The organism is Devosia lucknowensis, assembly GCF_900177655.1.
GTDB lineage: Bacteria > Pseudomonadota > Alphaproteobacteria > Rhizobiales > Devosiaceae > Devosia > Devosia lucknowensis.
Genome location: NZ_FXWK01000001.1, coordinates 737,929 through 794,922, shown reverse-complemented (window position 1 = coordinate 794,922; position 56,994 = coordinate 737,929). Strand labels below are relative to the sequence as shown.

At 63.2% G+C, this 56,994-nt stretch carries 54 protein-coding genes and 2 riboswitches (2 of these 56 cut by a window edge); of the genes, 17 read left to right on the top strand and 37 right to left on the bottom strand.

Annotated elements, in window-relative coordinates:
• The 3 genes from CCK88_RS03715 to CCK88_RS03705 form a co-directional block, all read right to left on the bottom strand.
• On the bottom strand, positions 1–447 hold the 5' portion of the coding sequence (locus CCK88_RS03715; RefSeq protein ID WP_086469180.1) for an ABC transporter permease. The gene continues 684 nt to the left of window position 1, outside the view; 447 of the gene's 1,131 nt are visible here — the first part of the coding sequence; the start codon lies at positions 445–447; its stop codon lies beyond the left edge, outside the window.
• Positions 448–457: 10 nt separating this feature from the next.
• Positions 458–1,444: an ABC transporter permease gene (locus tag CCK88_RS03710; protein WP_086469179.1), complete on the bottom strand. Its 987-nt coding sequence runs from the start codon at positions 1,442–1,444 to the stop codon at positions 458–460.
• A 164-nt stretch (positions 1,445–1,608) separates the two neighbouring features.
• Positions 1,609–3,513 (bottom strand): ABC transporter substrate-binding protein, encoded by a 1,905-nt coding sequence (locus CCK88_RS03705; protein ID WP_086469178.1) that lies wholly within the window; start codon positions 3,511–3,513, stop codon positions 1,609–1,611.
• A 274-nt stretch (positions 3,514–3,787) separates the two neighbouring features.
• Between CCK88_RS03705 and CCK88_RS03700 the strand changes: the two genes are divergently transcribed.
• On the top strand, positions 3,788–4,987 hold the full coding sequence (locus tag CCK88_RS03700; RefSeq protein WP_140048874.1) for an ROK family transcriptional regulator: 1,200 nt from the start codon (positions 3,788–3,790) through the stop codon (positions 4,985–4,987).
• Here CCK88_RS03700 and CCK88_RS03695 read toward each other — a convergent pair.
• On the bottom strand, positions 4,984–6,030 hold the full coding sequence (locus CCK88_RS03695; protein WP_086469176.1) for a LacI family DNA-binding transcriptional regulator: 1,047 nt from the start codon (positions 6,028–6,030) through the stop codon (positions 4,984–4,986). The genes CCK88_RS03700 and CCK88_RS03695 overlap by 4 nt on opposite strands.
• Before the next feature lie 184 nt (positions 6,031–6,214).
• Between CCK88_RS03695 and CCK88_RS03690 the strand changes: the two genes are divergently transcribed.
• From CCK88_RS03690 to CCK88_RS18745, 3 genes are all read left to right on the top strand, one after another.
• Positions 6,215–9,301, top strand: coding sequence for an alpha-mannosidase (locus CCK88_RS03690; RefSeq protein WP_086469175.1), 3,087 nt, complete (start codon positions 6,215–6,217; stop codon positions 9,299–9,301).
• Between the two features lie 137 nt (positions 9,302–9,438).
• Positions 9,439–10,548: a CehA/McbA family metallohydrolase gene (locus tag CCK88_RS03685; RefSeq protein WP_086469174.1), complete on the top strand. Its 1,110-nt coding sequence runs from the start codon at positions 9,439–9,441 to the stop codon at positions 10,546–10,548.
• Between the two features lie 49 nt (positions 10,549–10,597).
• Complete coding sequence (locus tag CCK88_RS18745; protein ID WP_280173802.1) at positions 10,598–10,723, top strand: hypothetical protein; 126 nt, start codon at positions 10,598–10,600, stop codon at positions 10,721–10,723.
• Here CCK88_RS18745 and CCK88_RS03680 read toward each other — a convergent pair.
• The gene (locus CCK88_RS03680; RefSeq protein ID WP_086469173.1) at positions 10,720–12,816 is read right to left on the bottom strand and encodes a CHASE2 domain-containing protein; all 2,097 of its coding nucleotides are present in this window, start codon (positions 12,814–12,816) and stop codon (positions 10,720–10,722) included. The genes CCK88_RS18745 and CCK88_RS03680 overlap by 4 nt on opposite strands.
• Before the next feature lie 11 nt (positions 12,817–12,827).
• Entirely contained in the window at positions 12,828–13,742 is a 915-nt protein-coding gene (locus CCK88_RS03675; RefSeq protein ID WP_086469172.1) for a helix-turn-helix domain-containing protein, read from the bottom strand.
• A 216-nt stretch (positions 13,743–13,958) separates the two neighbouring features.
• Here CCK88_RS03675 and CCK88_RS03670 point away from each other — a divergent pair, with 216 nt between their 5' ends.
• The gene (locus CCK88_RS03670; protein ID WP_086469171.1) at positions 13,959–15,962 is read left to right on the top strand and encodes an aldo/keto reductase; all 2,004 of its coding nucleotides are present in this window, start codon (positions 13,959–13,961) and stop codon (positions 15,960–15,962) included.
• A gap of 47 nt (positions 15,963–16,009) precedes the next feature.
• On the opposite strand, the gene CCK88_RS03665 is transcribed toward CCK88_RS03670, so the two are convergent.
• Together CCK88_RS03665 and CCK88_RS03660 are read right to left on the bottom strand one after the other, a co-directional pair.
• Complete coding sequence (locus CCK88_RS03665) at positions 16,010–17,302, bottom strand: diguanylate cyclase (RefSeq protein ID WP_086469170.1); 1,293 nt, start codon at positions 17,300–17,302, stop codon at positions 16,010–16,012.
• 133 nt (positions 17,303–17,435) lie between these two features.
• Complete coding sequence (locus CCK88_RS03660) at positions 17,436–18,854, bottom strand: MFS transporter (protein ID WP_086469169.1); 1,419 nt, start codon at positions 18,852–18,854, stop codon at positions 17,436–17,438.
• 184 nt (positions 18,855–19,038) lie between these two features.
• A riboswitch (FMN riboswitch) is annotated at positions 19,039–19,189 on the top strand.
• A gap of 98 nt (positions 19,190–19,287) precedes the next feature.
• Between CCK88_RS03660 and CCK88_RS03655 the strand changes: the two genes are divergently transcribed.
• From CCK88_RS03655 to iolB, 7 genes are all read left to right on the top strand, one after another.
• Positions 19,288–20,259: a DMT family transporter gene (locus CCK88_RS03655; protein WP_086469168.1), complete on the top strand. Its 972-nt coding sequence runs from the start codon at positions 19,288–19,290 to the stop codon at positions 20,257–20,259.
• A gap of 131 nt (positions 20,260–20,390) precedes the next feature.
• Positions 20,391–21,212, top strand: coding sequence for a MurR/RpiR family transcriptional regulator (locus CCK88_RS03650; RefSeq protein ID WP_086469167.1), 822 nt, complete (start codon positions 20,391–20,393; stop codon positions 21,210–21,212).
• Positions 21,213–21,293: 81 nt separating this feature from the next.
• Complete coding sequence (locus tag CCK88_RS03645) at positions 21,294–23,210, top strand: bifunctional 5-dehydro-2-deoxygluconokinase/5-dehydro-2-deoxyphosphogluconate aldolase (protein WP_086469166.1); 1,917 nt, start codon at positions 21,294–21,296, stop codon at positions 23,208–23,210.
• Positions 23,211–23,343: 133 nt separating this feature from the next.
• Positions 23,344–25,188, top strand: a complete 1,845-nt coding sequence (gene iolD / locus CCK88_RS03640) for a 3D-(3,5/4)-trihydroxycyclohexane-1,2-dione acylhydrolase (decyclizing) (RefSeq protein WP_086469165.1) — start codon at positions 23,344–23,346, stop codon at positions 25,186–25,188.
• 231 nt (positions 25,189–25,419) lie between these two features.
• The gene (iolE, locus tag CCK88_RS03635; protein ID WP_086469164.1) at positions 25,420–26,337 is read left to right on the top strand and encodes a myo-inosose-2 dehydratase; all 918 of its coding nucleotides are present in this window, start codon (positions 25,420–25,422) and stop codon (positions 26,335–26,337) included.
• Positions 26,338–26,473: 136 nt separating this feature from the next.
• The gene (locus CCK88_RS03630) at positions 26,474–26,722 is read left to right on the top strand and encodes a hypothetical protein (RefSeq protein ID WP_086469163.1); all 249 of its coding nucleotides are present in this window, start codon (positions 26,474–26,476) and stop codon (positions 26,720–26,722) included.
• A complete protein-coding gene (iolB, locus tag CCK88_RS03625) occupies positions 26,667–27,467 on the top strand; it encodes a 5-deoxy-glucuronate isomerase (RefSeq protein ID WP_086469162.1) in 801 nt (266 codons plus the stop codon). The genes CCK88_RS03630 and iolB overlap by 56 nt, the downstream gene beginning before the upstream one ends.
• Before the next feature lies 1 nt (position 27,468).
• On the opposite strand, the gene CCK88_RS03620 is transcribed toward iolB, so the two are convergent.
• From CCK88_RS03620 to CCK88_RS03585, 8 genes are all read right to left on the bottom strand, one after another.
• A complete protein-coding gene (locus CCK88_RS03620; RefSeq protein ID WP_086469161.1) occupies positions 27,469–27,945 on the bottom strand; it encodes a hypothetical protein in 477 nt (158 codons plus the stop codon).
• A gap of 32 nt (positions 27,946–27,977) precedes the next feature.
• A complete protein-coding gene (gene iolG, locus CCK88_RS03615; RefSeq protein WP_086469160.1) occupies positions 27,978–29,015 on the bottom strand; it encodes an inositol 2-dehydrogenase in 1,038 nt (345 codons plus the stop codon).
• A 103-nt stretch (positions 29,016–29,118) separates the two neighbouring features.
• Complete coding sequence (locus CCK88_RS03610) at positions 29,119–29,574, bottom strand: MerR family transcriptional regulator (protein ID WP_086469159.1); 456 nt, start codon at positions 29,572–29,574, stop codon at positions 29,119–29,121.
• 74 nt (positions 29,575–29,648) lie between these two features.
• Positions 29,649–29,960 (bottom strand): integration host factor subunit alpha, encoded by a 312-nt coding sequence (locus CCK88_RS03605; RefSeq protein ID WP_086469158.1) that lies wholly within the window; start codon positions 29,958–29,960, stop codon positions 29,649–29,651.
• Between the two features lie 221 nt (positions 29,961–30,181).
• Entirely contained in the window at positions 30,182–31,150 is a 969-nt protein-coding gene (locus CCK88_RS03600; protein ID WP_086470793.1) for a beta-ketoacyl-ACP synthase III, read from the bottom strand.
• Between the two features lie 8 nt (positions 31,151–31,158).
• Positions 31,159–32,229, bottom strand: coding sequence for a phosphate acyltransferase PlsX (plsX, locus tag CCK88_RS03595; protein ID WP_086469157.1), 1,071 nt, complete (start codon positions 32,227–32,229; stop codon positions 31,159–31,161).
• Between the two features lie 138 nt (positions 32,230–32,367).
• The gene (locus CCK88_RS03590; RefSeq protein WP_086469156.1) at positions 32,368–32,919 is read right to left on the bottom strand and encodes a YceD family protein; all 552 of its coding nucleotides are present in this window, start codon (positions 32,917–32,919) and stop codon (positions 32,368–32,370) included.
• A complete protein-coding gene (locus CCK88_RS03585) occupies positions 32,916–33,443 on the bottom strand; it encodes a ubiquinol-cytochrome C chaperone family protein (protein ID WP_140048873.1) in 528 nt (175 codons plus the stop codon). Before CCK88_RS03585 ends, CCK88_RS03590 begins: the two co-directional genes overlap by 4 nt.
• A 165-nt stretch (positions 33,444–33,608) precedes the next feature.
• Here CCK88_RS03585 and CCK88_RS03580 point away from each other — a divergent pair, with 165 nt between their 5' ends.
• Entirely contained in the window at positions 33,609–34,046 is a 438-nt protein-coding gene (locus CCK88_RS03580; protein ID WP_086469154.1) for an outer membrane protein assembly factor BamE, read from the top strand.
• Positions 34,047–34,119: 73 nt separating this feature from the next.
• Here the strand turns inward: CCK88_RS03580 and nusB are convergent, their stop codons facing one another.
• From nusB to CCK88_RS03535, 9 genes are all read right to left on the bottom strand, one after another.
• On the bottom strand, positions 34,120–34,605 hold the full coding sequence (nusB, locus tag CCK88_RS03575) for a transcription antitermination factor NusB (RefSeq protein WP_086469153.1): 486 nt from the start codon (positions 34,603–34,605) through the stop codon (positions 34,120–34,122).
• A complete protein-coding gene (gene ribH, locus CCK88_RS03570) occupies positions 34,606–35,079 on the bottom strand; it encodes a 6,7-dimethyl-8-ribityllumazine synthase (protein ID WP_086469152.1) in 474 nt (157 codons plus the stop codon).
• Positions 35,080–35,191: 112 nt separating this feature from the next.
• Positions 35,192–35,671 (bottom strand): transcriptional regulator NrdR, encoded by a 480-nt coding sequence (nrdR, locus tag CCK88_RS03565; RefSeq protein WP_086469151.1) that lies wholly within the window; start codon positions 35,669–35,671, stop codon positions 35,192–35,194.
• An 18-nt stretch (positions 35,672–35,689) separates the two neighbouring features.
• Positions 35,690–36,988: a serine hydroxymethyltransferase gene (gene glyA, locus CCK88_RS03560; protein WP_425290605.1), complete on the bottom strand. Its 1,299-nt coding sequence runs from the start codon at positions 36,986–36,988 to the stop codon at positions 35,690–35,692.
• Between the two features lie 131 nt (positions 36,989–37,119).
• A riboswitch (ZMP/ZTP riboswitch) is annotated at positions 37,120–37,202 on the bottom strand.
• A gap of 72 nt (positions 37,203–37,274) precedes the next feature.
• Positions 37,275–38,984, bottom strand: coding sequence for a methyl-accepting chemotaxis protein (locus CCK88_RS03555; protein WP_086469150.1), 1,710 nt, complete (start codon positions 38,982–38,984; stop codon positions 37,275–37,277).
• Positions 38,985–39,077: 93 nt separating this feature from the next.
• Complete coding sequence (locus tag CCK88_RS03550; protein ID WP_086469149.1) at positions 39,078–39,290, bottom strand: DUF6898 family protein; 213 nt, start codon at positions 39,288–39,290, stop codon at positions 39,078–39,080.
• 126 nt (positions 39,291–39,416) lie between these two features.
• The gene (locus CCK88_RS03545) at positions 39,417–40,670 is read right to left on the bottom strand and encodes a L,D-transpeptidase family protein (protein ID WP_086469148.1); all 1,254 of its coding nucleotides are present in this window, start codon (positions 40,668–40,670) and stop codon (positions 39,417–39,419) included.
• A gap of 263 nt (positions 40,671–40,933) precedes the next feature.
• The gene (gene ldtR, locus CCK88_RS03540; protein WP_086469147.1) at positions 40,934–41,443 is read right to left on the bottom strand and encodes a transcriptional regulator LdtR; all 510 of its coding nucleotides are present in this window, start codon (positions 41,441–41,443) and stop codon (positions 40,934–40,936) included.
• Between the two features lie 214 nt (positions 41,444–41,657).
• A complete protein-coding gene (locus tag CCK88_RS03535) occupies positions 41,658–42,065 on the bottom strand; it encodes a hypothetical protein (protein WP_086469146.1) in 408 nt (135 codons plus the stop codon).
• A gap of 126 nt (positions 42,066–42,191) precedes the next feature.
• Here CCK88_RS03535 and CCK88_RS03530 point away from each other — a divergent pair, with 126 nt between their 5' ends.
• Positions 42,192–42,926, top strand: coding sequence for an MmyB family transcriptional regulator (locus CCK88_RS03530; RefSeq protein WP_086469145.1), 735 nt, complete (start codon positions 42,192–42,194; stop codon positions 42,924–42,926).
• Positions 42,927–42,930: 4 nt separating this feature from the next.
• Here the strand turns inward: CCK88_RS03530 and CCK88_RS03525 are convergent, their stop codons facing one another.
• A complete protein-coding gene (locus tag CCK88_RS03525; protein WP_086469144.1) occupies positions 42,931–43,317 on the bottom strand; it encodes a DUF6163 family protein in 387 nt (128 codons plus the stop codon).
• Positions 43,318–43,416: 99 nt separating this feature from the next.
• Here CCK88_RS03525 and hemB point away from each other — a divergent pair, with 99 nt between their 5' ends.
• A complete protein-coding gene (gene hemB / locus CCK88_RS03520) occupies positions 43,417–44,430 on the top strand; it encodes a porphobilinogen synthase (protein WP_086469143.1) in 1,014 nt (337 codons plus the stop codon).
• 79 nt (positions 44,431–44,509) lie between these two features.
• On the opposite strand, the gene CCK88_RS03515 is transcribed toward hemB, so the two are convergent.
• Positions 44,510–45,448 (bottom strand): DMT family transporter, encoded by a 939-nt coding sequence (locus CCK88_RS03515; RefSeq protein WP_086469142.1) that lies wholly within the window; start codon positions 45,446–45,448, stop codon positions 44,510–44,512.
• Positions 45,449–45,632: 184 nt separating this feature from the next.
• On the opposite strand from CCK88_RS03515, the gene CCK88_RS03510 reads away from it, so the two are divergent.
• Both CCK88_RS03510 and CCK88_RS03505 read left to right on the top strand, forming a co-directional pair.
• A complete protein-coding gene (locus CCK88_RS03510) occupies positions 45,633–46,151 on the top strand; it encodes an RDD family protein (RefSeq protein ID WP_086469141.1) in 519 nt (172 codons plus the stop codon).
• Positions 46,152–46,211: 60 nt separating this feature from the next.
• Positions 46,212–46,943: an arginyltransferase gene (locus CCK88_RS03505; RefSeq protein ID WP_086469140.1), complete on the top strand. Its 732-nt coding sequence runs from the start codon at positions 46,212–46,214 to the stop codon at positions 46,941–46,943.
• A gap of 1 nt (position 46,944) precedes the next feature.
• Here CCK88_RS03505 and CCK88_RS03500 read toward each other — a convergent pair whose 3' ends face one another.
• The 10 genes from CCK88_RS03500 to rpoZ all read right to left on the bottom strand — a co-directional run.
• Positions 46,945–47,253: a Dabb family protein gene (locus CCK88_RS03500; RefSeq protein WP_086469139.1), complete on the bottom strand. Its 309-nt coding sequence runs from the start codon at positions 47,251–47,253 to the stop codon at positions 46,945–46,947.
• Between the two features lie 317 nt (positions 47,254–47,570).
• A complete protein-coding gene (parC, locus tag CCK88_RS03495; RefSeq protein ID WP_086469138.1) occupies positions 47,571–49,874 on the bottom strand; it encodes a DNA topoisomerase IV subunit A in 2,304 nt (767 codons plus the stop codon).
• Positions 49,875–50,001: 127 nt separating this feature from the next.
• Positions 50,002–50,706, bottom strand: coding sequence for a DNA repair protein RecO (gene recO / locus CCK88_RS03490; protein ID WP_086469137.1), 705 nt, complete (start codon positions 50,704–50,706; stop codon positions 50,002–50,004).
• Positions 50,707–50,743: 37 nt separating this feature from the next.
• Positions 50,744–51,667 carry a GTPase Era gene (gene era / locus CCK88_RS03485; protein ID WP_086469136.1) on the bottom strand — a complete coding sequence of 308 codons (924 nt, stop codon included), beginning with the start codon at positions 51,665–51,667 and terminating at the stop codon, positions 50,744–50,746.
• Positions 51,664–52,371, bottom strand: coding sequence for a ribonuclease III (gene rnc, locus CCK88_RS03480; RefSeq protein WP_086469135.1), 708 nt, complete (start codon positions 52,369–52,371; stop codon positions 51,664–51,666). Before rnc ends, era begins: the two co-directional genes overlap by 4 nt.
• Entirely contained in the window at positions 52,368–53,192 is an 825-nt protein-coding gene (lepB, locus tag CCK88_RS03475; protein WP_086469134.1) for a signal peptidase I, read from the bottom strand. Before lepB ends, rnc begins: the two co-directional genes overlap by 4 nt.
• An 83-nt stretch (positions 53,193–53,275) precedes the next feature.
• A complete protein-coding gene (acpS, locus tag CCK88_RS03470; RefSeq protein ID WP_086469133.1) occupies positions 53,276–53,677 on the bottom strand; it encodes a holo-ACP synthase in 402 nt (133 codons plus the stop codon).
• A 151-nt stretch (positions 53,678–53,828) separates the two neighbouring features.
• Positions 53,829–54,419: an orotate phosphoribosyltransferase gene (pyrE, locus tag CCK88_RS03465; protein WP_086469132.1), complete on the bottom strand. Its 591-nt coding sequence runs from the start codon at positions 54,417–54,419 to the stop codon at positions 53,829–53,831.
• A complete protein-coding gene (locus tag CCK88_RS03460; protein WP_086469131.1) occupies positions 54,412–56,691 on the bottom strand; it encodes a RelA/SpoT family protein in 2,280 nt (759 codons plus the stop codon). Before CCK88_RS03460 ends, pyrE begins: the two co-directional genes overlap by 8 nt.
• Positions 56,692–56,912: 221 nt before the next feature.
• On the bottom strand, positions 56,913–56,994 hold the 3' portion of the coding sequence (gene rpoZ, locus CCK88_RS03455; protein WP_086470791.1) for a DNA-directed RNA polymerase subunit omega. It continues 287 nt past the right edge of the window; 82 of the gene's 369 nt are visible here — the last part of the coding sequence; its start codon lies off the right edge, out of view; the stop codon is at positions 56,913–56,915.

Genomic DNA, 56,994 nt, shown 5'->3' with positions numbered 1-56,994 from the left:
GTTGATCTGGTCGCGGCGACCGCCCTCGACACCAAAGAGATGGATGTCGGTTTTGAAGAGGCCGAAGAACGAGTAGTCGCTGCCCGAGACGAAGAGGCGGAGCGGCAGCGGTTCGCTGGTATCGGGCTCATAGCTGACGCGCGTCGTTTCCGGATCGCGGGTCCGCTCGATGGCATAGACGAAGGGGCCAACAAACTGGCCGTCGTGGAAGAGGTGGATGCCGGTGGGCGGCGCCATGGTGCGCAGGCGTTCGACCTTGAACGGGTCATAGGGCGCAACGAACTCGGCAAAGATGGCGGAGAGCGCGAGGATCACAAGGAACCACAGCGAAATGACGGCGAGGATATGCTTGGAAAAGCGGCGCCAGACCAGCTGCCAGGGCTTGGCGGAATAAAGATCTTCCTTCTTGGCGTTGATGGGTTCGGCGGCAAGAGTTTGCTCTGTCATGGCCTGCTCCTCACGCGTAACGGATGCGCGGATCGAACCACGCCAGCAAAATATCGGAAATCAGCGTGCCGACGACGGTGAAGACGCTGAGGATGAGAATGAAGCTGCCGGCCAGATACATGTCCTGCATCTTGAGCGCCTGCAGCAGCAGCGGCCCGGTTGTGGGCAGGTTGAGAACGATGGCGGTGATGACGTCGCCCGAAAAGAGCGCCGGCAGGGCCCAGCCGACCGTCGAGATGAAGGGGTTGAGCGCAACGCGAACCGGATAACCCCAGACGACCTGACGCTCGGAGAGGCCCTGCGCATAGGCGGTCTCGACATAGGGCTTGCCCAGTTCGTCAAGCATATTGGCGCGCATGACGCGGATGAGACCGGCGGCGCCGCCCGTGCCGAGGACGACAAGCGGAATCCAGAGGTGTTGCAGAAGGTCGATGAACTTGCCCCAGGACCAGGGCGCATTCTGATATTGCGACGAAAACAGGCCGCCGACATCGAGCTGCATGTAGACGAAGGCGATCCACATCAGGATCAGCGCGAGGAGAAAGTCGGGCGTGCCTTTGCCGAGGAAGCCAAAGACGGTGAAGACATAGTCGAGCATCGAATACTGGCGGGTGGCGGAATAGACGCCGACGGGAATGGCGATGAGCCAGGTGATGACGAGGCTTGCGGTCGAAAGCGCGAGGGTGATCGCCAGGCGATCCCAGATCAGGCTCGAAACCGGCGCGTTCCAATCGAGCGAATAGCCGAAGTCGCCGCGGAAGATGATGGCGGTGATCCAGCGCCAGTATTGCACCAGCATGGGATCATTCAGACCCATGCGCTCGCGCATCGCGGCTTCCTGCGCGGCAGAGATGTATTCGCCGCCCTGAGCCAGCTGGGCGACGTAAGCGGTGACGTAATCACCCGGCGGCAGCTGGATGATGACGAAGGATATGAACGAGATGAAGAGCAGCATCGGGATCGCCAGAAGCAACCGCCGAAGAATAAAGGCGACCATGACCTGTCTCCAGGAACGCCTGACGATCAAGGGGCAAGGATCGGGCGTTCTTTTCTAACGATATCACCCTTCCGAAGCTGCCTCGGCTTCAGGGGTGCTAGCGGTCACCGGCCCCGAAGGGCCGGTGCCGGGCGCGGCGGGAGGTCCGCGCCCGATGGGAGCGATTATTCCTGCTCGAGCCAGTACTGCTGCGTGCGGGAGAGACCAACTTCGCGGAAGATGTCGTCCATGACCAAATCGGGCTGCACGTTGTGCATGCGGTTCGACACCACGTTCACCACCGTGCCTTCGCCGTGAACGCCGATGACATAGCCGCTCTCGACGAAGGTGCGGATCAGCTCGTTCATCGCGGCATCCGCTTCCTCGATGGTCGGGGCGCTCGATGCGGTGTCCCAGAGATCGTAGATCTTCTGGAAGTTGCTGCCTTCGGGCGGCGCGATGCCGCTTTCACCGTCGGTGCTGTACCAGACATAGGACTGGTTGGCGTAGCTTTCCGAACCCATCATGATGCGCGGATCGGCCGGCACGTAGGTGAGACGGTCGAACACCAGATACTGCATGTCGAAATCGTTGTTCGTGCGGTTGGTATCGAACTGGGTCCGATCCATGACGCGAGGCAGGATTTCGATGCCGATCTCGGCATAGCTTTCCGCAATCAGCTCGAGCTGCTTGGCCAGCGCGGCATCGCCCCCCTGCACCACGATGGTGAAGCGCTTGCCATCGGGACGGAGGCGGAAGCCTTCGGCGTCGCGCTGGTCGAGCCCGGCTTCGTCGAGCAGCTGATCGGCCAAATCCGGATCATACTCGGTCCAGTGGTTCTGCAGATCTTCCTGATAATAGGGAGAGCCGCTGACCGGCGCGGCCTGGATCGGCTTGGCAAGACCCGACTGCGTGAGCTCGATGATGAGTTCGCGATCGAGGCCGACGGAGAGCGCCTGGCGCACCCGCTCATCGGCATAGAGCGCATGCAGGACTTCGTCTGTCGTGTTGAGGTTGGGGATCAGGGACCAGACGCCCGAGCCCAGCCAGGGGACGATGTGGTAGTTCCCGCGTTCCTCGTTGTCCTTGTAGAAATCGAAGGGCTGGACCATGCCACGGTCCTGCGCGTCGATCTGGCCCTGCGCCACCATAAGCGCCAGGCTCTGGGGATCCTGGAACAGGCGGTGATTGATGCGATCGATGTAGGGAAGCTGATTGCCTTCCTGATCGACGGCCCAATAGTAGGGGTTGCGCACCATGGTGACGTTTTCGGCCGGGGCCGGCGTCTCGATCTTCCAGGCGGTCAGAACCGGCAGATCCGGATTGGACCACCAGGCCGTGACGGCGCCCTTCGAGCCCCAGAGATCGGTCCAGCTGGCGACGCCGAACTTGGTGGCGGCGGCAGCGAGCTCTTCCTCGGTCGCGTATTTGTCGTTGAACTGGCTGAGATAGTGCTTGGGGAACAGGAAGCTGGCGCGGTCGAGGCTCGGCTCGCCGGTCGAATCCTTGGCCAGGATCTGCAGGAAATAGACGTAGGGCTGCGCGAACTTGGCGGTGAAGGTGCGCTCGTCCTTGATCTCGATCTCCATCGGCGTGCCGCCGGGTGAGAAGGTCGGATCGATGGTGCCGATGATCTTGGGATTGAGGAAGACGTCCTCGTACCAGAATTTCACGTCTTCGGTGGTGACGGGTTCGCCATCGGACCACTTGAGGCCATCGAGCAGGGTGAAGGTGAATTCGGTGGAGTCGTCGTTGACCGAATAGCTCTCGATGTAGCCGGGGGTCAATTCCGCGGTGCCATCGGGGCCGGCCGCCCACTTGAGCACGCGCTCTTCCATGAGCTTGGTCGGGCCCCAGCGATCGCCCGGACCGCTATAGGCGCGACGCCAGGTACCGCCATACTGGCCGACTTCGAGCGCTTCGACCACCGTGGGGTTGGTCGGCAGGCGCTCCTCGACCGGCGGCAGGCTGCCGGCATCGACCATCTCCGTCAGCATCGGCGATTCCTGGAATGCCCAGGCCATGCTCGTCATCGCCGTGGCGGACAAAGCCACCAGCGCCGCACGGGTGAGCAACTTGTTCAACGTCATGTTCTTCCCTCCCTTTGCCCGGAACCTCCTCCGAGCGGTCGAACGACGCAAAAGCCGGTTAAAATATTTGCATTAATGCGGCAGCGTCGATCCAAGATAACTTCCGTTACCTGCGGAAACAGCACGATCTCCAACGTATTGCTCCAGCAAGTTCGCTACACTATGCACCGTCGAACCCATCAATCAAGATGAAAAAAATTGCATTTGGTGATTGTAATGATCGGCGTTTTGCGGCAAGTCGATAGGGGCCAAAGTGCCGTTGGGAGGGGATTTGGTGGAACATCAGAAGCTTAGTGAGACGCCCCGTCCCCCGCGTCGGGTGCCGCTGTCGGCGCGAAAAAATTCCCAAGCCGGATACCTGCGCCTCCTGTCCGAGGCGCTGATGGAAGAGGAATGGTCGCAGCGTGCGCTGCTGGCCCAGCGCGTCGGATTGTCCCGGCTTGCGGTTTCCGAACTGCTGGCGGGACTCGAAGAGAACGGCTTCGTTGCGGTGGACGGAGCGATCGGCGGGGCGCCCGGGCGCTCCGAACGTCGCTACAGCCTCAAATCCCAGGCGGCGCTTGCTGTCGGCCTCGATATCGGCGGCACGAAAATTGCCGGTTCGGTCGCAGACATGCGTGGAACGATCCTGGCCGAAATCAACGAACCCACTTCCCGCGGAAGTCTGGCCGACCTCGTTGACCAGGCCAGCAGACTGATCGATACACTCTGCGCGGCGGCTGAGATGCCGCGCTATCGCGTGCGGGCGCTGGCCGTGGGCGTGCCGGCCGCGGTGCATCCGACGCATTCGTCGCTGAGCTTCGCGGACAACCTGCCGGGCTTGCAGGAAGGGCATTTTGCCGAGGCGCTGCGGGCCGCGCTGGATGTCGACGTGCTGATCGACAATGACGTGAACCTCGCGCTCCTCGGAGAACTGGTGCATAGCGACGTGCAGCGGCGCGAAAACGTGGCGTTCGTCGCCCTGGGCACCGGTATCGGGGGCGCGCTGGTGGTCGATGGCAAGCTATTGCGCGGTGCGCATGGCGGCGCGGGCGAAGTGGGCTACCTGCCGCTTTTCGCAGGGGACGGACAGGGCGCGATCATGGAGGATCGCGTCGGCGAGGCGGGAATTCGCCGCGCCTATGTCGCATCCGGAGGATCGCCGGACCATTCGGTGCGCGAGATTTTCGAGGCTGCCAGCGAAGGCGTAGAGGCAGCGATACAAACGCTCGACACCACGGCGGATCACGTGGCGCGCGCCGTGCTCGCCATCCTGGCGCTGGTCGACCCCGATCGCGTCGTGCTCGGCGGCAGCGTCGGCTCACGCATGGAACTGATCGACCGCGTGCGCCTGAGGATTGCCCAAGCCTGGCCGCGGGACATCGACCTGCAGCGCAGCCACTCGGGCGGGCGCGCGGGACTTCTGGGTGCGGTCGAACTGGCGCGCGAAAGCATGCTCAAGGCGCTTTTCGGCGCACATCCCGAGCGAGACTAGGGAAGGCTGCGCACGCTCTTCCGCACGATCAGGCGGCACCCCAATTCCAGACGATGCGCAGGAGGGGACAAGGTGGCATTGACGATCCGCAATTCCAGCAGGTTGAGCGCTGACATGCCCATGTGCTGGAGCGGCACCGCGACCGTGGTCAGCGGCGGATTGGTGAATTCGCCCAACGCAACGCCGTCAAAACCAACCACGGACACATCGGTGGGCATGGCGATACCGCGACGGTTCAGCGCTTCGATGACACCAAGCGCCAGATTGTCCGCTGCGCAGAATATGGCGGTGACGCCGTCCAGTCCGTCATGCTGGTCGAGCCAGGCCAACATGGCCCGCTCCCCGAGGTGGGGCAGAAACCCCTCGGCCAAGGCAATGCGCGCATGATCGGGCGCGATTCCATTCACGCGGAACGCTTCAAGGAAGCCATCGTGACGGCGCCGGATCGTGGCGCGGCCTTCCCAGGTCATGTGCAGAATGGTGCGATGCCCCTGGCCGATCAGCCAATCGGTGGCATGACGCGCGGCGAAGCGGTTGCCCGGCGTGACGCTGTCGACCTGCATCTCGTGGTCTTCGCCATTCATCAAGACGGCGGGAATCCCCGACTTCGCGATTTCGCGCAGGAGTTCGGGGCGGTCGTCGTTGAGCAGGAGAATGCCGTCGGCCTCAGCCTTGCGCGCCGCCTCGACAAGCACTGCGCCGCCCAGGCCCGGCTTGTCGATTTCGAACGGCACGATGCGAATGGCGCGGCGTTCGCATTCACGCGACAGAGCGCTGAGCAAGCTCCAGGAGTAGAGGTTGTAGTCGTTGAGGGGCAGCGCGTCGCTGGGAACGGCCAGAAGAACGGTGCGGAGGACGCTGATGGCCGCCTTGTTGCGCCGCTGGGCCAGATAACCCAAGGCGTTGGCCGCGTTGAGGACCCGCTCGCGAACCTCGGCAGAAATCGGCGCGGTGCCGTTGAGGACATGGGACACGGTGGACACCGAAACATCGGCGGCTCCGGCCACATCCTTGATGCCAACTTTTCCCAGGCCTCGCGCCATCGATCCTCACATAGTTCACGATGCGGCACCAACCAATGCGGCGCGGCCGATTCGCAGCCAGGTTCATCCCGGCGCAGCTTTTATATCGACGGCAGGGCCTCCCGGGTCAATCATGACGACCACGCCTTTTCCCGAAGCTCCCCGCGCTTCACCATAGCCCTCACACGCACCGAGGTCGGATAACATGCCCCGTATTGCCAAGCTCGACCGCCTGCTCGCCGTGCTCCGCGAGCGCATCTTCCAGCGCTCCGGCATCTTCGTGCCGCTCAAGCACCGGCGGGCCGAAAATGGCGAACGCAACCTCGCCGCGCTGGAGGATCGCAACGGCTGGACCGACGTCGACCAAAACCTCGTCTGGGGCGAGCCCGATGGTTATTATTGGTTCGGCGGCTCTGTCACCTTGCCTCAGGAAATGGCGGGCAAACCCGTCTTCGGCCGCGTCGAGGCCCAGTTCGGCTCCGTCATGGGCCGCAGCGATCCACAGCTTCTCGTGCGCCTCAATGGCAAGATCGCCAGCGGCGGCGATGGCAATCACCGCGAATTCCGCATCACCTCCAAGGCGACCGGCGGCGAAACCATCGACATTCTCATCGAAGCCGGCACGATCGAAAACCGCCGCCAGCTCGGCCTTGCCGTCGAACTGGTCACCCTCGATCGCCTCGCCGAAATCGTCTATTATGACCTAAAGGTCCCGCTCGACGTCGCTCGACTCTTAAAACCCGACGACGCCCGTCGCGCCCGCCTCCTCCGCCATATCGATGAAGCCATCGACCTCATCGACCTCCGCCCCGGCAATCCCGACCGTTTTGCGGCGAGCCTTGAAGCCGCCCGCACCCGCGCCGACGCGCTCTATGCCGAGGCCGACGCCGATGCCATGCCCCAGATCGTCGCCACCGGCCACACCCATATCGACGTTGCCTGGCTCTGGCGCGTGCGCGAAACCCGCCAGAAAATGGCGCGCTCCATGGCCAACGCCCTCTCGCTCATGGACGAATATGACGACTACCGCTTCATGTATAATCAGGGCGTGCTGCTCGATTACCTCGAGGAGGATTATCCCGAGCTTTTCAGCCGTATCGAAGGCCAGGTCGAAGCCGGCCGCTTCGAGATCGAAGGCGCGCTCTGGCTCGAACCTGACGTCGTCATCGCATCGGGCGAAAGCCTCGTCCGCCACATCACCAAGGGCGTCAAATATCATCAGGAAAAATTCGGTGTGACGCCCAAAATCGTCTGGCTTCCGGACACTTTCGGCTACACCGCCGCCCTGCCCCAGCTCATGGCCCTCTCAGGCCTCGAAGTCTTCATCACCCACAAGATGAGCTGGAACGACACCAACCGCATGCCGCATGAAATCTTCTTCTGGCAGGGCTTGGACGGCACAAAGGTCCCCGCGTATTTCCTGACGACCCAGCGTTACGAATATGACGGGATCAACACCACCTATTGCCCCGATCTCGTTCCCAGCCACGTCATGGGCACCTGGAAACGCTTCAGCCAGCAGGGCCTCCACGACGAACTGTTCCTTGTCTATGGCCACGGCGATGGCGGCGGCGGCCCGACCCGCGGCATGCTCGAAAATGTCCGCCGCATGGAGCGCGGCATTCCCGGCTGCCCAAAGATCAAGCACGAGCCCATGGCGCCCTATTTCAAGCGCCTCGTCGAGCGCATGAACTACGAGCCCGACGCTTTTCCGAGCTGGGTCGGCGAGCTCTATCTCGAATATCACCGCGGCACCCTGACCTCGGTCGCAAAAAACAAGCGCAACAATCGCCTCGCCGAGCAGACCCTCCACGATCTCGAAGTTCTGGCCGTCCTCGCGAGCCAACATGGCATCGCTTACCCCAAGGACACGCTGGAACGGCTCTGGAAAACGGTCCTCCTCAACCAGTTCCACGATATCCTGCCCGGCACCTCCATCGGCTTCGTCTACGAAGACAGCGACCGCGACTACGCCGCGTTCTTTTCCGAAGCCGCAGCCCTACGCGACCAACTGGCCGCGCCCCTCGCGACGGCCGGCACCTACACGGTCCTCAATTCCACGAGCCTCACCCGCACCGATCTGCTGACGCTTCCCACCGGCACGTCGGCCATCGTCGTTGCCGGCGAGACCGTCACGGCCCAAGCCATCACATGCGCCGACGGCTCAACCGAAACCGTTGCCCCCTCCGCCGGTTTCGCGCCCCTCTCCGCCACTGCCCTGACCTTCACCGAGGCAACGGCATCCGCACCCGAAACCACGCTCTCCGTCTCCCCCACCCACCTCGAAAACGCCACGCTCCGCGCCACCTTCAACACCCGAGGCCAGCTCACCTCGCTCTTCGACAAACTCCGCAACCGCGAAGCCATCCAGCCCGGCAAGCTCGGAAACGCCTTCGTCGCCCATCGCGATATCCCGATCGATTTCGACGCCTGGGACATCGATGACTATGTCGAAGACCAGTCCTGGCCCGTCGATACCCTGGTCTCGGCCGAAGTCGTCGAAACCGGCCCCTGGCGCGCCGCCATCCGCTTCGAATGGACCTATGAGAATTCCCGAATCGTGCAGGTGATCTCACTCGCCGCCGACGCCGGCCAGCTCGAATTCGACACCATGGTGGGTTGGCACGAGCACCAGACGCTTCTCAAGACCGGCTTCCCCCTCGCCATCCGCACAGATGTCAGCCGCGCCGAAACCCAGTTCGGCCACCTGACCCGCCCCACCCACGCCAATACATCGTGGGACAAGGCGCGCTTCGAAACCTCGATGCACCGCTGGGTCGATCTCAGCGAGGCCGGGTTCGGCGTCGCCGCGCTCAACGATTGCAAATATGGCTATGACGCCAAGGGCTCGACCCTGCGCCTGACCCTGGTCAAATCCCCGGTCTTCCCATGGCCAGAAGCCGACCAGGGCGAACATCGCCTGCGCTACGCGCTCCTCGTCCACGCCGGCGACCTGCAAGCGGTCCACAACGCCGCCACCGCCTTCAACCAGCCGCTTTGCCTCCTCGCGGGCGCCGCAACGACTGCACCGACACTGGCCTCCGTCGCGACCCTATCAAGCGACCAGATCGCCATCGAAACCGTCAAGCAGAGCGAAGACGGCAAGCGCACGATCCTCCGCCTCTGGGAAACCCAGAACAAGGCCGGCACGGTCACCCTGACGCTGCCGAACGCCACAAGGATCAGGGAAACCGATCTCTATGAGACGGACACGTCCACCTTGGCCGAAAGCGCAAAAACCATCGACCTGGCCTTCAAACCGTTTGAGATCAAAACCATCGCTTTGGGGTGAGGCACCCCCACCCGGCCTCCCCCTGAAGAAGGGGGAGGGGTGCACCGGTGTTGCGCTTCAGCTTCAGCGTCCCCTTCGCCGTCGCTGCCCCTACCCAGGGGAGGCTAGGTGGGGGCCCTCGACCAAGAGAAAAACCCATGATCCCGCCCCTCCCCAGCACACTCCCCCCGCTCCCCGGTTTCAATAACGGCGTCTGGCTCAAGGGCGATTGGCACATGCATTGCCGGCACTCGACGGACAGCTCCAACAACCCCCAATCCCGCATCATCGGCTTTGCCGAAACGCTCGGCTTCGATTATCTCGCCATCACCGACCACGACGTCCACGTCCAGGGCGCCGTCGCCCAGAACACCTGGGCCGATCCCGAATACACATCCGAAAGCGTGCTCCTCTTTTACGGCGCCGAACTCACCGCCCCTCGCGGCCACGTCAACATCCTCTCGGCCGAGCCTTACGATCACCAAGCCATCTTCGACGCCCGCAATGCAAGGGACTGGGATCTCCTCAAACTCAAGCACGACCTCGGCATCCACTGGTCGGCCAATCACCCGCACCACAAGAACCACTATGGGTTCTCGTTCGATCTCGCAGACAGTATCGAAATCTGGAACACCAGCATCTGGCCCAAGAACATCCCGAGCGTCCGCATCTGGGACGATCAATTGCTCTCCGGCCGCATGCTCGGCGCCCGCGGCGGCAGCGATTCCCACCACGGCATGCCCGATGACCCGGCCCTCATCGTCCCCCTGACCATCGAGCGATCAGGCAATTATGTCGGCACCCCCACCACCTGGATTTACGCCACCGACCGCGGCAAACCCGCGATCCTGACAGCGCTCAAGCAAGGCCGCGCCTCGGTCAGCTCCAACCCCTACAACCCCCGCGTCGAACTCCTCGCAGACACCACGGGAACTGGCCAATTCGACATGATGATGGGCGACAACGCCATCCCCACCGGCGCCCACGTCACCTTTGAAGTCCGCCTCTTGGGCGGCGGCATTCCCGGCGCGAATTACCAGGTCCGCGTCATCAAGAACCGCAGCGATTTCGCGACCCTTCTTACCGACGCCACCACCCGCACCGTCCGGTTCACCGACACCCCCTCGCCCACCGATCGCAGCTATTACCGCGTCGAAATCGAAGGCCCCCAGGCGCCCTATCCCGAAGTGCCCAACTCCATGGCGCTCAGCCAGAATATGGTCGCCCTGTCCAATCCGATCTACTTCAACTACGATCCGGAGTTCTGAGGGACGCCGGGGAACGAACACCGGCGCAATCACGAGAGGAGAACGACGCATGGACCATGAAGAAGACCCCGGCCTTGATTTCATCGAAGGTTTCTCGATGCTGGCCGGCGCCATCTGGATCATCGGCGCGCTGCTGATCGGCGCCATGGCGATGCTGGGGCACGGGCGCCTCTAGGCGCCGTGCACTTCGGTCATCGGGCGGAAGTCGGCTGGCCGGGTGAGGCAGGCATCGTAGAAGCGGCCCAGTCTGTTATCCACCACAAGCGCCAGGCGGCGGCATTCATCGAGCGATTGTCTGGTGTCTGCCCCCGCCGCCAGGTCGGTCAGGAATTTTTCGTGCGCAGCTGCGAGGTCGGCGAAGGGCCGTGACCCCGCGATCGTTGCATCGCCGACCAGGATTGCGATGTCCTCGCGGTCGCTCATGCCCTTGAGCGCCACCGAGCCTGCCGGGAGCACGGCCAGGGCCGACGCGGCCGCTGCGGTCGCTGCGGTAACGAGAATATCGTGGCCAACCGCGCGGCATTGCCCCTCGATGCGGCTGGCCACGTTCACGGTATCGCCTATGCAGGAATAATCGAAGCGCTGCTCGAAGCCCATATTGCCGACCAGCGCGGGACCGGTGGCGATGCCGATGCCTATGGCGATCGGTTCGCGCTTGTCGGCATTGAAGCGATCGAGGGCGTTGCGCATGGCAAGGGCCGCGAGGCACGCCTGTTCGGCGTGGCGGTCCACATCGACCGGTGCGTTCCAGAACGCCATGACGGCATCGCCCATGAATTTGTCGATGGTGCCGTTGCGCTCGACGATGGCCGTGCCCAGGACACCGAACAGGCCGTTGAGCAAGGCGACAAGCGCCGATGGTTCGGTGCGTTCCGACAGGGCGGAGAAATTGCGCACATCGCAGAACATGACGGAGAGGTCCCTGATATCGCCCCCGAGCCTGAGGAGGCGCGCATCGGCCTCGATCCGCGTCAGGAGCCGGGGCTCGACATAGTGCGCGAAGGCGCGGCGGATGCGCCGTCGATCGGCATCGGTCACGGTAAAGCGGAAAAAGGCCATGAACGCGTAGAGCAGCAAGGCCCCGATCAGGGCGAAGCTGGGGTCGATCAAGAGGCGCGGGACGGAGAAGGCCCACCAGCTGAAGGCAACCAGGAGTGCGGCCACGACCAGCGAAACGCCCAGTCCGAGCAGCGGGCCAGCGACGACAACGGCGAAGACGATGACAAGGCCCGCCGCGGCGAAGACGAGCATCTCCACTCCGCCGACCCAGTCGGCGCGCTGCAGGAACGTGCCGGTCAGCATCTGTTCTAGCGCCTGTGCGTGAATGGAAACGCCAGGCACGGCCTCGCCCAGTGCACTGGTGCGAATATCGAAGAGGCCACTGGCGGAGGCACCAACCAGGACGATGTGCCCTGACACGAGCGGTTGCAGATCGGCATAGCCGTCGCCCAGAAGGTCCCGGGCCGGAACGTAGATGTCAGGCTGCAGAGTGCGGTAGTACAACCACATGTCCCCGCTCGGCCCGGTGGGAATCGCGAGGTCGCCAATCCGTACCTGTTCGACCGTTCCGGCGCCATCGCCCATGACGAGGAGCGTGGAGACGCCGAGTGCCACGCGCAGCGCTTCCACCGAAAGGGTCGGCAGGACCGCGTCGCCGCTGCGCCACAGCAGGGGAAGACGGCGCGCCACCCCTGCCCCCATCCGATCGAGGCTGGCGACGCCAAGGCCCGATGCGGCATCGGCAAGGATGCCAATCGGCTCGGCCACGCCACCCAGGTCTGGCATGGCCTGCATGGGGTCGGCACCTGTTACCGCCAGGCCGGACTTCGGAACGAGACTGGCCGGTTCGGCGCGGCGGCTCTGGGCAAGACTGAGCACCGTGGGACCCGTTGCCAGGACGTCGGCGAACTGCAGGTCGTAGTCATCGCCCGCTCCCGTCATGGCCCGAGGGGACATGCGATCGGGTTCGCTGAACAGAAGATCGAAGACGACGGCGGCCGCACCCATTTCCGTCAGCCGGGCCGAGAACTCAGCCATGCGCGAGCGCGGCCAGGGCCACTGACCAAGGGCGGCCAGCGAAGCCTCGTCGATATCGATGATGCGGATCGGCAGGTCGGGTGGCGCTTCGCGCGGGCGAAGCTGCTGGAAGGCATCGAACGTCGCCTCCCGGGTGACGACGACGATATAGGGATCAGCGGCGCGAATGACGATGAGGCCTGCGACAATCACAAGGCCAAAGAGCACTGCCAGCCAGCCCCGCCGCCCCATTCCGCCGGGTCCTAGTTGCAGTGCACGTCGGCCACCCGGGCCGAATCCGGCGCCACTTCCGGACGGCCACGGACATCGCGCCGGAAATCGCTGGGCGACATGCCGGACATTTTGCGGAACGACTTGTTGAAGGCGCTGAGCGACCCGAAACCGCTGTCCATCGCCACGGTCAGAACGCTGGCATCGTCGCGCATCAACATGGCCTGAGCATAGGAAAGGCGCAGCAGGTTGATGTAGTCGTTGAGCGTCATGCCCGTCGACTTCTTGAAGACGGTCATGGCGTATTTGGGGTGAATGTCGGCCGCGACGGCGATGTCCACGGAGTCGATTTCCTCGCGAAAATTGCCGGCGATGTAGTCACAGATACGCACGACGATCGGCGACGTGTGCTGGTCGAGGCCGTCGGCATCGACGATGGGATCGACATCCGGGAGAAGCCGGTAGGGCGAAAAGCGCAGGCGTTCGATCCGCAGAAGCATTTCATCGACAGCCAGACTGGCCTTCATGGGATCACCCGAGCGGGTGTAGTCGAGCCAGCGCTGGAAGTTGACCGGATCGGCAGCGTCGGTGGCACTGGAGACGAGGGTGGAACCCTGCATCAGTCGTGCCTGGACATCGGATGGCAGGCGCAAGCGAAAGAAATGCACGAGCGGCAAATGGCCTCCGGCATAGACCAGGTCGTCCGAAGCGTCATCGAGGCAATGCGGCTGGCCTCCCCAAAAGAGGGCGAAATCGCCAGCTGCGAAGCGGGCTTCGTGACCGGACATGCGATAATGCGCCCAGCCGCGGACGATGTAGTTCACCTCCACCTGGGCGTGCCAGTGGGCCGACCTCATGAGGCGTGGAGACGTCACAAACATCTGCAGGGCCGTGGGCAGGCGTTCGACGCCGTTCACCCGAGGCTCGTAATAGAGGGGAGAATCCATCTTACTTTCCGCCCGGTCCGCCTACTCTAAATCGGGGTAGGTCATCTGTGAGCGCGCTAACTTAGAAATCACGTGACCCAAGAGCAATTGAAAAGCTTGTTCAAGACCAGCGGCTCCGGGCTGAAGGGCAACGTCCCGACGTAAAACATTGAAGCGAGCATCGCGCGGGCCGATAAACGCAGCCCGGCAACGGCGACGCTCCGGCGAGGAAAGAACATGACTGACAATAAAATTCGTTGGGGCATCATTGGCCCGGGCAGCATTGCCAAGGCTTTCCGCGGCGGGGTCAACGGTTCGCAGCATGGCGAGCTCGCGGCCATCGCGACCCGCGACCCCAGCAAGCCGAACCTTGCTACGGACTTCCCGGGCGTTCGTGTCGTCCATGGCTATGACGCACTGCTCGCCGATCCGGAGATCGACGCCGTCTACATCGCGGTGCCGCATACCGGGCACGCCGAATGGGCGATCAAGGCGGCCGAAGCGGGCAAGCATGTGCTGGTCGAAAAGCCGCTGGCGCTTTCAGCGCACGAAATCGACGCCGTGTTCCACGCGCACAAGAGGGCCGGCACCTTTGCCGGCGAAGCCTTCATGTATCGCCTGCACCCGCAGGTGAAGCAGCTCATCGACCTGATCAAATCCGGTACCATCGGCGAAGTGCGGATGATCCAGTCGAGCTTCGGCTTCTCGATGGGCAAATTCCAGCCGCAGCACCGGCTGTTTGCTTCGGAACTCGCCGGCGGTGGTATCCTGGATGTCGGCGGCTATCCGGTTTCCATGGCGCGGCTGATTGCCGGCGCCGCACTGGGCAAGCCATTTGCAGATCCGGTGAAGGTTTCGGGCACGGCCAAGCTCAATGACGAGGGGACCGATGACTGGGCAGCGGCGCTGCTGACCTTCGAGAATGGCATCGTCGCTCAGGTTTCCTGTGCCGTCATGGCCAACCTCGACAATGTGCTGCGCATCCATGGCTCGGACGGCCGGATCGAAGTGCCGGACTTCTGGTTTGCCAATGGTAATCGCGACCAGGGCCTGGGCCGGATCGACATCATCAAGGGCGACAAGACCGAGACGGTTTCGGTCAATGAAACCGCCCATGTCTATTCGTTCGAGGCGGATGCCGCATCGCTGGCCATTCTCGAAGGCAAGCAGGAGTTTCCAGCGCCGGGCATGACCTGGGCCGACAGCCTTGGCAATGCGCGCGTACTCGACCAGTGGCGCAAGGATGCAGGGATCGAATACTCGGTCGAAAAACACACCAACCGCGTCAACACGATCGACAATCGCAAGCTCGGGCCGAATACAGGGATTATCCCAAAGCGCACGATCCCCGGCCTCAACAAGCCTGCATCGGCCGTGGCTCTGGGCTTCGAGGATTTCCGGACTTTCTCATCGGGCGCGATCCTGCTCGATGCGTTCTGGGAGCGTGGTGGCAATATCTTCGACACCGCCTTCATTTATGCGGGCGGGTACACCGAAAAGTTGTTCGGCGAATGGCAGAAAAGTCGCGGCGTCCGCGAAGAGGCCGTGGTGATCGGCAAGGGTGCGCATTCGCCGCTCGTCTACCCCGATGTCATCGGCAAGCAGCTGACCCAGTCGCTCGACCGCCTGCAGACGGACTATGTCGACGTGTATTTCATGCACCGCGACAATACCGATGTGCCGGTGAGTGAGTTCGTCGATGCGATGGATGCCGAGGTCAAGGCCGGCCGTATCCGTGGGCCGTTCGGCGGTTCAAACTGGACCAAGGAGCGCATGGACGAGGCGATCGCCTATGCCGAGCGCACCGGCAAGACGAAGCCGCAGGCGCTCAGCAACAACTTTGCGCTGGCCGAGATGCTCGATCCGATCTGGGGCGGCTGCGTCACTGCCGCGACACCTGATTTCAAGCAGTGGCTGATCGATCGCCAGGTCACCAACTTCTCGTGGTCGAGCCAGGCACGCGGCTTCTTCACCGACCTTGCCGGCCGGGACAAGACCGACAACGAGGAACTGGTTCGCGTCTGGTACAATGAGCAGAATTTTGGCCGCCGCGATCGGGCCATCGAACTGGCCAAGCAACTCGGGCACAACCCGATCCATGTGGCGCTGGCCTATGTGCTGGCCCAGCCCTTCCCCAGCGTGCCTCTGATCGGGCCGCGTCGCCTGGTGGAGCTCGAAGACAGCCTCAAGGCGTTCGAGATCAAGCTGACCCCGGAACAGGTGAAGTGGCTGGAAGGCTAAAAGCAACACAGCGAAGGCGCCGCCCCTGGAGCGGCGCCTCGGCATGTTCAGCTACTGAGCACCACACGATTGCGCCCGTCGGTCTTGGCCTTGTAGAGCGCAGCATCGGCTGCCTCGAGCAGCTCCGCTGGGGTCAGGTCACCCGAAAGCATTGCCGCACCGACGCTGACCGTCACTGGTATCTTGACGTCGCGATAGGGTATCGGCTGCGCCGATACAGCCTCACGCAGGCGATTGGCGAGATCCACCGCCTTGTCCGGACCTGCTCCAGCCAGAATGATCGCGAATTCTTCCCCACCGATGCGATAAAGCTGATCGCCGGCGCGGACTGAATTGCGCAGCGTTGCAGCGAAGCTGCGCAGCACCGCGTCGCCGGCCGCGTGTCCGTGCGTATCGTTGATCGCCTTGAAGTGGTCGATGTCGAGCGTGAGCAAAGCACCAGCTGCGGAGCCACTCACAATCCCCGCATGGAGACGGGCAAGTGCTTCGTCGAAGGCGCGGCGGTTCAGCAACTGGGTCAATTCGTCGACGCGCGCGAGGCCGGCCAGCGCGGTTTCCGAGGCATCGATGCGCGCAATCATGCGGTTGAATTCGAGCGCGACGCGGCTGAGTTCGGGGGGCACGCTGATATCAATGCGGTGATCGCGGTCACCATTGGCGAAGCGCGCAGCACCATCGACAAGACGATCGACGCTGCGGGACATGATGAGACCGACAAGCACGACGCCGGCCACGACGGCAACGAGCGACAGGCCGAGAGCAACTGCGAGGACGAGGCCGGCATCCTCGGACCATTTCACCGCCGCATCGTGCTCGGCGGCAATTTTCGCCTGGATGACGTCGAAGGCTTGCCCAAGCCGATCCGATGTGGCTGCGATATTGGCGTGAAAGAGCTTGGCCTGCCGCTCGGCTTCCGGATCGTCTGGAGCAAGCGCATCCGCGGTCAGCGTGGTGGCCAGGTTCTGGGCGACTTCCCAGCTTTCGAACGCATTGTCGAGGTGGAGCAGCGCGTCGGCATCATCGGCGAACTGGACGCGGATATCGACGAAGCCGGTCTCGATGCGGCTGCGCAATTCGCGGAACAGCAGCGGCTGCTGCGGGCCGCCTTCATTGACGTATTCATCGATGGGGATCAGCGTATCCCAGACGAGAATGCGCAAATCCTGCAGGGGGCCGAGTTCGCTGCGCTGGCGCTTGGCGACATCGTCGAAGGCGGAGATGACGCTGCCATTGAGAACGAAATGACCGATGACGGCGGACAGTGTCAGTGGCGCCAGGGCGACGACCATGCCAAGCGCGACCCAGAAGCGCAGGGAACGAGCCTTGAGCAATTTGAGCATTGGATGCGCCTTCGGAGTATGGAGCTCAACCGGCAATAGCGCGGTTCCTGGAGCTAAGTGACTGGGGTCAAACGACACTTGTCACAAAGGTCTTTGCAGCCCGTTAAGTCGAGCCGCAAAGACCTGGTTGGATTTACTCCTCTGCGAAGGTCGCCAGAGGCGTGGTCTTGGCAAGCTGCACCATGCGAAGGGCGGCGAGGAAGGCAAGGATCGCGAACGCGGCGGCCATGACGAAAAGCGGAATGATCGAGCCCAGGACGTCGGACTTCTCGACCGCAAGCGGATAGCCCGCGGCATTGGCAGCAACGCCGGCAAGGGCGGCGCCCAGTGCGTTACCTGCGGACTGGGTGGTGGGCAACAGGGCCGACGTGCGATCGCGCTCGGCATCGGTGCTGGCTTCCATGATGGTGAGCATGATGTAGCCATTGGAAATACCAAACCCCATGCCGATCAGCGCCTGGCCGACGAGCAGGACCGGCAGCTGGGTCCATTCGAGGCCCATAAGGACCAGGACCAGTCCCAGGCAGAGGAGAAGCGGGCCGGTGCGAATAAGGATGCGGCGGGTGGCGCGCTGGCGGACATTGGCCACGGTGACCGAAGACAGGCTCCAGGCGACCGCCATGACAGCACCGGTGACGGCGGCCTGGGTCGGCCCGTAGTCCCACAATTGCTGGAGCAGCATGATGAGATAGACGGCCGTGGCTGCGCCGGCGACGGGCATGAGCAGGAAAACCCAGAGGCCGGAGCCGACGGCCGTATTCAGCGAGAAGGCGTCCGGCGGCATGAGGCGCTGGGTGGCGCGGCGGTCCAGCCACGCGGCCAGCCCGAGCAAGGCCGCTGCACCGACGAGGAGGAGCGCTGCCTGTGCCGGTTCGACAACGGCTGCCAGCGCAACGAGCATGGTGCCGGCGCCGATAGTGAGAAGCCGCACGCCGGGAAAGCCGTGGGCCTCGACCGACTTCTCGCCGCGCGGGACGACGAGCAGGACCATGGTGATGAAAATCAGAACGAAGGGGACGTTGATGAGAAAGGCAGCGCGCCAGGAAATCAGTTCGGTCAGCGCCCCTGCCCCGGCCGGTCCGCCAAAGGCGGCTACGGCCCAGACCACGGCCTGCATGCCGAAGACCTTGGGGACGAGACGGCTCGGGAACAGTTCGGGAATGAGCGCGAAGCACAAGGCCGCGACGACGCCCTCGCCAAAGCCCTGGACGGCGCGGCCGACGAGCACCTGCGTCATGTCGCCGGCGATCGCGGCGACCAGCGTACCCACGAGAAAGACCGCGGCGAGGCCGATCAGGGAGCCCCGCGACCCAAGGCGGCGCTTGAGCAGGGCGGCCGCGGCACCGCCCACGATGGCAAAGACCAGATAGAGGGTGGTGGCCCAGGAAATGACCTCGACCCCTCCCAATTCGTGCACGGCAGAGGGCAAGGCCGCAGCCGAAAGAAAGGCGTTGAACGCGAAAAGGGTGACCCCAAGAGCCAGAATAGTGGTTACCGGCAGGTAACGGGGTCCGAAAATTTCGGCCCAGCGGCCCTCAACTGTGTCCGACATGACGGCGATTTCCGATTATCCAAGTCCTGTCTTGTTTAATATGCCGTGGCGGGTTTGGAAATGCACAATCGGTGTGCAGGAGGTGGATTTTCTTTCGAGCGGCATGAGAGCGGATGGTTACACCCTTGTGCCGCCTTGTGCGGGGGTGGCCCTTGTCCTAGATATTGTCGTGCAGGCTTGCCTGCATTGTTCTCAGGGCGGGGTGCAATTCCCCACCGGCGGTAAAGGCAGCGATGCCAAGCCCGCGAGCGCCTTCGGCCCCCAGGGTCCGAAGGGTCAGCAGATCCGGTGCAATTCCGGGGCCGACGGTATAGTCCGGATGAAAGAGAACGGGACCAAGCGCCCTTGCCGGCGCGCGCGGGCTTTTGGCCGCGCCTTGCCGGCTCGTCGCCTCCCGTAACCCTGAGGAAACTGGTTACGGAAAGGACGACAGATGAACCAGATTTCCTCGACTTCCCACAGCGCCGCGACCACGGGCGCAGTGTTCATGCTGCTTGCCAGCCTGACCTTTGCCGGGACGAACACGTTGCAGTCGGTTTTGCCGACCCCGGCCGAATATGGCGGTTTCGGCATGAGTTCGACCGGCATGGCCTTCTGGCAATATCTCATTGCTTCGGTGCTGGCGCTGCCGCTGATCCTGCGGATCGGCCTCAACAATATGCGGACGTCTCACCCGTTGGCCCACGAAATCCGGGCCTTCGTATCGGCGCTGGGCGTGCACGTGTTCGTCTATGGTTACGCGTCCGGCGTGCCGATCTGGCAAATGGTGACGCTGCTGGCGACCGGGCCGCTGTTCATCATCGTGGGGTCGGCCCTGTTCCTGGGGGAACGGGTTTCGGCGGCGCGGTTCGTGGCGGCGATGGCCGGCTTTGCCGGCGCGATCATCGTTTCCGGCGTCGGGACCGAGGGAATCGGGCTGCAGGCGCTGATCCCGATCGCGGCGGCGGCCCTGTGGGCGGGTACCGATATCCTCACCAAGTATCTGACGCGCAAGGGAGAATCCCCGGAAACGCTGACGATTTCCTTGCTGGTGCTGATGACCCCCAACCATCTGGCGATCCTCTTGGTGGCCAATGCGCTGGGGGGCATCCTGCCCCTTGGCATGGCGCCGGGCTTTCCGTTCGCCCTGCCTGACGGGACCGGGTTAATGCTGCTGTTGCTGCTCGGCGCGCTCACGGCAGCGGCTCAGTATGTGCTTGCTTTCGCTTACAAATCGGCGGACGCGACCTATCTGCAGCCTTTCGGCGACGTCAAAGTGCCGCTGAGCGGGCTGGTCGGCTGGGTGATGCTGGGACAGGTGCCTTCGGTCTGGTTCTGGCCCGGCGCAGCGCTGATCGTGGGCGCATCCGCCTTCATTTTCTGGGTGGAAAGCCGCGAAAAGACGCCAAATCTCGTCGCCGCCTAGCGTTTGAAAGCGCTTCGCTAGCAGAATGATAGCATTTGGGAGGCGAGGCCGGTTAAACCGGTCTCGCCTTTCGCTTGCATCGCGTGACGATTCCGTTCCAAGAATAGAATGTCTGTTCCGCGAGTATTCGAATGCCAGCTCCTGCCGATTTCGACAGCCTCCGATTTGCGATCATGAGGCAGCGGGACGCGCTGCCGAAGCGGTTGATGCAGGTGGCGCTCTATGCGCTCGATCATGCCGACGAAATGGCGTTCGGCACCACGGCCAGCATCGCGCAGGCTGCCGACGTGCAGCCGTCGACGCTGGTTCGCTTCGCCCAGCATTTCGGCTTCGACGGCTTTTCCGGACTGCAGCAGTTGTTCCAGGCCCGACTGAGGGGACGCAATGCATCCTATGAGGAGCGGCTGCGGCAGCTCGAGTCCGGCGGGGCGGCGGAGACCGAGAGCGGCACGATCCTCAAGGGTTTCATCGGTGCCGCGCATCAGAGCCTGGATGCGCTGAGCAGCGCCATCGACCCGGCGCAACTGGAAGCCGCGGTCGAGGTGCTGGCCAGGGCAGACACGATCTACCTGATCGCCCGGCGACGCAGTTTTCCCGTCGTCACCTCGATGGCCTATGCCTTCGGCAAGCTCAAGGTGCGGTGTCAGGTGGTCAGTTCAGCAGCGGGGAATGATGATGACCTCCTTGCCCTGGCAACGGCGCGGGACGCCGCCTTCGCCGTGAGCTTTTCGCCTTACGCTCCCGAAAGCGCTGCTCAGGCGCAGGCCCTGGCCAATCGCGGGGTGCCGCTCGTGGCGCTGACCGATTCCGCCCTGTCGCCGCTCGCCACCTCGGCAAAAATCTGGTTCGAGGTGATTGAAGCGGACCATGCCGGTTTCCGATCGCTGTCGGCGAGCCTCGCCTTTGCCACCGCGCTCACCGTCTCCGTCGCCGAGCGTCGCCGCCAGCGCTAAAATAGAACATTCATTCCACATTGCCGACTTACGGAATTTGTGTTTCATAGATGAGAACGAGTTTGCCCGAGGAGGTTGGGCATGGCCCCTGGCATCAGTGATACTGCCGATCAAACGCTGGACGTGATCACCATCGGTCGCGCCTCGGTCGACCTTTACGGCCAGCAGATCGGCACGCGGCTGGAAGACGTCGGAAGTTTCGCCAAGTCGGTGGGTGGATGCCCGACCAACATCTCGGTGGGGACGGCTCGACTGGGGCTGAAGTCGGCGCTGATCACGCGCGTCGGCAACGAGCAGATGGGGCGGTTCATTCGTGAGCAGTTGCAACGCGAGGGGGTCGAGACCAAAGGCGTCGTCACCGACCCAGAACGACTGACGGCGCTGGTACTGCTCTCGGTCGAGAACGACAAATCCTTCCCTCTAATCTTTTATCGCGACAACTGCGCCGATGCGGCGCTAAATGAGGGCGATATCGACGAGGATTTCATCCGATCGGCCAAAGCCGTGCTGGTGACGGGCACGCACTTCGCCAAGCCCAACAGCGACGCGGCGCAGCGCAAGGCGATGCGGATCGCAAAGGCAAACGGCGGGAAGGTCGTGTTCGATATCGACTACCGGCCGAACCTGTGGGGTCTTGCCGGGCATGATGCAGGCGACAGCCGCTACATCGCGTCGGACGAGGTCTCCAAGCACCTGCAGACGGTGCTGACCGATTGCGACCTGATCGTAGGGACCGAGGAAGAGGTGCTGATCGCTTCGGGCGAGAGCGACCTCACCGCGGCGCTCAAGACCATCCGGTCCTATTCAAGCGGGACGATCGTGCTCAAGCGCGGGCCGATGGGCTGCATCGTTTATGACGGGGCCATTCCGGATGACCTGGAAGACGGAATCGTCGGCAAGGGATTTCCGATCGAAGTCTACAATGTGCTGGGGGCCGGCGACGCCTTTATGAGCGGTTTCCTGCGCGGCTGGCTGCGGAGCGAACCACATGAAACGAGTGCGACCTGGGCCAATGCCTGCGGCGCTTTTGCGGTGAGCCGGCTGCTGTGTGCGCCGGAAATCCCGACCTGGACGGAGCTCAACTATTTCCTGGAGCATGGCAGCAAGGAACGGGCGCTGCGCAAGGACGAGGCGATCAATCACGTGCATTGGGCGACGACGCGGCGGCGTGAAATCCCGAGCCTCCGCGCACTGGCGATCGATCATCGCCTGCAGCTCGAAGACATGGCCGAAGGCGATACGGAAAAGCTGGCGCGGATACCTGACCTGAAAGTGCTGGCCGTAAAGGCGGCGGCGCAAGTGGCCGAAGGCCGCGATGGCTTCGGCATGCTGCTCGACGACAAATATGGGCGCGATGCGCTTTATGCGGCGAGTGCCATTCCGAATTTCTGGGTGGCCAAGCCGATCGAACTGCCTGGATCGCGGCCGCTGCAGTTTGAATTCACGCAGGACCTGGGGTCGCGGCTGGTCGAATGGCCGGTGGATCATTGCATCAAGGTGCTGTGCTTTTATCATCCGGATGACCCGGCTGAGCTGCGACAGACGCAGATCGACAAGCTGCGTGCGGCGTTCGACGCGGCGCGCAAGATCGGGCGCGAATTGCTGGTGGAAATCATCGCCGGCAAGCATGGGCCGATGGCTGATGATACGGTGGCGCGGGCGATGAGCGAAATCTACGATGCCGGGATTAGGCCCGATTGGTGGAAGCTCGAGAGTCAGGACGAGAAGGCCTGGCCGCAAATCGATGCGACGATCGACGCCAATGACCCCTATTGCCGTGGCGTCGTACTACTCGGGCTCGATGCGCCGCAGGAGGAACTGCTTGCTGGCTTCAAGGCCGCCAAGGGGGCAAAGTGGGTCAAGGGCTTTGCCGTCGGCCGGACGATTTTCGGCGACGCGGCACGGGCCTGGCTCGATGGGCGGATCGGCGACGACGAGGCCGTGGCGATGATGGCTGAGCGGTTTGGTGGACTGGTTGCGGCTTGGGATGGGGTTTGAGGATTACCCCCACCTAGCCTCCCCCTGGCAGGGGGAGGGATCGGCCGGTGGCTCGCCAGCTTTAAAGCAAGCTCGATGCGTTCCCCGGGGCAGGTTAGGTGGGGGCAACTCACCAAAAGAATGAGGAGTGGCGATGAGCCAGACGGTTCGATTGACGATGGCGCAGGCCGTGGCGCGGTTTCTGGCGGCGCAGAAGACCGTGATCGCGGGCGAGACCGTGCCGATCTTCGGCGGTGTGTGGGCGATTTTCGGACATGGCAATGTTGCCGGCATCGGCGAAGCGCTGCATGGCATAAAGGATCAGCTGCCGACCTATCGCGGACAGAACGAGCAGAGCATGGCGCATGCCGCGATCGGCTATGCCAAGGCCAATTTTCGCCGCCGGTTCATGGCGGCAACGACCTCGATCGGGCCCGGTGCTCTGAACATGGTGACGGCGGCGGCACTAGCGCATGTGAACCGCATTCCCCTGCTGCTGCTGCCGGGCGACGTGTTCGCCAACCGGCTGCCGGACCCGGTGCTGCAACAGGTCGAAAATTTCGGCGACGGCACGGTTTCGGCCAATGACTGTTTCAAGCCAGTCAGCCGCTATTTTGACCGGATCACCCGGCCCGAGCAGATCATTCCCGCCTTGCGGCGTGCCATGCAGGTTCTGACCGACCCGGCCGAATGCGGACCGGTGACGCTGTCGCTTTGCCAGGACACGCAGGCGGAAGCCTATGATTACCCAGAAAGCTTCTTTGCAGAAAAAGTCTGGGTGCCGCGGCGGGTCATGCCGGACGCGGATGAATTCGCAACGGCGGCGGCGGCGCTGAAGCTGGCGAAAAAGCCGGTCATCATCGCCGGAGGTGGCGTGCTCTACTCAGAGGCTACGGAAAGCCTGGCTGCCTTCGCCGAGGAGCATGGCATCCCGGTGATGGAAACGCAGGCGGGAAAGAGCGCCCTGCCCCACGACCATGAACTCAACATGGGCAGCGTCGGAGTAACCGGGTCGTCGGCCTCCAACGCGCTGGCGGAGGACGCCGACGTGGTGCTGGCGGTCGGATCGCGCCTCCAGGACTTCACGACCGGCTCATGGGCCCTGTTCAAGAATCCGGACCTAAAGATCATCGGCCTCAACGTGCAGGCATTCGACGCCCACAAGCATGATGCGCTGCCACTGGTGGCCGATGCGCGGGTGGGCCTCGAAGCACTCGATGCGGCGCTGATGGGCTGGCAGGTTGATTCCGCCTGGACGAACAAAGCCTTGAAACTCAAGGAAGAATGGGTCGTCGAAGCGGATGCTGTGCGGGCGGCAGGAAATGCGGCTCTGCCATCGGATGCGCAGGTGATCGGGGCAGTGCAGCGAGGGCGCAAGGCGGCGACGCTGGTCTGCGCATCGGGTGGACTGCCGGGCGAACTACACAAGCTGTGGCGGGCCGACGGCCCGGGCTCGTACCATCTCGACTACGGGTTTTCGACCATGGGCTACGAAATCGCCGGCGGCCTGGGCGTGGCGATGGCGCGACCGGCCGACGACGTGGTGGTGATGGTCGGCGACGGCAGCTACCTGATGATGAACTCTGAAATCGTGTCTGCGGTGATGATGGGCGTGAGGCTCACCATCGTAGTGCTCGACAATGCGGGGTTCGGATGCATCAACCGCCTGCAGATGGCCACAGGCGGAGACAATTTCAACAATCTGTTCCGCGACACCTACCATGCCGAACTGCCCAATGTGGATTTTGCGGCGCATGCCGCATCCATGGGCGCAACGGCCCGAAAGGTCGGATCGGTGGATGAGCTGGAGGTGGCGCTGGCTGACAGCGAAGGCAAGGCGGGCGTGCATGTGCTGGTGATCGACACCGATCCTCTGATCACCACGGAAGCGGGCGGACACTGGTGGGACGTGGCGGTGCCCGAGGTGAGCGACAGGCCGACCGTCAACGCGGCGCGCGCGGCCTATGTCGAGGCGCTGAAGGCGCAGCGGATTGGGTAGTCAGTAGCTCGTAGTGGTCGTCACCACCGGGCTTGTCCCGGTGGTCCATGCGGAGGCGAGATGGATTGCCCGGACAAGCCGGGCAATGACGATGGAATTGAGAGAATCGAGCGCGGGGAGAGATACCCCTCACCCGCCCTGCTGGGCAGGAAGGCCCCAGCGTGGATTCCGGCCTTCGCCGGAATGACGCCGCGATCGACGAGGCCGCGAGGCAAAAATGGGAGCAAATGAATGAAAGCCAGGCTGGGAATGTCGCCGATCGCGTGGTGGAATGACGATCTGCCGGAGTTGAGCGATGACGTGTCGCTGGAAGAGTGCCTGAGGCAATCGCGCTCGGCCGGGTTTACCGGCATGGAGAAGGGGCGGCGGTTCCCTGATGACCCCGATGTGATGCTGCCCATCCTGCGCGCGGCCGATGTGACGCTGTGCGGCGGGTGGTTTTCCGGGACGCTGGTGAACGAGGAGCTCGCGGTCAACAAGGACCGGATCGCGCCGATGATCGAGCTGTTCAAGGCCGTCGACGCGCCGTGCATCGTCTATGGCGAGGTGGGCCGCTCGATCCAGGGGAAGCGCGACGTGCCGCTGGCGCAGAAGCCGAAACTGACCGATGACGAGATGAAAACCTATGGGCGGACGCTGACCGCATTCGGGGAATGGTGCGCTGAACAGGGCATGCCGCTGAGCTATCACCACCATATGGCGGCCGTGGTTGAGACCGAGGCGGAGCTGGATGCGTTCATGGCGGCGTCGGGAGAAGGCATTCCGCTCTTGCTCGACGCGGGGCACCTGGCCTTTGCCGGCGGCGATCCGTTGCGGGCGATCGACAAGCACCATGCGCGCATCAATCATGTGCATGTGAAGGATATTCGCCGTGCCGTGGTGGATGGACTTGATCGGAGCAAGCAGAGTTTTCTTGATGCGGTGGCGCTGGGCGCCTTCACCGTGCCGGGCGACGGCTCGCTCGATTTCGGCGCCATCGTGCAGCGGCTGGCCGACCATGGCTATGAAGGCTGGTTCGTGGTGGAGGCCGAGCAGGACCCGGTCAAGGCGCCGCCGCTGAAAATGGCGCAGATCGGGCATGCCGAGCTGATGCGGGTGATGACGGCAGCAGGTTATACGGTCGAGACGCAGGGCTTTCCGAAAGCGTAGCTGCCTCCTTGTGTCATCCCGGCGAGAGCCGGGATCCCTTCTGAAGGCTATCAACGGCGTCCATAGTGTTGTTAGAACAGCGCATGGATTCCGGCCTGCGCCGGAATGACTTGGCAATCGAACGGCAGGACCCGGCATGGCGCTGAAAGAAAACGATCTGAAATGGTTCCGGCCGCTGTGGCGGCGCGTGGCGGTGGCCGTGTTCCTGGCCCTGTGGCTGGGCTGGGAACTGCTTTACACGCAAGACATGTTCTGGGCCTTCCTGGTGGGCGCCGCGCTGGCCTATGTGGCCTGGAATTTCTTCTATACCTTCCCCAAGGAGACTGCCGATGCCGCACTCCCACCTGCTGATCCGTCCGACGAGCCAGACCGGAAAGATCCATGACGTCACTCCAGCCTCGGCGGGCTGGGCGCATGTGGGCTTTGGTCTGCATCGGCTGAGAACAGGCGAGGCCTATGGCGAGGCGACCGCCGAGCGCGAGGTCTGCCTCGTGATCGTCAGCGGCAAGGGGCGCTTCGCGGTCGATGGCGAGGATTTCGGCGAGTTGGGCGAACGGATGAGCCCGTTCGGGGGCGCGCCCTGGGCGGTTTACGTGCCCGCAGGCCGCAACTGGGCGGTCGATGCGACGACCGATCTCGAGCTGGCCGTGTGTTCGGCACCGGGCGGCGGGGATTTCCATGCGAGGGTGATTGCGCCGGGCACGCATGCCCGCATCACCCGCGGCAAGGGCGCCAATATCCGGCATGTCTACAATATCATGCCCGAGGATGATGGCGCAGCCAATGCGCTGCTGGTGGTGGAGGTGATCACGCCGCAGGGCAACACGTCCTCCTACCCGCCGCACAAGCACGACCAGGACAACCTGCCGCACGAAAGCCAGCTCGAGGAGAGCTATTACCACCGGTTCAACCCTCCTCAGGGCTTTGGCTTCCAGCGCGTCTATACCGACGACCGGAGCCTCGACGAGGCGATGGCGATCGAGGACGGGGACGTGGTGCTGGTGCCGCGCGGCTATCATCCGGTGGCGACGACGGCGGGGTATGACAGCTATTATCTCAACGTCATGGCCGGGCCAAAGCGGGTGTGGAAATTCCACAATGCGCCCGAGCACGAGTGGCTGCTGACCTAGGCTAGAAGGTGAAGCCAGGACCGCCGTCGGTGCGGTAGGTCAGGGCGTAGGTCTTGCCCGCGGCATCCTCGGCCTCGCAGGTGACGAGCCGGCCGGGGTCGGCATCGCGATAGGTGCAGGTGCCGGCGGCGTCGCGCATGATGACATTGGCGCCGGTCGCGTTGTCGTGGACGACGATCCGGTTGACGGCATGGTCGGTCCAGTTGTCTCCGTTTCCGGGGCCATAGAACAGCACCATGCGTTCGGGTTCGGCGAGGCCGAACCAGGCCTGGCCGCCGGTGCCGGCCGACGCGGCGACGCGCCCGTTGCTTTCATGCATCTGCATGACCGGAGTGCCGCATTGGGCGGTGAGGTCCACGTCCTCGATGACGAGACGCTCGCAGGCGCCGTCGGCGGTCACGGTGCCCAGGAGTTCGCTCGCCAGCGACGGGGGAGCGGAGAGGGCAAGCAGCAGCAGCGGAATCATCGGGCGGAGCATGGCCCGAGACTAGCACGATTGCCGACCAGGCCTCAGCGGCCCTGGAACACGCTCCTGTCGGCCAGGGGCCCGGTGACTTCGGAGACCTTGACCGCCCTGCCCTCGCTGACCGACTTCAACGCCGCTTCGGCCAGAGCCAGGGCCACAAGGCCATCGGCGCCGCTGGGCGAAGCGGGAGTTTTCGCTTCCACGAAGTCGATGAAGCTGGTGATCTCGCGCGCATAGGCTTCGGTGTAGCGGGTCATGAAGAAATCATGGAGCGGCGGGCGGGTATAGCCGGCGGCATTGGCGATCTCAATGGAGACCGGCCGCTGGTTTTCGGCGGCGACGGCGCCCCTGGAGCCATGAACCTCGATGCGCTGGTCGTAGCCATAAGTGGCGCGGCGGGAATTGGAAATCGTGGCATGCTTGCCGGAGGCGGTGATGAGCATGACCGAGGCGCTGTCAAAGTCGCCGGCTTGGCCGATGGCCTTGTCGACCAGGACGGAGGCCTGGGCGGAGACGCTGTCGATCTCCTCGCCCAGCAGCCAGCGCGCCATGTCGAAATCGTGGATGGTCATATCGCGGAAAATGCCGCCCGAGCGCTTGACGTAGTCGGCCGGCGGGGCGCCGGGATCGCGCGAGACGATGGTGACCATCTCGACGTCGCCCACCTGACCGGACAGCACCGCGTCCTTGACCGCCTGGAAATGCGGATCGAAGCGCCGGTTGAAGCCCACCATCAGGGTGGCGCCGGTCTCGTCGACGACCTTGAGGCAGGATTTGACGCGCTCGACATCGAGATCGATCGGCTTTTCGCAGAAGATCGCCTTGCCGGCGCGCGAGAAGCGCTCGATCAGCGCGGCATGGGTATCGGTCGGTGTGCAGATGATGACGGCGTCGATATCGGCGGCGCCCTCAATGGCGTCGATGCTGCGCACTTCTGCACCGTATTGGCCGGCCAGAGCAGAGGCCGCGTCCGCCACGGCATCGGCCACCGCGACCAGCCGCGCCTTGGGATTGGAGGTCACGGCTTTGGCGTGGACCTTGCCAATGCGGCCAGCGCCGAGAAGAGCGAATTTGACGGTCATTGCAGAACTCCGAAACGGCGCAGCCTTTAGCGGAATGAATAGGCCATTTCCGGAAGTTTTGGAATGGGAATTCTATCAGTCGGCGCGTTCGGCCATGGGGGCTTCAGTGTTCGCGGGCGCGTTCGAGCAGGCGTTTGCACTCGAGGAGGTCGCGGAGGACGTCAGAGAGCTTGTCGCGCGACTCCTGATCGAGCGACGGATCGGCAAGCATCGCGGCTTCCTCGAGCTCGGCCTCGTCCCCAGCGGCTTCCGCCTGCTCGATCAGCGGCAGGATTTCGTCCAGCCCCTTGCCCTCGCCGACGGCGATGACATAGCGCGGGCCCTGATCCTTGAGGATGCGCTGGACGCCCTTGATGGTGAAACCCTGATCGTAGAGCAGGTGCCGGATGCCGCGCAGCAGCATGACGTCCTCGGGCCGGTAATAGCGCCGCCCGCCGCCACGCTTGAGCGGCTTGATGGTGTTGAACCGGGTTTCCCAGAATCGGAGGACGTGCTGCGGGAGATCGAGCTCTTCGGCAGCTTCAGAGATGGTACGGAACGCGTCTGGCGACTTGTCCAAACCGCTGGTCTCCTACTGACACACCACTGCTAGAAACAGGCAGTGATCAGGTGGTGGAAAGGCGCACAAAAGCCTTACTTTCCAGCGGAGACCATAGACTTGTTGATCTTGGACTTCAACACGTTGGACGGTTTGAACACAAGAACCTGACGGGGCAGGATCGGTACTTCCTCGCCGGTCTTGGGATTGCGGCCAATCCGCTCGTTCTTGGAGCGAACCTGGAACGATCCGAACGAAGAGAGTTTGACATTTGCCCCGGTGACCAGAGCATCAGTGACCAGTTCCAGAACCCGCTCGACCAGCTCGGCCGATTCGGTTCGGGACAGGCCAACAGAGCCATAGACTGCCTCGGCCAGGTCGGCCCGCGTTACCGTCTTCTGCGTCATTCACACCCCCGTGTTGCCGTGTGCCAGTCTCCCGACGTCGGCATGCCAGATGTCGTCAATATTCCGCCGGCATGTCCGCAGGCGGCACGTGCTCGTGCCCAGGACACTGTCCCCAATTCGACGCCGAGGCACGATCCTCAGATCGGGACCAGGGCGCCGGTTTCCTCCACCGTAGCAGACACTAACGCCTTGAAACGGCTAAGGTCAATGCAGGTTTGAACCTACCAGCGAATGAGCGAAGCGCCCCAGGTGAAACCACCGCCCATGGCCTCGAGCATAACCAGGTCTCCCGCCTTGATGCGCCCGTCGCCGACGGCCACGCTCAACGCGAGCGGCACCGATGCCGCAGAGGTATTGGCGTGGATATCGACCGTGGTCACCACTTTTTCGGCCGGCAGGCCCAACTTGGCCCCTGCTCCGTCGATGATGCGCTTGTTGGCCTGATGCGGCACGAACCAATCCAGGTCGTCGACAGTATATCCGGCCTGCTCGAGCGTCGCGTAGACGACGTCGGTGATCTTGCCCACGGCGTGGCGGAAAACCTCGGGACCCTGCATATGAACATGGCCCGTCGTGCCGGTGGTGGATGGTCCGCCATCGACATAGAGCTTGTCCCAATGGCGACCGTCGGACCGGAGCGCCGAGGTGAGGACGCCGCGATCGGGCTCGCCCTCGGCCACATCGACCCGCTCCATGACGATCGCGCCGGCGCCATCACCGAACAGCACGCAGGTGGTGCGATCGGTCCAGTCGAGAAGGCGGGAAAAGGTTTCGGCGCCAATGACCAGCGCGCGGCGCGCCATGCCGCTCTTGATGTAATTGTCGGCCGTGGCGACGGCATAGACGAAGCCGGAACACACTGCCTGGATATCGAAGGCGAAACCGTGATGCATGCCCAGCTTCATCTGCACCAGCGTAGCAGCACTGGGGAATGTATAGTCGGGCGTGGTAGTGGCGACGACGATGAGGTCGATGTCCTCGATGGTCATGCCGGCATTGGCCAGCGCCGATCGGGCAGCCTCGGCCGCCAGATCGGAGGTAAATTCGCCATCGGCGGCGATATGACGTTCCTTGATGCCGACGCGCTGCTGGATCCACTCATCCGACGTGTCGACGGTCTTTGCCAACTCGGCGTTGGTGACCACCTTGGCCGGCAGATAGCTGCCGACGCCGCGAATAACGGAGCGAATGGTACTGGTCACGCCGATTTAGCCTCGGAATCGGTCGGCTGCTCGGGAGCCGCCCTGTTGATGGGGAAGCGGTGCATGGTGTCGCCGACCTTGTCCATGAGGCGACTGCGCGCCATTTCGTAGGACAGGCCCAGCGCACTCTTGTAGCCGATCTCGTCGGTACCGCCGTGGGATTTGATGACAATGCCGTTGAGGCCCATGAACACACCGCCATTGACGGTGCGCGGGTCCATCTTGCGGCGAAGCGCGTTGAGGGCCGAGGAGGCGAACAGCGCACCGATCCGGCTCATCAGCGTGGCCTTGAGCGACTGACGCAGATAGGTCGCGACCTGACGGGCGGTGCCCTCGGCCGTCTTGAGGGCGATATTGCCCACGAAGCCTTCCGTCACGACGACGTCGACCGTGCCCTTGCCGATATCATCGCCTTCAACGAAGCCATGATAGGTGAAACCCGCGCCGCTGGCCTCGGTGAGGATCTTGCCCGCTTCCTTGATGGATTCGAGGCCTTTCACTTCTTCGGTGCCGACATTGAGCAGGCCGACGGAGGGTGAGTCGGAGTCGAAGAGGGCCCGCGCCAGCGCCGACCCGAGGATGGCGTAGTCGACCAGTTGCTGCGCGTCGGCGCCAATGGTAGCGCCCATGTCGAGCACGATGATGTCGGAGCGCAGGGTGGGCCAGATGGCGGCAATACCCGGACGGGAAATCCCTTCCATGGGACGCAGGCAGAAGGTGGCCATGGCCATAAGCGCGCCGGTATTGCCGCCCGAAATGGCGACATCGGCTTCCTTGTCCTTGACGGCCTGAATGGTCATCCACATGGACGAGGTGCCCTTGCCCTTGCGCAGGGCCTGGCTGGGCTTCTCGTCCATGGCGATGACGACATCGGCGTGGCGCACGATGGAGGCGGCCTTGAGCGCGGGAAACTCCTCGAGCAGCGGCTCGATCTGGTCCTTGATGCCGTGAAAGATAAAACGCGTGTTCTTGCGTTCCTTAAGGGCCAGATGGGCCCCGTGGATGACAGCGCGGGGAGCGTGATCGCCGCCCATGGCATCCACGGAAATCGTAATAGAATCGGTCATTTCAGCCCGTTTTTCGGCCCGCTCGGCAGGCAATCAAACATATCCCATCGCCGGGTCGGCGCAAGCCCCGGAGGGCGCTGCCCGGCAGCGGATGCGAAGTTCGACGCGGAAAAGACACTGACTTTTCCCGTCCGTCCTTCAGCTCTTCTCCCCGTCCCCGCCCTTGAGGCGCGCCAGCTTGGCAAACGGCCCCTCCTCTGCGTCACCAAGGGAGATACCCAGGCTGTCGAGGCTTTCGCCTGGAGCGCGCGGGTATGGATCGAGCGCAAGCGCAAGCGTTTCCAGCAGCAGAGCGCTGAGATCCACTTCGGGTCCGTCGATGTGATCCGGAAAGTCGTCGTTTTCAAGATCGATAAAGATTTCGGAGCCAGGGGCCGGCGCCTGATTTTCGCGCGGGGCCGGCAGAAAGACCCGGTCGATGTCTTCCGACACGGTTTCGGGTACCGGCTCGAAGCTGACGACGGAGGCCTGCGTCACCCGGGCGTCGAGTTTGCCCTGTGCGCGCAGACCGCCGCGGAACGGCACGATGCCAAGAGTGGCAACGAAGCTTTCGACGGACACGATCTGCATGGCTTCGGCAATGGCCGCGCGCTCTTCCTCGTTGGCATCGACCGCAATGGAGCGGCCCGACGCCGGAAGGCGATCGATGCGAACAACGGCGTCGAAAATCGGGGTTTCGCGCTCACTCATGCTGCAGTCTCGAAGCGCACGGTGCCCCCGGTGATCGTCTCCACCGGCTGCGCCGCAAGTTCGGCATCGCGCGCGATGACGTAGTCGGCCAGGGCGCGTAGCTGCGGCGTGTCCGCGCCATCAAAAATGTTGCGGGCGAGCACGCCAGCCAAGGCATCGGCGTCGTTGCGGTCCATGGCCTCGTTCATCGCGGCGAGCAGGCCGAAGAAGATGTTGCCCATCTTCTGGATCTTCTTGGGCACACCGAGATCGGTCACCCCCATCTCGCGCAGGGACCGGTCCATATCCTTGAAGAAGAGATCGAACACCGCCTGGCTGAAATCGCGGGCGGATTGCGGGCCGTGGCGCAGCCGACGGAAAAGCAGCGCCATATGCAGGCTGATCATGTCGAAACGGCCGGTGACGGTATCGGGGACAGCCATCTCGGCGTAGAAAACAGGCTGCCGGGATTGCGCCACAATGGAATTATAGACGGCGTAAACTGGCTCTGTGGCAGTCTTCTTGCGAAACAAGGACAAGATCATGGGATTGCGCTCGGCGTCGGTATCAGTCAAACACGGGCGAATATGGGTGCCGGACCATTGCCAGCTTGCCAGACAGCCAAGTTGACAGCTACACAGTCCGGCGGCCTGTGGGCACGCGCCCAAGTGACACGCCTATAGTCGAGAGCCATCGGGAAAGTCAAATTCATGCCTCTGCGTATTGCAAAAGCCTCTGTTGCCGCAGCCGTCCTGGCCGTTGCACTCGCCGGTTGCACGAGCAGCACTTCACTGGTGTCCAAGCGGACCCAGGGCTATGAAATCCCCGCCTCGGCGCTGCAGCAGATCCGCCCCGGCCAGAGCGAGCAGACAGTTACGCTGGTGCTCGGTTCGCCGCAGTCGACCAACACATTCGGCGATCGCACAGCCTGGTACTATATCGAGACCAAGGTGAACCAGACCGCCTTCGGCATGACCATGGTGCAGGAGCGCACGGTGCTGGCGGTGTATTTCGACCGCAACAAGAAGGTGATCGAGCGCGCGACCTATGCGCTGCAGGACGGCAAGGCCGTCAATATCGAGACCCGCCGCACGCCGTCCTTCGGCGAGGACGCGACCTTCATCGACGCGATTCTGTCCTCGTTCTGAGGACAGACCACCGACGTTTCCAAGCCCCGGCCAGTCCGGGGCTTTTTTGTTGGATCAGGCGCGAGCCTGTCGATCAGGCGAGATCGGCGCCGGCAGAGCGGGCGATGGAATCGAGCGCGCCGTTGACGAGCCCAGAGGCATCGTCCTCGTAGAAGGCGCGGGCGACATCGACATATTCGGTGATGACGACGCGGGCGGGAATATCCTTGCGGCGCAGCAGTTCGAAGGCGGCGGCGCGCAGAATGGCGCGCAGGGTGGCGTCGACGCGCTCGATCGGCCAGCCTTCGGCCAAAGCCTTGTCCACGGCCGGATCGACCTCGAGCTGGTGCTTGGCGACGCCCGACACGATCTGACGGAAGAAGTCGGCGTCGGCAGGCAGATATTGCTCGCCCTCGATCTCGCGGCCGAGATGGAAGGCGCCGAACTGTGCGAGGGTGTCTTCCAGCGTCGCCCGGCCGATGTCCATCTGATAGAGGGCCTGCACAGCGGCAAGGCGGGCGGCGCCGCGCTGATTGGCGGAGCGGGCGGCACCGGGATCGCGTTTGGGATGGTCGGTCATCTAGCTGTTCAGTTTCGCTTTTACGTCGGACAGGGCGAGCGCGGCGCGCGCCGCGTCCCCGCCCCTGTCCTGGTCATTCACATCGGCCCGCATCCGGGCCTGCGGTTCGTTTTCCACCGTCAGGATGCCGATGCCAAGAGGCAAAGCGTCGACGACGGCGAGTTCCGCCAAGGCGCGAATGCTTTCATTGGCCACGGCGACATAATGATTGGTCTGGCCGCGGATGACGCAGCCCAGCGCCACATAGCCGTCGAAGCGATCGGTTTCAATCGCCATTGCCAGCGCGACGGGAACTTCCATGGCACTGGGGACACCGATGACGTCGTATGTCGCCCCTGCCGCCTCAAGCACCGCGATGGCGCCGCGCTTCATCTCATCGGCGATATCGGGGTAATTGCGACCCTCGACGATCAGGAAATGCTGGCCCTCGCCCGCACCCTGGGGGAGCGAAAATCGTACGCCGTAGGAGTCCATGATCCATCTCCGCTTCCTGCGCCAGGGGATGGCGCTCCAGCATCATAACGCAGCAGAGGGTACTAAAGTGAGACGCTGATGTCGCTGCGATGAACGAAAGCTTGCGACAGGCTCAGTCGTCGTCGTCGCGCAGGACAGTCTTGTGTTCGGCCAGTTCGGTCAGGAAGGACCGGAAATCGTCGGCCGCGGAGAAGTTCTTGTAGACGCTGGCGAAGCGGACGAAGGCGACGTCGTCGAGGCCCTTGAGGCCTTCCATGACGTATTCGCCAATCTGGTCGGACGTGACTTCGACCTCGCCCAGGCTTTCGAGCTGGCGAACAATGCCCGAAATCATGCGCTCGACGCGTTCGGGCTCGACCGAGCGCTTGCGCAGGGCGGTATTGACGGAGCGCGCCAGCTTCTCGCGATCGAAGGGGACCTTGCGGCCCGTCTTCTTGACGACGGTCAGATCGCGCAGCTGGACGCGCTCGAACGTGGTGAAACGCCCGCCACAGGCATTGCAGACGCGACGGCGACGGATGGCGCCCGAATCTTCGGTCGGGCGCGAATCCTTCACCTGGGTATCGTCATTGCCACAATAGGGGCAGCGCATGGCGGGCGGTCTCTCGTCTTAGGCGTAGATCGGGAATCGATCGGTCAGGCTCTTCACCTTGGCACGAACCTGGGCCTCGACGGCACCATTGTTGTCGTCGCCATTGGTCTTGAGGCCGTCGAGCACTTCGATGATGAGCTCGCCCACCGTCTGGAACTCGGCTTCACCGAAGCCACGCGAGGTGGCGGCGGGAGTGCCCAGGCGTACGCCCGACGTGATGGCGGGCTTTTCCGGATCGAAGGGAACGGCATTCTTGTTGCAGGTGATGTGGGCGCGGCCGAGGGCGTTCTCGGTGGCCTTGCCGGTGAGGCCCTTGGGACGCAGGTCCACCAGCATCAGGTGGTTATCGGTGCCGCCGGAGACGATGTCGACGCCGCCCTTGACGAGCGTGTCGGCCAGAACCCTGGCATTGGCGACGACCTGCGCCGCATAGAGCTTGAACTCGGGCTGCAGCGCTTCCTTGAAGGCGACCGCCTTGGCGGCGATGACGTGCATCAGCGGGCCACCCTGGATGCCCGGGAAAATCGCGGAATTGATCTTCTTGGCGATATCCTCGTCGTTGGTGAGGATCAGACCGCCGCGCGGGCCACGGAGGGTCTTGTGGGTGGTGGTGGTGGCGACATGGGCATGGGGGAACGGGCTCGGGTACTGCCCGCCGGCAACCAGACCGGCGACGTGGGCCATGTCGACGAAGAGAATGGCGCCCACTTCATCGGCGATGGCGCGGAACTCGGCCCAGTCCATGACGCGCGAATAGGCCGAGAAGCCGGCGACGATCATCTTGGGCTTGTGCTCGCGGGCGAGCTGGCGAACCTGGTCCATGTCGACGCGGCCGTCCTGCTTGCGCAGGCCGTACTGGATGGCATTGAACCACTTGCCGGACTGGTTGGGCTTGGCGCCGTGCGTCAGGTGACCACCGGCATCGAGCGACATGCCGAGAATGGTGTCGCCCGGCTGGATCAGCGCCTGGTAGACGCCCTGATTGGCCTGCGAGCCGGAATTGGGCTGCACATTGGCAAAGCCGACGCCGAAAAGCTGCTTGGCGCGCTCGATGGCGAGGCTTTCGGCCACGTCCACGTACTGGCAGCCACCATAGTAGCGCTTGCCCGGGTAACCTTCGGCATACTTGTTGGTGAGGACAGAGCCCTGGGCCTCGAGCACGGCGCGGGACACGATGTTTTCAGAGGCGATCAGCTCGATCTCGTGCTGCTGGCGGCCGAGTTCGTCCTGAATGGACTGGGCCAGCTCCGGATCCGTTTCGGCGACCGAGTTGGTGAAGAAATTCGGAAAGAGCGAATTGGACATGGTGGCACTCATCGGCTGGTTCCCTCGCAAGAGGTCAGGGCTGTCGGAACGGCGTTGGCTTTATCACGGCGCAAGCCGCGATTCCAAGGCCGGGAATGGGATGATGGACGGCTGATTGCGGTCATGGGGCTCCCGGGGTTGACGTTGGGTGCCCAGGCGAGCGGCGCTATGAGGTTCGCGTTCCCCGATGGTTGCCCATCTCATCTCGCCAGTTGCGCGAACGCGCCCGTTATGCCGCAGATCGGGCGGGAGGGAAAGAGGAAATGGTCGACCCGGTCAAACCGGGCCGACGGTCGGGTCAGGCAGCGTTTCGGCGCGACGGTTGAGACCGGGCGCGGGCCGACATGTCGTCGTGGACGAAGATGTCGACGATTTGGTCGAGTTCACGGGCCTGCCCTTCGGTCTGACTGACGGCCGCGTTCATTTCCTCGACCAGCGAAACATTGTGCTGTGTCATGACGTCGAGCTGACGGACCGCCGAATTGACTTCGTCGAGCGACGTTGCCTGATCCTGTGTCGCATTGGCGATATCGGCGATGAATTCGCCGTTCTGCCGCACGCTTTCGACCATGCTGCTGAGCTTGCCGGCAGCCTTGGAGACCAGACGCGAGCCTTCCGAAACCTCGCTGACGGACTGCTCCACCAGACGCTTGACGTCCGCGGAGGCTGTGGCGGCAGACTGGGCCAGGCGGCGCACTTCCACCGCGACCACGGCGAAACCCTTGCCCGCATCTCCTGCCCTAGCCGCTTCCACGGAGGCGTTGAGAGCCAGAAGATTGGTCTGGAACGCGATGTCGTCAATCATGCCGATGATGCTGGAAATCTTGCCCGACGAGGCCGAGATACGGTCCATCGCGGCATTGGCCTCGCTCATGACCGCGCCGGTCTCGTCCGCCGTCTGAAAGACGGTAGCGGAGTTGCGGCTCGCCTCGGTGCTGCGCCGCGCGTTTTCCGAGACCGTGATCGACAGCTGTTCCATCGAAGCGCTGGTTTCTTCAAGCGCAGCCGCCTGACGCGACGTGCGGTCTTCAAGATCGCGGGACGCAGAAAGAAGCTCGCCCGTGGCAGAGGTCAGGACGGATGACGCATCGCGCAGTTGCGCGATGATGCGGCTGAAGGTTTCGGTGGTCGTATTGAAGGCGAGCCTGACTTCGTCGAGCTCTCCGGGGAGCGGCTGTTCGATCCGGCAGTCCAGATTGCCGGCCGCAAGCGAAGCCAGTCCGTCACCGATGTCGGTCACTGCCTTTTTGCGGGCGGTGATGTCGGTGGCATATTTGACGACCTTGAACGGCTTTCCGTTCATGTCAAAAATCGGATTGTAGGTGGCCTGGATCCAGACCTCCCTACCATGCTTGCCGACGCGCAGGTATTCGGCTGCCTGGAATTCGCCACGGGCGAGACTCTGCCAGAACTCCTTGTACCTGCTGCTCGCCGCGTCTTCGGGTGAGACGAACATCCGGTGGTGGTGGCCTCGGATTTCCTCGAGGCGGTAGCCCATCACCGAACAGAAATTCTCGTTGGCGGTGCGGATCGTGCCATCGAGATCGAATTCGATGACGGCCTGAGAGCGTGAAATGGCGGCGAGCTGGCCAGCAGCATCGGCAGCGGCCAGCTTGCTGGCGGTGATGTCGGTGGCGAGCTTGACGACGCGCATGACCTCGCCATCGGGACCGCGCACAGCGTTATAGGATGCCTGGATCCAGACCTCGCGGCCATCCTTGGCGAAGCGTGAGAACTCGGCCGTGGCAAACTTGCCTGCCTTCAGATCATCCCAGAACTGCCGGTATGCGTCGCTGCGAGCATAGGCTTCGTCGACGAAAATGCGATGGTGCTGCCCTTTGATTTCGTCGAGCGTGTACCCCATCAGGTCCAGAAACACGGGGTTTGCATCGATGACCAAGCCGTCGGGAGTGAATTCTATGTTGGCCTGCGAAACGGAGATTGCCGACAAGATGGCCTGCGCGACGCGGCCTGCGTCCAGGCTGGCGCCTGAGACGATCTTCAACATGGTTAGGATCCAATCAACGACGCTATTGGGAATTATCCTTAGCGAGCATTGATTACCAATTGATGAGCTTCAAGGTGGCCGGGCGATCACGTTTCAGGCGTACTTGCCTGGCGAAGTCGTGGGCACGACGGCATCTTGGGCAAGTCTTCGCCTGAGCTTGGCCAGAGCAAGTCGCTGCATGTGACCACGGGCAGAGTTGAGCGGCGCGATGACCACGACTTCGATGCCGGTCGCAGCGTCGACGGCGGCCACGCGCATCTGCTGGCCGACCTGGATGAACTCGAACAGAACTTCGCCGTCGCCCATGATGTTCGCCCCCTGCCCCAGGCAAGCCAAAGGTCAGCACCCCAAGCTCACGCCGGGAGGACCAGAAAGGCAAACACTAGAAAGTACAAAGCCCCCGGGTCAAGTCCGGGGGCCAGGCGCGAAGCGTCAGGAGAAGGTGACCTTGCCCTGCTCGTCGAACTTGTAGACGTCGTCGCGGAAGCTGACGGTGCCCTGACGATTGGCCCAGGCGGTGATGTAGGTGGTGTGGATCGGCACCCGGCCCTTGCATTCGACGTCGAGGCGCTGGAGCGAGTCGAAGGTGGAGTCGACCTTGTTCTGGTCCCAATCGCCATTGTCGCGCAGCAGCCAGTTCACCAGCTGATTAACGCCCTCGACGCGCACGCAGCCCGACGAGTGGAAGCGGGCATTCTCGTTGAACAGCGCCTTGCTGGGCGTGTCGTGCAGGTAGCAATCGTAGGGATTGTAGAAATTGATCTTGCAGTGACCCATGGAATTGGCGGAGCCTGGCTCCTGCCGATACATGTAATTCACCTGGGCGTCGGTGATGTTGGCCCAGTTGATCGACTGCGGATCAACCTTGTTGCCCGAGCCATCGTAGATGAAGATGTTCTGCTCGGTCAGATAGTTCGGGTTTTCGAGCATGTACTTGGTCAGGTCCTGACGGACCAGCGACTTGGGCACGTGCCAATAGGGGTTGAAGTTGATCTGGCTGATATTGCTGGCCATGATCGGCGTGGCACGTTCGACGCGACCGACCACCGCGGTGTGGCGCTGCTCGACCATGCCCTCGTTGACCGCCTCGATGGTGGCAGCCGGGATGTTGACCACCACATAGCGCGAGTTGAGCTTGGCGGCCATGTTCTGGACGCGCGTATAATTGAGGTAAAGCTGCTGCAGGCGGGTCGCTGCCGGCACGTTCATGGCGTACCAGGTCGGCTCGTCGATCTGGCCGGTGACGACGAGGCCGTGACGGGCCTGGAAATTGCGCACGCCGCGATCGGTTTCGGCGTCGAAGACGTCGCTGGCATATTCAACCAGCGGCATGTCGCCCGAGGAAATCAGGCGGCGCTTGAGCTGGACGACGGCCGGCGACGTGTTGCCCAGGATGAGCTGGTAGGCCTGCTGCGGGATTTCTTCCCAGCCGCCAGCGGCCACGAAGGGCTCGTACTGGGAAATCGCCAGCTGCAGGTTGTTCATGGTGTCGAAGGACAGGATGGGCTCGTTGGTCGCGATCAACGCGGCGGCCGCGGCAGTATTGCCGTCGCGATCGGTCTCGCGGACCACCCGGCTGGTGCCGGAGAGCATGTCGAAAACCGAATCCTGTGCCCAGGCCGGAAGCGCGGCGGAGGCGCCAGCCAGTGCCGCGGAGCGGATAAAGTTACGTCGAGTCAGCCGCATTGAGTCACCCAATATTCGCCCGGAGCCTATCGGGGCGATACCATCCAACCCGGGTGGTCACAATCGCGGTCAACGCCTTGTGAACCATAGGGGAGAAGGAAGTCCTGCCAGAAAATGGTTTTCAAACCATGTAGACCGGCTGACGGGGATTTGCGGCACAAATAAGAAACGCCGGTCTCGCGACCGGCGTCTTCCCAGCAGTTGTGGCATGGAGGCAACACATGCCGCCAGCTGCCGCCCTGTACCCGCCCGAAGGCGCGAACTCAGAGCTTGTAGAGGATCTGATCGACCCAGAAGCGTTCCAGACGGGCGAGTGCCTTGTTGAGGCCATCGAATTCCTCATCGCCCAGGCCACCGACCTTGTCGATCGACTTGAGGTGACGGTCATAGAGTTCGTCGATGACTTCCGCCACTTCCTCGCCCTTGGGGGTCAGCTTGATGCGGACCGAACGACGATCGGTGCGCGAGCGCTCCTGGAAGATATATCCGGTCTCGACCAGTTTCTTGAGATTGTAGGAAACGTTCGAGCCCAGGTAGTAGCCACGCGAGCGCAGCTCGCCGGCGGTCAGTTCGGCGTCTCCGATGTTGAACATCAGGAGCGCCTGAACCGGGTTGATATCGTCCCAGCCCATGCGGTCGAACTCGTCCTTGATCAGATCGAGAAGACGGCGGTGGAGACGCTCCACGCGGGAGACGGCTTCGAGATAAAGGGGCTTAAGACCTTCACTGCGTTCCGGGGAAAGTGCCTCGGCTGCGTTCGACTTGATTGCCATTTGTGTGCCTCACTGTTCAATCACGTGCGATTTTTCGCATCTCATGAGGCCAAACTACGGCTACCCAACTAAGATCGCCCTAAAGATCACGCTTAAAACTATGTTACTGGAATGCAATGAGAATTTGGCTTAACGGGGCCTTACATCGGGTCAGGAAATTGTAACCTTTCCGGAGTGTGAAGAGCGGCGCGACCGCCCTTCACCCCATGGCCGTTCAGCACAGCAAGGCGCGCACGCCGAGGAGCTTGGCCATGAACATGGCACCGACCGCAAGGCCCTGGGCGCAGAGCAGCGCCGCCCCCAAACCGGTCAATTCGCTCCAGTAGACGGCAACCAGAACGAACGAGCCCAGCGCCCAGGACAGATCGACGGCAATGTTGCTCCAGACCAGCGCGGGCGCGGGGCGCGGCTTGCGGGCAATCAGGAGGTTGTAGGCCGCCCAGGGCAGCAGGATCACACCCAGGGTCATGAAGAAGGACGGCGGCAGCGACCAGCCGGCCAGATCGGTGAGTGGCCCGGCGGCGAAAATCAGCACCAGACCCATGATGGCCGAGACCGGAACGTCGGCAAGATAGGGAAGATGGGGATCGAGGCCCGGGGCGCGGGCGGTGAGCGTGGTCATGGGGTTTCCTTTCCCGGAGTTGCGCGGGCAAGGATGATCGGCTGACGGAAGCGTCTCAATTCCCTGCCAGGTAATGGAATTGCTTCTGCGTATCGGGCAGTGTCCGTGTGCGAACGGGAGGGAGCGATGTTTGACCGGAGCCTGCGGGAATGGCGTGCGCAACGCGGATTGAGCCAGATGGCGCTGGCGCTGCTGGCCGAGGTTTCGCCACGGCACCTGAGCTTTCTCGAATCGGCGCGGGCCCGCCCGAGCGCGGCCATGGTGCTGCGGCTCAGCGCGGCGCTGGACCTGCCGCTGCGCGAACGCAATGGCCTTCTGGTGGCGGCGGGCTTTGCCCCGCACTATGGCGAGAGCGACTGGAACAGCGACGCGATGGCGGAGGTTCGCCACGCCGCGCAACTGCTGCTGGGCGCGCACAGCCCCTCCCCCGCGCTGGTTCTGGACGCGGCGTTCACCATTCTCGATGCCAATGAGGGCGCCTTTGCGCTAGTGGGCGGACGGCCAGAGGCGGGAGTGCGGCTCAACCTGGCGGAGCTGGTGTTCATGCCCGGGCCGGTGCGCGATGCCATCGTCAACTGGGACGCGGTGGCGGGATATCTGCTGCATCGGCTGCGCGATGCAACGCGGCGGCATGGACCCGAATCTAACGTGGCGCGAGTGTTGACGCGGGTAAGCCGGCAGCCCGGGGTCGACGGCCTCGAGCGCGACGCATTGGGCGCAGCCGGGGTGTTGTTACCGCTCGAATTCCGGATCGATGGCACGGTGACGCGCTGGTTCACCACGGTCACCAGCTTTGGCGGGCCGCAGGACGCGCTGACCGAGGAGATCACGATCGAGCAGTTCCACCCGGTGACGGGCTAGCCGATCAGTCAGCGTGGGCCCGGTTGAAGCGGAAGCTGAGCGCGAAGATCACGACGATGGCGAGGAGCAGGACCAGCCGCATGGCGAAGCCGACGATGCCGATGCGGATATCGGGATTGCCGATGACGAAGAGCAGGAGCTCGAGCGTGGTCGCGCCGACGAGGAGCACGGCGCCCCAGCTGGCCTTGATCCAGAGACCGACGGCGGAGAACAGCCGGGCGAGGCAGAAGACACCCAGCAGAACGAAGGACTGGAAGCCCATGGCGCTGATGGGACTTGACGCGCCCAGATTGACGCCCAGGAGGCGCGCCGCATCGCTGAGCCCGAGGACGAGCGCCAGGATGGCGACAATGCGAATATAGAGGGCGACGCTTGGAGCCTGAAAGAGCATGGGCGTGTGATACCGCGCCGGCCCGACTGCGACAAGCGGTGGCTTGGACGGGCATGGCCGAACTGTTAACTAGGGCGCCAACACGGAGCGCCCATTACCATGACCCAGAGCTGGCCCAAGCACGACATGTCCTTTCTTGCCGGACGGCGCATGCGCCGCCTGCGGCAGACGGCGTGGAGCCGGGACATGGTGCGGGAGACCGAACTGTTGCCGCGCGACCTGATCTGGCCGCTCTTCGCGATCGAGGGACAGAACGAGACGACGCCGATCAGGACCATGCCGGGGGTGGAGCGCCTGTCGATCGACCTGATGGTCGAGGCGGCGCGGGCGGCGCGGGATGCGGGCATTCCGGCCCTCGCGATCTTCCCCAACACGCCGGACCACCTGCGCAGCGAGGATGCGGCGGAAGCCTATAACCCGGACAACCTGATGTGCCGTGCCCTGAGCGCCATCAAGTCGGCGGTGCCCGATATCGGGCTGATCGCCGACGTGGCGCTGGACGAATATTCGGCCAATGGCCAGGACGGGCTGGTGCGGGACGGGGAAATCCTCAACGACGAGACGGTGACGGTGATGATCCGCTCGGCATTGGTGCAGGCCCGCGCCGGTGCGGACATCATCGCCCCGTCGGACATGATGGATGGCCGGGTCGCGGCGCTGCGGGCGGCGCTCGATGACGAGGGTTTCGAGCACGTGCAGATCATGAGCTACGCGGCCAAGTATGCCTCGTGCTTCTACGGGCCATTCCGCGAAGCGGTGGGATCGGGCAGCCGCCTCAAGGGCGACAAGCGTACCTACCAGATGGACTATGCCAATTCGGACGAGGCGCTGCGCGAGATCGAGCAGGATATCGCCGAAGGCGCCGACAGCGTGATGATCAAGCCCGGCCTGCCCTATCTCGATATCATCCGCCGGGCAAAGGACGCCTTCAACGTGCCGATCTACGCCTATCAGGTGAGCGGCGAATACGCGATGATCGAGCTGGCCGGGGCGGCCGGGGCGATCAACCGCGATGCGGCGGTGCTCGAAAGCCTCTGGGCTTTCAAGCGCGCCGGCGCCAACGGCATCCTCACCTATTATGCGCTCGAGATGGCGCGCAAGCTCGGCGCCTAAAGCGCGTCGCGTTCCTTCAGAACCGCCTGGTGCGCTTTGTCTTTCTCCTGAAACCGGGGCCAAATTCAGGAGGCATGCTCTAACCGGCCTTTTCGGTCAGACCATCCTCGGAAGCGAGCTGGGCCGGGCGTTGGCCGCGGCGCGTGCGCAGAGCACTGAGTAAGCCCGCCAGCGCCACCAGCAACATGCCGGCAATCGCGACCGGCTCGGGGGCATGGCCGAAGATCAGCCAACCGAGGATGCCGGCCCAGAGCAGATGCATGTAGCTCATCGGGGCGATAAAGGCGGCCGGCGCGTATCGATAGGACTGGGTGAAGCAGTAGTGCCCGAGCCAGGCCGAGACGCCAAGGCCGATGAAGAGGGTGATCTGCAGGGCAGACGGCGCCACGCCATGCATGGTCCAGGGGAGAAAGATGCCGAAGCCGATGGCACCGGCCAGAGCCGAATAGAACAGCATCGCCATCGTGCGCTCCGTACGGGCCAGAACGCGGGACAGGAGATTGTAGGCCACGCCGACCATGACGTTGCCGAGCACGAAGACTACCCCCCAGGGATCGAGCCCGCCGCCGGGGCGGGCGATCAGCAACACGCCGGCGAAGCCGATGACGGCGGCGATCCAGGCGGTGACTCCGACCTTTTCTTTCAGCACCGGGCCAGACAAGGCCACGACGAGAACCGGGCAGAGATAGACGATTGCGGTGGTCTCGGCGACGGGCATGCGCTGAAGCGCCAGACTGACCAGAAGCGAGCCCAGCGCCAGGCTGATGGCCCGCACGATGACGAGCCCGGTGCGTTGGGTGCGCACGATTTCCCGGCCATGGAAGGGCGCCACCAGTGCAAGCATCAGAAGAGTATGGCCGATGTAACGAATGGCCGTGACCATCGGCGCGTTATAGTCGGTGAGAAGCAACTTGTTGGTGCTGTCGTTGTAGGCAAACAAGAGCGTGGCAACGAGAATGAGCACGAAGCCGCGAACAGGCTGGTGGGTCAGCGCCGGGGGCGCGGATGTAGTCGACATGGAAAAGGTCCGGCAGACCGCGCGGGCGGGAGGGAAAGCGCGAGTCGAAGTGAGGTGACCAACCTACCTCGTTTCGGCCCGCTTGAAACATCTTTGTGCCGTCACCCAGGCCCAGTCGGACAACAGTCACATTTCTGTGCCTCGCCCCCTTGCACGCGGTGGCAGGCGTGACAATCTTGTGGGCATGACATACGACGCGCCCGACCGCCCATCCTTGCCCGATCCTGCGACCGCCCCGGAACTGTTCGAAGGGCTGCTGACGCGACGCGTCATGGCCTACCTCATCGATTTGGTGCTGATCGGCGCCATCGCGCTGGTGCTGGGCATGGCGGGGATCATTCTTGGCTTCCTGACATTTGGTCTGGCCTGGATGGCGCTGGTGTTCGTGGTACCGGCCGCGATCGTCATCTACTACGGCATGACCCTGGGTTCGCCGAAGCGGGCGACAGTGGGCATGCAGGTGATGGATATCGTTCTGACGCCGACCCGCGGACAACCGCTGGATGGGTGGATGGCGATCTTTCACGCCGCGCTGTTCTGGCTGACCTTCTGGATTTCATGGCCGATCACCATCCTGTTCGCGCTGTTCACGCCGCGGCGGCAGATGATTCACGACCTGATCATGGGGACGCTGATGGTGCGCAAGTCGCCCATGATGCGGCATTGGCAGCGCATGCGCATGGCGGATCAATACGGCGTTTGAGGCGTTGCTGCTGCGACGGCGGAGCGCTACACTCCGCCGATACGCATCAACGGGTCGTAAATGACCGACCAGACGCCCGAGACAACCCAGCTCTTCCTGACAGCGGCCCTGCCCTGCCCCTATCTGCCGGGCAAGATGGAGCGCAAGCTGTTCACGCACCTGAGCGGGCGGCGCGCCTCCATGCTGCACCAGCTGCTCAGCGATAACGGTTTCCGCCGCAGCCAGAACCTGATTTATCGCCCGGCCTGCGAGGGCTGCAATTCCTGCCAGTCGGTACGGATCGTCACGCGGGAGTTCTCGCCCAACAAGCGTTTCCGGCGCATTCGGCGCGGCAATCTGGACGTCTCGGTAACGGTGCAGCCGACTGTTGCGACGATGGAGCAGTTCGAGCTGTTCAAACGCTACCTCGATGCACGCCATGCCGGCGGAGGCATGACGCAGATGAGCTACCAGGACTATGAATACATGGTCGAGGATACGCCGGTGCAATCCGTGCTGGTGGAGTACCGGCTTGCCGACCGGCCTGACGCTCCGCTGGTGGCAGTGGCCCTGACCGATGTGATGCCCGACGGGCTATCGATGGTCTACTCCTTCTACGACCCGGACCTGGCGCATCGAAGCCTCGGAACATTCCTCATCCTCGACCATATCGAACAGGTCCGGTCGGCTGGCCTCAGCTACGTCTATCTCGGCTATTGGGTGAAGGATTCGCCCAAGATGGCCTACAAGGGCGACTATCGTCCGCTGGAAGTGCAGCGCGGATCGCTGGGCTGGACGCGGCTCGAGAGCTGACTCACACCTCGATATCGAACACGATCAACCCGTTGCGCTCGCCTTCGAGGGCGGCGACGAGACGGCTGCCAGCGGCCTTGTGCGCGGGGTGCACGAGATAGGCATCGCGCGCAGCCGCATCGACGAAGTCGATGGCGAAGGCATCGGTATATCCCTGATGCAGGCCTTCGGGCGAGATATTGGGGCCGGAGCTGATGGTGAGGTAGCCCGGGACGACGGATTTGAGGGCGGCAAGATCGGCGTAGATCGCGGCGCGTTCGGTGTCGGGGACGTCGGCGCGGAAGCGGTGGAGGACGATGTGACGGATCATTTTGGTGAGTCCATAGAGTCGGTTGGCGCGGAAACTGAACGTGGTTTCGAGGGTTGAAACACCCCCACCCTAGCTTTGCTACGGCCCTGCGGGCCCAGCGTCGCTACCCTCCCCGCAAGGGGGAGGGTGGGCGCGGTGGGTGTAGCGGCGCGGCGGACGGCCGGCCCTCAAGCGTAGCTCTCGGGCGTTCGGTCCTAAAATCGCTCCACCGGAGCGATTTTCCACTTCGCGGCGGACGGCCGGCCCTCAAGCGTAGCTCTCGGGCGTTCGGTCCTAAAATCGCTCCACCGGAGCGATTTTCCACTTCGCGGCGGACCTCACCCAACGAATTTGTTGTTCCGCGGGAAACCTGTCGGCGGTTGGCGGCCGGCGCTGGCGCGGTCACCATTCCAGTCGGTCAGCTCTTCGGCGGGCTTGGTGTACGTTCGGCCGGAACTGTCAGTCCAGGTCAGGCCATCGGCTGCGTAGAAGGTCTTGATGTCGGAAATGCCGCCATCCTTGTAGCGCTGGAGACGGACGCCCTTGCCGCGGCTCATGGTGGCCAACTGCGCCATCGGGAACACAAGCAACTTGCGGTTCTGACCGATCACGGCGACGCGGTCGCCTTCGCTCGGCACGATCAGCCTGGCCTCCTCGGGGGCGCCGACATTGAGGATCTGCTTGCCCTTGCGTGTGTTGGCGACGAGATCGTCCTCGGGGACGATAAAGCCGTAACCGGCCGACGAGGCGATGATGCGCTGCTTGCCCGGACGGTAGACGAAGAGATCGACAATGTCCTGGCCCTCCTCGATATCGACCATGATGCGGACCGGTTCACCCTGTCCGCGGCCACCGGGCAGCTTGTCGGCCCCGAGCGTGTAAACCTTGCCCCCGGTCGTAAGCATAAGGAGCTTGTTGGTGGTCTCGCATTTGATGGAGAGCTTCAGGCGATCACCCGTCTTGAAACCCTTCTCGTCATTGACCTCCACGGCGTGACCACGCGGCGCGCGGATCCAGCCCTTTTCGGAAAGGATGACCGTGATCGGCTCGCGCTCGATGAAGGCTTCGGTGATCTCGGCCGCGTCGGCGGACGGCGCATCGCCCAGGATGGTGCGCCGGGCGCCCAATGGATGGGGCGTGGTCCCGTCGGCCTCGAACAGCGGATAGGCTTTCTTCAGCGCCTCGACCTGCCTGGCGATTTCACCCCACTGGCGCTTGTCGGAGGCGAGCAGCGCTTCGAGCTTGCCCTTTTCCTCGGTGAGGTTCTTGTGCTCCTGCCTGAGCTCGATTTCCTCGAGCTTGCGCAAGGACCTCAGACGCATGTTGAGGATGGCTTCGGCCTGATTGTCGGTGAGGCTGAAGGTGGCCATCAGGCTTGCCTTGGCATCATCCTCCTCGCGGATGATCCGGATCACCTCGTCGAGGTTGAGATAGGCAATGATGTAGCCTTCGAGCACTTCAAGGCGACTGGCAATCTGTTCGAGCCGATGCTGCGAGCGACGAACCAGTACAACCTTGCGGTGATCGAGCCAGGCGCGGAGCGCATCGGCAAGGCTCATGACGCGAGGCGTCATGCCCTTGTCGAGAACGTTGAGATTGAGACTGAAACGCAGTTCGAGCTCTGTCAGCTTGAACAGTTGCTCCATGAGTATAACCGCGTCGACCGTACCGGCGCGCGGCTCGAGCACCAGACGGATGTCATCGGCGCTCTCGTCCCGCACGTCCTTGAGGAGCGGCAGCTTCTTGGCAAGCAGGAGTTCGGCGATCTTTTCCACGAGGCGCGATTTCTGCACGCCATAGGGGATCTTGGTGACGACGATCTGGTAGACGCCCCTGCCCTTGTCTTCCTTTTCCCAGATGGCCCGGTGGCGGAAGGCGCCGCGACCCGTCTCGTATGAATGGACGATGGAGGAGCGGCTCTCGACCAGTTGTCCGCCCGTGGGGAAATCGGGGCCACGGATCAGATCGTCCATCGAGGGGGGCGCGGTCAGATCGGCGTGAATGAGTTCTTCGGTCGTGGCTGCAGGATTGTGGATGAGTTTGAGCGCGGCGTTGCAGAGCTCGACGAGGTTGTGCGGCGGAACGGACGTCGCCATGCCCACGGCGATGCCGGTGGAGCCGTTGGCCAGCAGATTGGGAAAATTGGACGGCAGCACGACGGGCTCTTCGTCCTCGCCGTCGTAGGTGGGCTTGAAGTCGATGGCATTCTCGGTGATGCCTTCGAGCAGGCGCGTGGCCACGTCGGTCATGCGGCTTTCGGTGTAGCGCATGGCCGCAGGGCTATCGCCATCGATGTTGCCGAAATTGCCCTGACCGTCGACCAGCGGGTAGCGCAGCGCAAAATCCTGCGCGAGGCGCACCAGTGCATCGTAGATGGACTGGTCGCCGTGAGGGTGGAACTTACCGATGACGTCGCCAACGATGCGGGCGCTTTTCTTGTAGCCCTGGTTGGGATCGAGACGCAGCAGACGCATGGCGTGGAGGATGCGGCGATGCACGGGCTTGAGGCCGTCGCGCGCGTCGGGCAGCGCGCGCTGCGTGATGGTCGATAGCGCGTAGCTCAGATACCGCTCTTCAAGCGCCTGCTTGAGATCGACGATGCGCTGATCGTCAGGCGGCTGAATGGTCTCGGCGTCGGACATGCGGTGCTCGGATCAGGAGAACGAATCGGGAAGTAGAATATACGAGGCGCTCCCCGAGCAGGCAGGAGAATCGCGTTTTGCCCAAGAGTTCCGCGGGTTTTGCAGGACCACCTCAACCGGACCCCGGTCAAAGGTCCGTCAACATCTCGATCAGCTTTTCGCGTGTCGGTGGCGCGTCGATGTGGCGGGCGGACCAGACATGCGCGTCGAGGAAGTGGCCGGTCAGCCGAAAAGCATTGCGCAGATCATCGGGGGAGGCGTTGCCGCGCGCATGGAGGAAGCTCGGCAGTGGCAGGAGACGGTCCTTGTAGGGCTCGGCAGCGGCGCGGGAGACGGCTCGGCCGGATCTCGGCGAAACATGGGTCAGATCTTGCGTCGTACCGGTGGCGGCGCAGGTTTCGAGATCCAGGCCGAAGCCGAGTTCGTCGAGCAGAGCCAGTTCAAAACGGGCGAAGGCGACGGGATCGGGGTCGTTGTCGAGCAAAGACAGGGCCATGCCCAGAAGACGATCATGCGGATCGCGCTCGGGCAGAAGATGGAGATGTTCGCAGACGGTCTGGGAGAGGTAGAGGCGCTTGCGATCGGCGAAGAGGGTCGCTGCGCGGGTCTGGAGAGGCTCGACCGCAAACGTGCCCAGGTGGTCTTCGAGGCGGGCGCGCCATGTCAGCTGGATCGTATTGCCGGGCTGGAGGGTTGCAGCCAGTTTGGGTGAACGGCCACCGCGGATGAGACCGGCATAGCGGCCCCGCCCGGCGACCATGGCTTCGGCGATGACGCTGGACTCGCCGTGGCGGCGGACGCCAATCAGCAGGGCTTCACCGGTCCATTCCAATTATTCCTCTCCCCATAGGGGAGAGGACAGGAGGGCCTCATCCCTTCCCATGCGGAAATTCCAGGCCCATCTCGCGATAGCGTTCCGGGTCCTCGGCCCACTTCTCGCGGACCTTTACGAAAAGGAAGAGGTGGATCGGCACCTCGTACATTTCCATCAGTTCGCGGCGGCTTTCGGCGCCGATGGCCTTGATGGTCTGTCCGCCGGCGCCGAGCACGATCTTCTTGTGGCTCTCGCGCGAGACGTAGACGACCTGGTCGATCTTGTAGGAGCCGTCCTTCTGGATCTTGAAGCTCTCGGTCTCGACCGTGGCATTATAGGGGATTTCGTCGTGGACGCGCAGGAACAGCTTTTCGCGCGTAATCTCGGCGGCCGTGATGGCCATGGTCAGGTCGGTGAGGTGATCCTCGGGGAAGTGCCACGGGCCGGGCGGAATGTGCTTGATGCACCAGTCGATGAAGTCCTTCACCCCGTGGCCCTTGAGCGCGGAGAGCATGAAAGTGGCTTCAAAACGCAGGCGCTCGTTGAGCGACTGGCTGAGGGCGAGCAAGCTCTCGTGCTTGACGGTATCGATCTTGTTGAGGATCAGCACCTTGGGCTGGCGGATGTTTTCGAGGCCTTCGAGAAGCGTCTCGATATCGGGCGTGACGCCACGATCGGCATCAAGGATAAAGGCGACGATGTCGCTGTCCCCTGCCCCACCCCAGGCGTTTTCGACCATGGCGCGCTCGAGCCGCTTCTTGGGTGCGAAAATGCCGGGCGTGTCGACGAAGACAAGCTGGGCCTGCTCAAGCGTCAGCACGCCGCGTACCTGCGAACGCGTGGTCTGCGCCTTGTGCGTGACGATGGACACCTTGGTGCCGACGAGCGCATTGAGCAGCGTCGACTTGCCAGCATTGGGTGCGCCGACGAGGGCGATGAAGCCGCATGAGGTGTCGGCAAGCTGGTCGGGTGTATTCATTTGCGTTCCTTCCAGACATTCTGGCGGACGAGAAACTGTTCGGCGACGCGATGCTCGGCGATCTTCTTGGATGGGCCTACGGCCTCCAGCGGATCATAGCCGGCAATGTCGACACGGATGGTGAATTCGGGGGCATGGTCGGGGCCGGTGCGCTCGACCAGGATATAGTCGGGAGGCTCAAGGCCGCGGCCCTGCGCCCATTCCTGGAGCGTGGTCTTGGCGTCGGCGCGGTTGGCCTGGCCGTCGGCCAGGTAATCCCCGAAGTGCTGCTCGATGAAGATCCGCGCCGGTTCGAGACCACCATCGGAGAATATGGCGCCGATGATGGCTTCGGTGACGTCGCCCAGGATGGCGTCCTTGTCGGCGCCCCCCGAGCGGGCTTCGCTTTCACCCAGGATCATGTCCCTGCCCAGATCGAGCTGGCGGGCGATTTCGGCGCAGGTTTCCTTGCGCACCAGCGTGTTGAGCGACCGGCTCAGCTCGCCCTCGTTGGATTTGGGATAGCGCTGGTAGAGCATGTCGGCGACAACGAGGCCGAGAACGCGATCGCCCAAAAATTCAAGGCGCTGGTAGGACCTCTCGATGCGCTTGCCGGGGGAAACGGCGCTGGAATGGGTCAGCGCGCGTTCGAGCAGGTCGGCATTGGTGAAGGTGTATCCAAGCCGGGCCTGCAGCCGCTCGTGGGTCTTGTCGCGACGGCTCACGGCGCGTCCAGATTGGTATCCGGCTGATCGCCGTAAACCGACGTGAACATGCGGTTCCAGCGGACATTGGCAGGCCACTGCCAGACCTGCCAGGGCGGCAGGTTGTCCTTGATGGAGAAGAAGCGGGCCTCGGCCTTGGCGATCAGGTTCACCGCAGGGACGTAACCAACCTGGCTGAGGACGCGGCTGTCGGCGGAGCGATCGCGGTTATCGCCCATCATGAAGTAGTGGCCGGCGGGCACGACATATTCGGGCGTATTGTCGAGCGAGAGATTGTCGCCGATTTCCTGGATCAGGTGCGTCGTGCCTTCAGGGAAGGTCTCACGGTAGATGGTGACTTCACGGGTGTCGCCGTTGCTGTCGGTGTCGAGCGCCTTGCCGACCTCCTCGCGCTCCACCATCGTGCCGTTGATGTAGAGACGGCCGTCGCGCATCTGGATGGTGTCGCCGGGCAGACCGACGACGCGCTTGATGTATTCCATGGTCTGCGGCACCGGGCGGAACACGGCGATGTCGCCGCGATTGGGCTCGCGACCGAAAATGCGGTTGTTGATGGGCAATTCGAAATCGAGCAGGGCGAAGTCGCCGTAGCGGCCCAGCGAGAACGAATGCTTGCCATAGCCCCAGACGTATTTGTTGGCGACGAAGTAGTCGCCGATCATCAGCGTCTGCTGCATGGAGGCCGTGGGGATGGAAAACGGCTGGTAGAGGAAGAAGCGCAGGACGATGGCGATGAGCAGCGCCTCGACGATCACCACGAAGGTTTCCACCCACTCGTTGGCGGCGGACTTCTTGACAGGCTTTTCGGCAGGCTGGCTCATATTTCTTCCCGGATATGCGGTGCGGAAGGGTTAGGCGTTTGCCCGCCCTGGGTCAACGTGATTGATGAGGCCCCGCGCCACGCTTACTTGATCGGCAGGGCCTCGATGATGACGAAGGCCTGGGCCAGCCCCGCATCGTCGGTGATGGTCAAGTGGATATGGGGCTCGTGCCCATCGGGAACAAGCCGGGCGAGAGCCTTTGCCGCACCGTTGGTCAGCTGCATGGTGGGCTTGCCCGAGGGCAGGTTCACGACCCCCATGTCGCGCCAGTAGACACCCCAGGAAATGCCGGTTCCCAGAGCCTTGGAACACGCTTCCTTGGCGGCGAAGCGCTTGGCGTAGGAAGCGGCGCGCTGAGCGCGGCGATCGGACTTGCGCCGTTCAATCTCGGTGAAGCAGCGCTGGGTGAAGCGATCGCCGTGGCGGTCCAGCGTCTGCTGGACGCGGTGGATCTGGATGAGGTCGGAGCCGAGGCCGATGATCATTCTTTTGTTCCCTGGCCCGAGAAGGCCCCCCACCTAGCCTCCCACTTCAAGGGAGACGAACAGGACTGCGCCTGGAGCGATGAAGCGCCAAAACCACCAGCCCGACTCCTCATCCTGGCAGGAGGACGTTGGGTGGGGGCTTGGGCAGGCACTATTTCACACCCTGAATGCCGCGGCTGCCGGGCTTGATGGCGGGGATGGCGGCGAGTTCGGGGGGCAACTGATCGGCAGGATAGGCCGGCACTTTGAAATCGATCAGCTTGACCAAGGGCACGCCGACATCGGCCTCGCCGCCCGAGCGGTCGATGAGGCAGGCGGCTGCCACGACATTGGCGCCAATCTTGCGCAGCGCATCGACGCACTCCCGGATCGACAGGCCCGTCGATACGATGTCTTCGACGACCACGACCTTGTCGTCGGCCGAGATTTCGAAGCCGCGGCGCAGTTCGAACTGACCATCGACACGCTCGGTGTAGAGTGCGGGAACGCCGAGGTGGCGGGATGTTTCATAGCCGGGAATGATGCCACCGATAGCGGGTGAAACCACCTTGGTGACACCGGGGATCTCGGCACGGATCTTTTCCGCCAGCGCCTTGCAGAGCTTTTCGGTCTGGGCAGGATACTGAAAGACGCGGGCCTTCTGCAGGAATACCGGCGAACGCAGACCCGAGGACAGAATGAAGTGTCCTTCAAGCATGGCGCCGCAATCGCGGAAAACCTGCAGTACTTCGTCCCTATGCATCGCGCGCACTCCTATCGACACTGCCATCCCATTCGAGGGTGGAGATCATTCCAGACTCCCTGATACCGGCCCGCTGGACGGCGGACAGGCCAGGACTGCGCTTGAGCGTTGCCAGAACATCGGTCAGTTGCGCAAGGTCGCGCACTTCGATTTCAAAGATCATCTGGTGGAAGTCCGGCGAAATCATCCGCATGACCAGATTGTTGATGTTGGCGTCGCACGCTGCGATGGCAGAGGAAATCTGCGCCAGCGATCCCGGTCGATTGACCGATTCCATCGAGATGACCGTGGGATAAAGCTTTTCCTCGCTCCGGCCGATGTTCCAACGCACATCGACCCAGGCGACATCGCTGTCGTGCTTGGCGATCAGCGCATCCGAGTGAATAGGATAGACGGTCAGCGGGTTGTGCGTCTCGAGAATGCCCACGAGGCGGTCGCCCGGGACGATCCCTTCCCCCGATACGGTAACGGGCGTATGGAAATCGAGCTGGGCCAGGGCCGCCTTGGCCTGTGGTCCGGAGCGCTGGCCGCCGGGCACGCGGAAGCGGAACTGGTCGGAGCCGCGCAGGGCGAACCAGCCGTCCGCCGTATCGGCCACCGGCAGGTCCAGCTTGCGACGGCGCTTGCGGAGGCCCTTGACCTGGGCAAGAGCGGCCGACAGCGGCTCGGACCCAATCTTGCCTTCGCCGACCGAAATCAACAGGTCACGCTTGTTCTGCTGTTCGAGGACCTCGGCAAGTACCTTAGCCTCGCTCTCATCGAGCATTACGCCTTCGCGCTCGAGCATCATGTTGAGCACGTGCTCGCCCAATGCATAGGCACGCTGGGCGGCGGCCTGGCGCACGGCACGGCGAATAGCAGCGCGCGCCTTGCCGGTGGCGGCAATACCGATCCAGTTCGATGGCGGGCGGTGGTTCTGATCGCGCAGGATTTCGACTTCGTCGCCCGAGCGCAGCTGGGTGACCAGCGGCAGGATCAGGCCATTGATCTTGGCGCCGACACAGGTGTCGCCGATATCGGTATGGAGGGCATAGGCAAAATCGATGGGCGTCGCGCCACGGGGCAAGGCAATGAGCCGCCCACGGGGGGTGAAGCAGAACACCTGATCCTGGAACAGCTCGAGCTTGGTGTATTCGAGGAAGTCCTCGGTCGAAATGCCCGACGTCAGATGGCTGATGGTCTGGCGCAACGAGCCATAGGCATGCGATTCCATCTCGATGCGGCCAAGATTGGCCGACGCGCCATCCTTGTAGAGGGCATGCGCGGCGATGCCGAATTCGGCCACGCGATCCATGGCCTCGGTGCGGATCTGCAGTTCCACGCGCTGGCGGCTCGGGCCGACGATGGTGGTGTGGATGGACTGGTAGTCATTGTGCTTGGGGACCGAGATATAGTCCTTGAACCGGCCAGGCACGACTTTCCAGGTCATATGAACAAGACCGACCGTGCGGTAGCACTCCTCCTCGGACTGCACGACGACGCGGAAACCGATCATGTCCGACAGCTGTTCGAGCGCAATCGACTTGCGCTCGATCTTGGAGAAAATCGAATAGGGTGACTTCACGCGCGCCTTGACCCGCGCGGTGATACCGGCTTCGGCCAGGCGCTCGCTCAACTCGGCGGTAATGGTATCGATGGTCTCGCGATTGTCGGCCTGCATCTGATCGAGACGGGCGGTTATGGCCTCGTAGTGATCGGGCTGCAGGATTCTGAAGCTGAGATCCTCGAGCTCGTTTCGCATGTCCTGCATACCCATGCGGCCAGCGAGCGGCGCATAGATATCCATGGTTTCCTGGGCGATACGGCGCTGCTTTTCAGGCGCCATGAACTGCAGGGTACGCATGTTGTGCAGGCGATCAGCGAGCTTGACCAAAAGCACGCGAACGTCCTGGCTGATGGCGAGCAGCAGCTTGCGCAGGTTTTCCGCCTGGGCTTCCTCGCGGCTGACCAGATTGAGGCGCTCGATCTTGGTCAGGCCATCGACGATAGTGCCGATCTCGCCGCCAAAGAGCTGGTCGATCTCGGCCCGCGTGGCGTCGGTATCCTCGATGGTGTCGTGCAGGAGACCAACCGCAATGGATGCGTCATCGAGCTTGAGCTCGGTGAGGATGGCCGCCACTTCGAGCGGATGATTGAAGTAGGGGTCGCCCGAGGCGCGCTTCTGCGAGCCATGCTTTTGCATGGCGTAGACATAGGCCTTGTTCAACAATTGCTCGTCGGCGTTCGGGTTATAGGCCTGAACGCGTTCGACAAGCTCGTACTGACGCATCATGGGAGTAGCCGCTCGCTCGCCGATGTGAGCTTAGCGCCTGTATCAGAAATGAAAAGAGCGCCCGACGCATGCCGGACGCTCCCTGATATAATCGGATCGAGGTGAGCCGCAAGGCCGGAACCTCCACCGCTCGCCATTCGAGCTGCCTCTCAAGCGTAGCTTTCGTGGCCTGCTCGCCTCAAATCGCTCCACTGGCGCGATTTGCCCTTGCGGGACGGCTCTCAGTCATCGCGCCTTTCGGGCGGGGCGAGGCTTTCGATGCCGCGCAGCAGTTCTTCTTCGCTGATGGTGTCGAAGTTGATC

Bases quoted from the DNA above. Each gene is read 5' to 3' on its own strand.
- CCK88_RS03710 (WP_086469179.1), bottom strand. From the start codon at position 1,444: ATGGTCGCCTTTATTCTTCGGCGGTTGCTTCTGGCGATCCCGATGCTG.
- CCK88_RS03705 (WP_086469178.1), bottom strand. From the start codon at position 3,513: ATGACGTTGAACAAGTTGCTCACCCGTGCGGCGCTGGTGGCTTTGTCC.
- CCK88_RS03695 (WP_086469176.1), bottom strand. From the start codon at position 6,030: ATGGCGCGAGGCCTGGGAAAAGTTGGCATCAAGGATGTGGCCGGAGCC.
- CCK88_RS03690 (WP_086469175.1), top strand. From the start codon at position 6,215: ATGCCCCGTATTGCCAAGCTCGACCGCCTGCTCGCCGTGCTCCGCGAG.
- CCK88_RS03685 (WP_086469174.1), top strand. From the start codon at position 9,439: ATGATCCCGCCCCTCCCCAGCACACTCCCCCCGCTCCCCGGTTTCAAT.
- CCK88_RS18745 (WP_280173802.1), top strand. From the start codon at position 10,598: ATGGACCATGAAGAAGACCCCGGCCTTGATTTCATCGAAGGTTTCTCG.
- CCK88_RS03680 (WP_086469173.1), bottom strand. From the start codon at position 12,816: ATGGGGCGGCGGGGCTGGCTGGCAGTGCTCTTTGGCCTTGTGATTGTC.
- CCK88_RS03675 (WP_086469172.1), bottom strand. From the start codon at position 13,742: ATGGATTCTCCCCTCTATTACGAGCCTCGGGTGAACGGCGTCGAACGC.
- CCK88_RS03670 (WP_086469171.1), top strand. From the start codon at position 13,959: ATGACTGACAATAAAATTCGTTGGGGCATCATTGGCCCGGGCAGCATT.
- CCK88_RS03665 (WP_086469170.1), bottom strand. From the start codon at position 17,302: ATGCTCAAATTGCTCAAGGCTCGTTCCCTGCGCTTCTGGGTCGCGCTT.
- CCK88_RS03660 (WP_086469169.1), bottom strand. From the start codon at position 18,854: ATGTCGGACACAGTTGAGGGCCGCTGGGCCGAAATTTTCGGACCCCGT.
- CCK88_RS03655 (WP_086469168.1), top strand. From the start codon at position 19,288: ATGAACCAGATTTCCTCGACTTCCCACAGCGCCGCGACCACGGGCGCA.
- CCK88_RS03650 (WP_086469167.1), top strand. From the start codon at position 20,391: ATGCCAGCTCCTGCCGATTTCGACAGCCTCCGATTTGCGATCATGAGG.
- CCK88_RS03645 (WP_086469166.1), top strand. From the start codon at position 21,294: ATGGCCCCTGGCATCAGTGATACTGCCGATCAAACGCTGGACGTGATC.
- iolD (WP_086469165.1), top strand. From the start codon at position 23,344: ATGAGCCAGACGGTTCGATTGACGATGGCGCAGGCCGTGGCGCGGTTT.
- iolE (WP_086469164.1), top strand. From the start codon at position 25,420: ATGAAAGCCAGGCTGGGAATGTCGCCGATCGCGTGGTGGAATGACGAT.
- CCK88_RS03630 (WP_086469163.1), top strand. From the start codon at position 26,474: ATGGCGCTGAAAGAAAACGATCTGAAATGGTTCCGGCCGCTGTGGCGG.
- iolB (WP_086469162.1), top strand. From the start codon at position 26,667: ATGCCGCACTCCCACCTGCTGATCCGTCCGACGAGCCAGACCGGAAAG.
- CCK88_RS03620 (WP_086469161.1), bottom strand. From the start codon at position 27,945: ATGCTCCGCCCGATGATTCCGCTGCTGCTGCTTGCCCTCTCCGCTCCC.
- iolG (WP_086469160.1), bottom strand. From the start codon at position 29,015: ATGACCGTCAAATTCGCTCTTCTCGGCGCTGGCCGCATTGGCAAGGTC.
- CCK88_RS03605 (WP_086469158.1), bottom strand. From the start codon at position 29,960: ATGACGCAGAAGACGGTAACGCGGGCCGACCTGGCCGAGGCAGTCTAT.
- plsX (WP_086469157.1), bottom strand. From the start codon at position 32,229: ATGACCGATTCTATTACGATTTCCGTGGATGCCATGGGCGGCGATCAC.
- CCK88_RS03590 (WP_086469156.1), bottom strand. From the start codon at position 32,919: ATGAGTGAGCGCGAAACCCCGATTTTCGACGCCGTTGTTCGCATCGAT.
- CCK88_RS03585 (WP_140048873.1), bottom strand. From the start codon at position 33,443: ATGATCTTGTCCTTGTTTCGCAAGAAGACTGCCACAGAGCCAGTTTAC.
- CCK88_RS03580 (WP_086469154.1), top strand. From the start codon at position 33,609: ATGCCTCTGCGTATTGCAAAAGCCTCTGTTGCCGCAGCCGTCCTGGCC.
- nusB (WP_086469153.1), bottom strand. From the start codon at position 34,605: ATGACCGACCATCCCAAACGCGATCCCGGTGCCGCCCGCTCCGCCAAT.
- ribH (WP_086469152.1), bottom strand. From the start codon at position 35,079: ATGGACTCCTACGGCGTACGATTTTCGCTCCCCCAGGGTGCGGGCGAG.
- nrdR (WP_086469151.1), bottom strand. From the start codon at position 35,671: ATGCGCTGCCCCTATTGTGGCAATGACGATACCCAGGTGAAGGATTCG.
- glyA (WP_425290605.1), bottom strand. From the start codon at position 36,988: ATGAGTGCCACCATGTCCAATTCGCTCTTTCCGAATTTCTTCACCAAC.
- CCK88_RS03555 (WP_086469150.1), bottom strand. From the start codon at position 38,984: ATGTTGAAGATCGTCTCAGGCGCCAGCCTGGACGCAGGCCGCGTCGCG.
- CCK88_RS03550 (WP_086469149.1), bottom strand. From the start codon at position 39,290: ATGGGCGACGGCGAAGTTCTGTTCGAGTTCATCCAGGTCGGCCAGCAG.
- CCK88_RS03545 (WP_086469148.1), bottom strand. From the start codon at position 40,670: ATGCGGCTGACTCGACGTAACTTTATCCGCTCCGCGGCACTGGCTGGC.
- ldtR (WP_086469147.1), bottom strand. From the start codon at position 41,443: ATGGCAATCAAGTCGAACGCAGCCGAGGCACTTTCCCCGGAACGCAGT.
- CCK88_RS03535 (WP_086469146.1), bottom strand. From the start codon at position 42,065: ATGACCACGCTCACCGCCCGCGCCCCGGGCCTCGATCCCCATCTTCCC.
- CCK88_RS03530 (WP_086469145.1), top strand. From the start codon at position 42,192: ATGTTTGACCGGAGCCTGCGGGAATGGCGTGCGCAACGCGGATTGAGC.
- CCK88_RS03525 (WP_086469144.1), bottom strand. From the start codon at position 43,317: ATGCTCTTTCAGGCTCCAAGCGTCGCCCTCTATATTCGCATTGTCGCC.
- hemB (WP_086469143.1), top strand. From the start codon at position 43,417: ATGACCCAGAGCTGGCCCAAGCACGACATGTCCTTTCTTGCCGGACGG.
- CCK88_RS03515 (WP_086469142.1), bottom strand. From the start codon at position 45,448: ATGTCGACTACATCCGCGCCCCCGGCGCTGACCCACCAGCCTGTTCGC.
- CCK88_RS03510 (WP_086469141.1), top strand. From the start codon at position 45,633: ATGACATACGACGCGCCCGACCGCCCATCCTTGCCCGATCCTGCGACC.
- CCK88_RS03505 (WP_086469140.1), top strand. From the start codon at position 46,212: ATGACCGACCAGACGCCCGAGACAACCCAGCTCTTCCTGACAGCGGCC.
- CCK88_RS03500 (WP_086469139.1), bottom strand. From the start codon at position 47,253: ATGATCCGTCACATCGTCCTCCACCGCTTCCGCGCCGACGTCCCCGAC.
- parC (WP_086469138.1), bottom strand. From the start codon at position 49,874: ATGTCCGACGCCGAGACCATTCAGCCGCCTGACGATCAGCGCATCGTC.
- era (WP_086469136.1), bottom strand. From the start codon at position 51,667: ATGAATACACCCGACCAGCTTGCCGACACCTCATGCGGCTTCATCGCC.
- lepB (WP_086469134.1), bottom strand. From the start codon at position 53,192: ATGAGCCAGCCTGCCGAAAAGCCTGTCAAGAAGTCCGCCGCCAACGAG.
- acpS (WP_086469133.1), bottom strand. From the start codon at position 53,677: ATGATCATCGGCCTCGGCTCCGACCTCATCCAGATCCACCGCGTCCAG.
- pyrE (WP_086469132.1), bottom strand. From the start codon at position 54,419: ATGCATAGGGACGAAGTACTGCAGGTTTTCCGCGATTGCGGCGCCATG.
- CCK88_RS03460 (WP_086469131.1), bottom strand. From the start codon at position 56,691: ATGATGCGTCAGTACGAGCTTGTCGAACGCGTTCAGGCCTATAACCCG.